We start from the raw sequence: 57,671 nt of genomic DNA on the forward strand, positions 1-57,671 counted from the left end.
AGGCTGCCCAAGGCAGCCTTCAGCTCTGAAAAGGTTTTACCGGACACTAGTGACGCAGAGCGTGGGAACGATCAGTGCGCTAGCTCACGCATCCGCTGTAACACCGCATTCAAGCCATTGCTACGGGACTGGGACAACTGGCGACCCAGCCCCAACTGATTAAACCAGTCCGCCAAGTCCACCTGCTGCAACTCAACTGCCGACAACCCGTTGACCCGCGCCAGCAGCAACGCCACCAACCCGCGAATCAATCGCGCATCGCTGCTGGCGCTGAATTGCCAGTGTCCGTCCTGCAACGTGCCGACCAGCCAGACCTGGCTTTCACAGCCATGCACGCGGTTGGCGTCGACTTTATCCATATCGCTCAACGCTGGCAGACGGTCGCCCCATTGCATCAGCAACCGCGCCCGCTGTTCCCAGCTCGCCGCCTGCTGAAACGTATCCAGCGCTGTAACGGCATCGACGGGCAAGGTCATCGCAACAACTCCAGGGCCTGATCCAGTGCTTCGAAAAAGCGCTCAAGGTCTTCGGAGTCGTTGTACAGCGCCAACGACACCCGAATCGCCCCGGCCAGTTCAAAGCTTTTGAGCAACGGCATGGCGCAATGATGACCCGCGCGCACGGCGATGCCCTGTTCGGTCAGCAAGTGAGCCAGATCCGAGTTATGCACACCCTCGACGACAAAACTGGCCAGGGCCAGTTGCGGTTTGCCCAGCAGGCGAATGCCGTTGCGCGCTTCCAGGCCTTTGAGTAAATAGTCATGCAGCGCCGCTTCGTGGGCGGACACGGCGTCCTGATCCAGCCCGGTCAGGTAGTCCAGCGTTGCGCCCAGACCGATCACACTGGCGATCGGCGGCGTACCGGCCTCGAACCCCAGCGGTGCGGACCGAAAGCGAGCATCGTGGTAGTTGGCATCCAGCACCATTTCGCCGCCGAACTGCCAGGGGCGCAGCTGTTGCAGTGCTTCGTTGCGCCCGAACAGCGCCCCCAAGCCATCGGGGCCGTAGAGTTTGTGGCTGGAAAACACATAGAAGTCGCAACCCAGTGCCTGCACGTCGTGCCGGCCATGAACCACGCCTTGTGCGCCATCGACCACGGTCAGCGCGTTGTGTGCCTTGGCCATCGCCAACAGCGCGGGCAACGGTTGCCAGGCTCCCAGCACGTTGGACAGCTGGCTGACTGCCAGCAAACGGGTTCGCGGACCGATCAACTGCGCGGCGGCATCCAGGTCGATCAAACCATCGACATTCAGCGGCAGGATCACCAGTTTCAGGTCGCGACGGTGCGCCAGTTGCTGCCACGGCAACAGATTGGCGTGATGCTCCAGAGCGCTGATGACAATTTCATCGCCTGGATTGAAGAGGTGTTCCAGGCCATAGGCCAGGAGGTTCAGCGCGGAAGTCGCACCGTGGGTAAAGATAATCTGCCCGCAATCGCCGGCATTCAGCCATTGCGCAACTTTGCGGCGGCTGTCCTCGAACGCCTGGGTGGCATGGGCGCCGGGCAAGTGTTGCGCCCGATGCACGTTGGCCGCGCCGTTGGCGTAGTAATGCGCCAGGGCATCCAGCAGGGCTTGAGGTTTTTGCGTGGTGGCGGCGTTGTCCAGGTAGGTCTGGTCTTGCCGTTGCAGTGCGGCGATGGCCGGAAAATCGGCGCGCCAGGGAGAAGGAATCATCATGTTGTTCGGCCCTGGTGACATGGGCGGGTGTACGCCTGACCTGTGTAGGAGCGGAGCTCGCTCCTGCACAGGTGATCGTTTGACGCTCTGCTTAGTTGTGAGCGTGCAGCGCTTCGTTCAGTTCGATAGCCGATTTGTGGGTTTTGCACTCCACGGCACCGGTTTCCGAATTGCGGCGGAACAACAGGTCAGGTTGACCGGCCAGTTCACGGGCTTTAACCACTTTGACCAGTTTGTTGTGCTCGTCCAGCAGCGCAACCTTGGTACCGGCCGTCACGTACAGGCCCGACTCAACGGTGTTGCGATCGCCCAACGGGATGCCGATACCGGCGTTGGCGCCGATCAGGCAGCCTTCGCCAACCTTGATCACGATGTTGCCGCCGCCCGACAGGGTGCCCATGGTCGAGCAGCCGCCGCCCAGGTCCGAACCCTTGCCGACGAACACGCCAGCCGACACACGACCTTCGATCATGCCCGGGCCTTCGGTGCCGGCGTTGAAGTTGACGAAACCTTCGTGCATCACGGTGGTGCCTTCGCCCACATAAGCGCCAAGACGAATACGTGCCGCGTCAGCGATACGCACGCCGGCCGGAACCACGTAGTCGGTCATTTTCGGGAACTTGTCCACCGAGAACACTTCCAGCAGCTCGCCGCGCAGGCGGGCTTCCAGCTGATGCTCGGCCAGCTCGCTCAGATCGATCGCACCCTGGCTGGTCCAGGCTACGTTCGGCAGCAACGGGAAGATCCCGGCCAGGTTCAGGCCGTGCGGCTTGACCAGGCGGTGGGACAGCAGGTGCAGCTTGAGGTAAGCCTCAGGCGTGGAGCTCAGTTGCGCGTCTTCGGCCAGCAGTGTGGCAACCAGCGGCTTGTGGCTCTCGGCCAGACGGGTCAGCAGTGCAGCCTGAGCAGCATCGACACTTTTCAGCGCTTCAGCCAGTTGCGACGCCTGAGCGGTGCTGAAGGCGATGGCCTGATTGCCTTCGGTGTAGCCCAGAACCGGCGCAATGGCAGCGACCAGTTCGGCCGAAGGGTTGAGCAGTGGCTGCGCGTAAAACACTTCCAGCCATGCGCCTTGACGGTTTTGAGTGCCGACACCAAAGGCCAGGCTGAACAGGGTAGTGGACATGTTGATACCTCTAACAAAATGGAACGGGCTGCCTTACTTGAGTGCGGCCGCGTAGATATCTGGCTTGAAGCCAATCAGGGTTCTGTCACCGAGATCAAGCACCGGGCGCTTGATCATCGAGGGTTGTGCGAGCATCAGTTCGATGGCTTTCGGCTGATCGAGATCGGCTTTGCGTTCGTCGTCGAGCTTGCGAAAGGTCGTGCCTGCACGGTTCAACACCACTTGCCAGCCGTGCTCCTCGCACCATTGGGTCAGGTGTTCACGGTCGATTCCGACCGCTTTGTAATCATGGAAGTCATAGCCGACAGCGTGTTCATCGAGCCAGGTGCGCGCCTTTTTCATGGTGTCGCAGGCTTTGATGCCGAAAAGGTGCAACGTTTTGCTTGAAACGGTCAAGGAATTGCCCCCTTTGCAGGTGCTGAAAATAAAAGGTGACGGATTATGCCATGACCGGACGGTTTCGCGTCGGCTGTGGTCGGGTTTGTCTGTTTGTCTTGGGCATACGCTGTTCCAGGCGACTTGGGTGCAACGGTCGGCCTGCATTCTAGACGGCTAATATGGCACTTCAATGCTGTCGATTGCCTACGAGCCGCCGCTGATTTGCTGCAACGGCGATCAAGCTTGAAAGCGCTGCGGTCATCACCAGATCGGTGATGACGTGCCGGGGGAAGTCTTGGGGGCGGTTGTCTATTTTGGATAGAGTAGTTTCATCAAGTGCTTGTCTTTCTTACTGATCTTGCGATTGGTCGGGATTTCCCAATTGCCCAAGGTCAATGCATTCGCCACCGGGTGGTGCATGATCGAATTCTTGTCATAAGAGGTGTAAATCGCATCCAGTGTGTTGAAGGAGGCGAACAGGTTTCTGTCGACTTGTTCTCGAGTGAGCGGGTTCATCTCGCGGTTCTGGTAAAACTCATACACCTTCGGTTTGTCCCAGGGAATATTCGCCTGCGGGTGCTGGTGTTCATGCATCGCGCCAAGTGTATGTCCGAATTCGTGAATCACGATCACTTCGAAGTCTTCGTGTTCGGGTTTGACGCCCAGGTTCATGGTGGGGTGATCAGGATGAATCAACAGGGCGTCGGTGCCCAGCATTGAACTGTTGTCATCGTTCTTGGTGGCGATCCGGATATCGCCTTTCAAATCATCGACGAAATCAAATTTGAGGTTGATATACGGTAACCATTGGCTGGCGGCAGCAATAATCTTCTTTTTATGATCGGCGTCGGGCGCATCCATAAAGGCGATTTTCAACGTGCGGCCGTTGGCCCACAGTTTCGAGTAATTGACCACCGAGCGTTTACGGCGAGTGCCGGTGATGGAACCTGCGTTGGCAGGATTTTCACTAATGGCAGCCTCATAAGCCGCTTGGTCGTCTGGCCACTGCATAAGCCTGCAGTCACAAATGTCATTGATCATCAGCTTCTTCCGTGAAGTTCAGATAAGAGTTTGTCGGGTGCAGCAAAGTGCGCCGCACAAGACTGAAGTCTGGTCGGCAAGCGGGTGAGGTATATAGTTATTTGAAGTGTAACTTCATATAAAAAATGCCCGCGCCAGATGGCCTGGCGCGGGCCGTTAGCCGTTACTTGTGGCGGGTAATGAAGGCGCGAATCCGTTCAGCCGCCTCAACGCACTCCGCCAGCGGTGCAACCAGCGCCATCCGCACACGCCCGGCGCCCGGGTTGACGCCATCTACTTCACGGGACAGGTAGGAGCCTGGTACTACAGTCACGTGTTCCTCGGCAAACAGATCCCGGCAGAACGCTGCGTCGTCGCCTTGTACGTTCGGCCACAGATAGAAACCGCCATCCGGACGCTGCACATCCATCACCGGGCTGAGGATTTCCAATACCGCATCGTACTTCTCACGGTACAGCGCACGGTTGGCCCGCACATGCACTTCGTCGTTCCACGCGGCAACGCTGGCCAGTTGGGTTTGAACCGGCATCGCACAGCCGTGGTAGGTGCGATACAGCAGGAAACCCTTGAGGATGTCCGCATCGCCGGCCACAAAGCCTGAGCGCAGGCCCGGCAAGTTGGAGCGTTTGGACAGGCTGTGGAACACCACGCAGCGTTTGAAGTCCTTGCGGCCCAGCTCGACGCAGGCACTCAGCAGGCCCGGTGGCGGGGTTTGTTCGTCGAAGTACAGTTCGCTGTAGCACTCGTCAGCGGCGATCACGAAGTCGTATTCGTCGGCCAGGGCGATCAGTTTTTTCAGGGTTTCAACCGGGATCAACGCGCCGGTCGGGTTGCCCGGCGAGCACAGGAACAGGATCTGGCAACGCTTCCAGATGTCTGGCGAAACAGCGTCGAAATCCGGGTTGAAGCCGTTTTCGTCAAGGCATGGCAGGTAATGCGGCTTGGCTCCGGCCAGGAACGCCGCGCCTTCGTAGATCTGATAGAACGGGTTCGGGCTGACCACCAGCGCGTCTTCACCACGGTTGACCACGGTCTGGGTGAATGCGAACAACGCTTCGCGGGTGCCGTTGACCGGCAGCACGTTGCGCGCGGGGTCGAGCCAGCCATTTGGAACGCTGAAACGGCGTTCGCACCATGCGGCGATCGCTTCACGCAGGGCCGGGATGCCGAGGGTGGTCGGGTACACGGCCATCTGATCCAGATTGCTTGCCAGGGCTTCGGCGACAAAGCTTGGCGAGCGGTGCTTCGGTTCGCCGATGGACAACGCGATGGCGCGCTTGTCCGGGTTTGGCGTGACGCTGCCGAGCAGGGCGCGGAGCTTTTCGAACGGGTAGGGCTGCAACTGGTTCAGAGCGTTGTTCATGGGGGCCTCGTTCAATGTGGGAGCGGGCCTGTGTGGGCGAGGGAGCTTGCTCCCGTTCGACTGCGCAGCAGTCGCAAAGCTTTTGGGGCCGCTTCGCGACCCAGCGGGAGCAAGCTCCCTCGCCACACAAGCCCGCTCCCACAGGGGGATTGGGTTAATTCAGATGCGGATGTGCGAATGTTTGATATCGGGTTCCTGGTTGACGCTCAGCTGTTCGACGATTGCATCCTGCAAACGGCTGCACAGCAGCGGGTCGGATAACGGCTGATTGTTGGCATCGGTGATGAAGAACACGTCTTCCACGCGCTCGCCCAAGGTGGCGATCTTGGCGTTCTGCAGCGACAGGTCGAACTCGAGGAAGATCGTGCCGATCCGCGCCAGCAACCCAGGACGGTCGGGTGCGCTGAGTTCCAGCACGGTCACCGGACGCTGGGCATCGTTGTGGATCGTCACCTGTGGCGCAAAGGCAAAGTGCTTGAGCTGACGCGGCACCCGGCGCTGGATAATCGTTGGGTAGTTGTCCGGGTTGCGCAGGGCTTCGGTCAGGCCTTCGCGGATCTGCTTGACCCGCGCCGGGTTGTCGCCAATCGAGTCGCCATCGGTGTCGAGCACGATATAGGTGTCGAGGGTGAACTGGCTGCTGGAGGTGATGACCCGGGCGTCGTGAATGTTCAGGTTGAGCTGGTCCATCGCCGCCACGGTCACGGCGAAGAAGTCGTGCTGGTCCGGCGCATAAATGAAGATCTGCGTACCGCCCTCGAACTCGCGCTGGGTGGTTTCCTTGATTAGCACCAGCGGGCCGCCGTCGGCCGGCTGCTGCAAGATTGCATCAGTGTGCCAGGCCACGTCGCCGGCTGTGTGACGCAGGAAGTAGTCATCGCCCAGTTGTGCCCACAACTGTTCCACGTCATCCGGGTCGGTGCCGCCACGTACCAGAATGTCCAGCGCCGCGCTTTGGGTCTGGCGGATCTGCTCTTCGCGATCCACCGGGTTTTCCAGGCCGCGACGCAAGGCGCGCTTGGTCTCGGTGTAGAGCTGGCGCAACAGGCTAGCGCGCCAGGAGTTCCACAGCGTCGGGTTGGTCGCGTTGATGTCGGCAACGGTCAGCACATACAGATAATCGAGGCGGGTTTCATCGCTGACGATCTGCGCGAAATCGTGGATCACATGCGGGTCGGACAAGTCCTTGCGCTGGGCGGTGGTCGACATTACGAGATGGTTTTGCACCAGCCAGACGATCAGGCGACTGTCCCAGATCGGCAACTGATGGCGTTGGCAAAAGGTTTCGGCATCCACTGCGCCGATTTCCGAGTGGTCGCCATGCCGGCCCTTGCCGATGTCGTGGTACAGGCCGGCCAGGTAAATCAACTCCGGCTTGGGCAGTTTGGCCATGAGCTTGCTGGCCAGCGGAAATTTTTCCGACACCTGGGTGTACTGCAACTTACGCAGGTGCTTGATCAGGTTCAGTGTGTGCGCATCGACCGTATAGATGTGAAACAGGTCGTGCTGCATCTGCCCGACAATAAAGCCGAACTCCGGCAGATAACGCCCAAGGATGCCGTAACGGTTCATTCGCCGCAGGTTGCGGTGGATGCCGATCTTGCACTTGAACAATTCGATGAACAGGCTGGTGTTGCGAATATCGTTGCGGAAGTCGTCGTCGATCAGATGACGGTTCTCGCGCAGCAGGCGGATGGTATCGGCGCGTACGCCTTTGATTTCCGGCTGTTGGGCCATCAGCACGAAGATCTCGAGCATGGCGAACGGCGTGCGACGGAACACATTGTTGTTACGCGCCTCGATGTAGCCGTCGTGCAGCTGGAATCGCGAGTTGATCGGCAGCGGCGGTGCTTCGTCTTCGGGGGCCAGGATCACTTCTTCGAAGTGCTGAATGATCAGGTCGCTGAGCTGGGCAATGCTCATGACCACCCGGTAGTACTGCTGCATGAAGTTTTCGATGGCGTGCTTGGCGTCATTGCCGACGAAACCCAGCAGCCCGGCAATCGTGCGCTGGTGGTCGAACAGCAGGCGGTCTTCAGAGCGGCCGGCGAGCATGTGCAGCGCGTAACGCACTTTCCACAGAAATTCCTGGGACGAAGCCAGCAGGGCGTTTTCGCTCTCCACCAGGAAACCTTCACCCGCCAGGGCCCGCAGGTTCAGGGTGCCGTACTCACGACGGGCGACCCACAGAATCGTCTGGATATCCCGCAGGCCGCCGGGCGAGCCTTTGACGTTAGGTTCCAGGTTGTACTCGGTGTCGTTGTACTTGTGGTGACGGGCTTTCTGCTCGGCGCGTTTGGCCAGGAAGAACTCCTTGCTGGGCCACATGTGCGCGGTGCTGGTCACGTCCAGCATGCGCTGACGGAGACGCTCGGGGCCGGCAATGGTGCGGCTTTCCATCAGGTTGGTGATCACCGTCAGGTCGGCGCGGGCTTCCTCGGCGCATTCGTCCACCGAGCGAACGCTCTGGCCGACTTCCAGGCCAATGTCCCACAGCAACGTCAGAAAACGCTCGATGGAATCACGGAAAATTTCGTGATCGGCGCCGTCCAGCAAGATCAGCAGGTCGATGTCGGAGTAGGGGTGCAACTCGCCACGACCGTAGCCGCCGACCGCGACCAGCGCGATGTCGGCTTCAGAACTCAAGCTGAACTGTTCCCAGGCCTTTTGCAGGATGTTATCGACGAACCAGGCACGATCCTCGATCAACCGGCGAATCTCCCGACCGGCGCGAAACCGCTCGTCGAGCACTTCGCGGGCCTGACGGATCGCCTTCTTGAAAGCAGCGATAGGGCTTGCCTTCAGGGCCAGTTCAGCCTGGAACTGGCCGCGGTCGAAGAGTTCGGGATCCACCTGCGGCATCGATTGGCTTTCCTTTCTATAAGGCTGGGAACGGAACGTGCGGGATCAGGCCGAAACGCGCGGGATGGTGTCGTCGCTGCGCAGGGTGAAGATCTCGTAGCCGGTATCGGTCACCAGCAGGGTGTGCTCCCATTGCGCCGACAACTTGCGGTCCTTGGTGATCGCAGTCCAGCCATCGCCCAGCACCTTGGTGTCGGCCTTGCCCTGGTTGATCATCGGCTCGATGGTGAAGGTCATGCCGGCTTTCAGTTCCATGCCGGTACCGGCGCGGCCGTAGTGCAGGATCTGCGGTTCTTCGTGGAACACCTTGCCGATGCCATGGCCGCAGAACTCGCGAACCACCGAGAAACCGTTCTTTTCGGCGTGCTTCTGGATCACTTCGCCGATATCGCCCAGGCGGCAGCCAGGTTTGACCAGTTCGATGGCCTTGTACATGCATTCCTGAGTCACCTGGGACAGGCGCTCGGCCCAGACTGGTACGGTGCCGACGTGGAACATACGGCTGGTGTCGCCGTGGTAGCCGTCCTTGATCACTGTGACGTCGATGTTCAGCGTGTCGCCATCCTTCAACGGCTTCTCGTTCGGGATGCCGTGGCAGACCACGTGGTTGATCGAGGTGCAGATCGACTTCGGAAAGCCTTTGTAGTTGAGCGGGGCAGGAATGGCTTTCTGCTCGTTGACGATGTAGTCGTGGCAGATGCGGTCCAGCTCTTCGGTGGTAACGCCCGGTTTGACATAATCGGCAATCATTTCCAGCACATCGGCGGCCAATTTGCCGGCGATCCGCATTTTTGCGATGTCCTCTGGGGTTTTGAGGGTGACGGTCATACAGGCTCTCTCTGCGCTCAATGGCGCCTTCTAAAACGAAATGGGCACTGCGCGAACGATCGTCGCGGCCCTGAAAAACGCGATTCTACCAGACGATCAGGGCAAATCTGAGCTTCTGTGCATCGCTTCTCTCTACAGGATGGCGCATTCTTGGGGGATTCCAAGGGCGGGATCAAAAGCATTCGCCAGGTTTTCAGAATCCGGGTTCCGTTTTTTCCGGCCTTGTGATATAAAATGCGCCGCTTTCCGGGGATACCCTGAAAAGCTTAAATCCACACACGTGTCGACACGATGACCTGGGTGCCTTCAGCTGATGCTGCTGGTTGGTCATTGGGATACGTGGAGGCCAAACCCGACTTATTAAGGAACTATCATGTCCCAAGTCAACATGCGCGATATGCTGAAGGCCGGTGTGCACTTCGGTCACCAAACCCGTTACTGGAATCCGAAAATGGGTAAGTACATTTTCGGCGCGCGTAACAAGATTCACATCATCAACCTTGAAAAAACCCTGCCAATGTTCAACGAAGCTCTGACTTTCGTAGAGCGTCTGGCCCAGGGCAAAAACAAGATTCTGTTCGTCGGCACCAAGCGTTCCGCTGGCAAGATCGTTGCTGAAGAAGCAGCACGTTGCGGTTCGCCGTACGTCGATCACCGCTGGTTGGGCGGCATGCTGACCAACTTCAAAACCATCCGTGCTTCCATCAAGCGTCTGCGTGACCTTGAAGTGCAAGCCGAAGACGGTACTTTCGCCAAGCTGACCAAGAAAGAAGCGCTGATGCGCACTCGCGATCTTGAGAAGCTGGATCGTTCCCTGGGTGGTATCAAGGACATGGGCGGTTTGCCAGACGCTCTGTTCGTTATCGACGTTGATCACGAGCGCATCGCGATCACCGAAGCCAACAAGCTGGGCATCCCGGTTATCGGCGTAGTCGATACCAACAGCAGCCCGGAAGGCGTTGACTACATCATCCCAGGCAACGATGACGCAATCCGCGCTATCCAGCTGTACATGGGTTCGATGGCTGACGCTGTTATCCGTGGTCGCAACAATGTTGCTGGCGGCACTGTAGAGTTCGTAGCTGAAGAAACTCAGGCTGCAGCTGAGTAATTGACGCCCTGGCGTTGACTCAGTAAGCAAAAAGGGGGCTTGGCCCCCTTTTTGCCACCTCGAAAACCATTTGTCGGCGCCCACTGCTTTATCTGTAACGTGCGGCAGCTAACAAGGGTGGTTCGGGAAGAATTGATCGCCCGTTCGATCGGGTGGAATGGTTGAAAACCTATCCAAGAGGAATTTGAAAATGGCAGAGATTACTGCAGCGTTGGTCAAAGAACTGCGCGAGCGTACCGGCGAAGGCATGATGGACTGCAAAAAGGCCTTGACCAAGGCTGGCGGCGACATCGAAAAAGCCATTGATGACATGCGCGCTTCGGGCGCCATCAAGGCTGCCAAAAAAGCTGGCAACGTTGCCGCTGAAGGCGCAATCGCTCTCAAGGAAGACGGTAAATCCGCCGTCCTGCTGGAAGTGAACTCGCAGACCGACTTCCTGGCTCTGCAGGACGATTTCAAGGCATTTGTCGCTGCCAGCATTGAAAAAGCGTTCGCTGACAAGCTGACTGACGTCGCTCCGCTGATCGAAACTCAAGAAGCCGATCGCCTGGTACTGGTCGGCAAGGTTGGCGAAAACGTCAACATTCGTCGCCTGGCTCGCGTTGAAGGCGATGTTGTTGGTGGTTACCTGCACGGCAACAAGATCGGTGTTGCGGTTGTTCTCAAGGGCGGCGACGTTGAGCTGGCCAAAGACATCGCTATGCACGTAGCGGCTACCAACCCTGAATTCCTGCTGCCGTCGGAAGTTTCCGCTGAAGCGATCGAGCGCGAGAAGGGCGTGTTCCTGACCCTCAACGCTGACAAGATCGCCGGCAAGCCAGAAAACATCGTTGAAAACATGGTCAAGGGCCGTATCAGCAAGTTCCTGGCTGAAGCGAGCCTGGTTGAGCAGGCGTTCGTCAAGAACCCTGAAATCAAGGTCGGCGACCTGGCCAAGAAAGCCGGTGCTGAAATCGTTTCTTTCACCTACTTCAAAGTGGGCGAAGGCATCGAGAAGCCAGTAGACAACTTCGCAGAAGAAGTTGCTGCCCAGCTGGCTGCCAGCAAGCAATAAGACGGTTTTTTAACTGTCGCCCTGAAGAGGCTGCCCGCTTACGCGCGCAGCCTCTTTTCAGATGGGGTTGCCAATTTCATTTGGTTTCCTTTTGGAACTGGCTTACAAAGCCATGTTCCGATGGCGCTGAAGCAGCGCCAAGCTAGAGTGAACGCCAGCTGTAAACAGCTCGCAAAGAATTTTTAAAATACGCCGCAGGAGAGATTCGCAATGGCTCAGCAGGGCAGTGGTTATCAGGCTCGCTATAAACGCATTCTACTCAAGCTTAGCGGCGAGGCCCTGATGGGCTCGGAAGAGTTCGGGATCGATCCGAAAGTTCTGGATCGCATGGCACTGGAAGTTGGCCAGCTGGTTGGCATCGGTGTTCAGGTCGGTCTGGTGATCGGCGGGGGTAACCTGTTCCGCGGCGCAGCGCTCAGCGCGGCCGGCATGGATCGGGTCACTGGCGACCACATGGGCATGCTGGCCACTGTGATGAACGCCCTGGCGATGCGCGATGCGCTGGAACGTGCCAATATCTCGGCCATCGTGATGTCGGCCATTTCCATGGTTGGCGTGACTGATCACTATGATCGCCGCAAAGCCATGCGCCACCTGAACTCCAAGGAAGTCGTGATTTTCGCGGCCGGTACTGGCAACCCGTTCTTCACTACGGACTCGGCTGCCTGCCTGCGCGCAATCGAAATCGATGCCGATGTGGTGCTCAAGGCAACGAAGGTTGATGGCGTCTACACCGCTGACCCGTTCAAAGACCCGCATGCCGAGAAGTTCGATCATCTGACCTACGATGAAGTGCTGGATCGCAAGCTGGGTGTGATGGATCTGACGGCCATTTGCCTGTGTCGCGACCACAAGATGCCGCTGCGCGTGTTTAATATGAACAAACCCGGTGCCCTGTTGAATATCGTACATGGCGGCGCTGAAGGAACCCTGATCGAGGAAGTTCAACAATGATCAACGAAATCAAGAAAGACGCTAAAGAGCGCATGCAGAAATCCGTAGAATCGCTGGCGCACAACTTCGGCCGTATCCGTACCGGCCAGGCGCACCCAAGCATTCTGGAAGGCGTGATGGTTCCGTACTACGGCGCCGATACTCCGATCAAGCAAGTGGCGAACATTACCGTTAAAGACGCCCGTACCCTGCAAGTCGTTGCCTTCGAGCGCAACATGTTGGGCGCTGTCGACAAGGCCATCGGTAGCGCTGGCCTGAACCTCAACCCGACCAACCTGGGTGAGTTGCTGCTGATCTCCATGCCAGCCCTGACCGAAGAAACCCGTCGGGGCTTCACCAAGCAGGCTCGTGATGTAGCTGAGGATGCCCGTGTTGCCGTGCGCAACATCCGTCGCGATGCAAACAGCTCGCTGAAGGACCTGGTCAAGGAAAAGGAAATCAGCGAAGACGAGGAGCGTCGTGCCACTGGCGAGATCGACGATCTGACCAAGAAATTCGTGGCTGAAATCGACGCTAAGTTGGCGGAAAAAGAAAAAGACCTGATGGCCGTATAAGGGTCGAGTTTCAAATGGACAAGACCAAGCAGACTGCGCCGTCCGCGGTGCCGCGCCATGTCGCGATCATCATGGATGGTAATAATCGTTGGGCGAAAAAGCGCTTTATGCCGGGTGTCGCCGGGCATAAAGCGGGTGTGGATGCTGTTCGTGCGGTCATCGAGGTGTGTGCGGAGTCCGGGGTTGAGGTATTGACCCTGTTTGCATTCTCCAGTGAGAACTGGCAGCGCCCGGCCGATGAGGTCAGCGCCTTGATGGATCTGTTCTTCAGGGCGCTGCGTCGCGAGGCCAAGCGCCTGAACGACAACAACATCAGTTTGCGCATCATCGGCGACCGTTCGCGTTTTCATCCGGAGCTTCAAGCTGCCATGCGTGAAGCCGAGGCGATGACCGCTGGCGTCAACCGCTTTATCCTGCAGATCGCCGCCAACTACGGTGGTCAGTGGGACATCGCGCAAGCCGCGCAACGTCTGGCGCGCGAAGTTCAGGCCGGGCATCTGCGCCCGGAAGACATCACTCCCGAGCTGTTGCAAACCTGTCTGGCGACCGGCGATCTGCCGTTGCCGGACTTGTGCATCCGTACCGGCGGCGAGCATCGCATCAGTAACTTCCTGCTGTGGCAACTGGCTTACGCCGAGTTGTACTTCTCCGACCTGTTCTGGCCGGACTTCAAACACGACGCCATGCGCAATGCGCTGGCTGATTTCGCTTCTCGCCAGCGTCGCTTCGGTAAAACGAGCGAGCAGGTCGAGTCTGGAGCCCGGGTTTAATGCTTAAACAACGAATCATCACGGCACTGATTCTGCTGCCGATTGCCCTGTGCGGGTTTTTCCTGCTTGAAGGGTCCGGTTTTGCGCTGTTCATCGGGCTGGTGGTGACGCTGGGGGCATGGGAATGGGCACGCCTGGCAGGTTTTGCTGCCCAGGCGATCCGTGTTGCTTTTGCGGCGGTGGTTGCGCTGATGCTGTTTGTCATGCACATCCTGCCGGGGCTCGCGCCTTGGGTGCTGGGCGCCTCGGTGCTCTGGTGGGGTGTGGCCACCTATCTGGTGCTGACTTATCCACGGTCCAGCGAGCACTGGGCCAGCGCCGCCTGCAAACTGGCGATCGGTTTGTTGATTCTGTTGCCTGCCTGGCAAGGTCTGATCCTGATCAAACAGGAGCCCTTGGGCAACTGGCTGATCATGGCCGTGATGGTGCTGGTCTGGGGCGCCGATATCGGTGCGTACTTTTCCGGCCGAGCCTTCGGCAAGCGCAAGCTGGCACCACAGGTCAGCCCTGGCAAGAGCTGGGAGGGCGTGTACGGCGGCTTGCTGCTGAGCCTGGTGATCACGGCAATCGTCGGCTTTGCGCGGGACTGGAGTTTCGCTCAGATGCTGATGGGCCTGTTCGGTGCCGCGATCATCGTGTTCATTTCGGTGGTGGGCGACCTCACCGAGAGCATGTTCAAGCGCCAGTCGGGGATCAAGGACAGCAGTAATCTGCTGCCGGGGCACGGCGGTGTGCTGGACCGCATCGACAGTCTGACAGCGGCGATTCCGGTGTTCGCCGTGCTGCTGTGGATGGCGGCATCGTGAGTCGCCCACAACAGATTACCGTGCTGGGGGCGACCGGCTCGATTGGTCTGAGCACTCTCGACGTCATTGCCCGTCATCCCGAGCGCTATCAGGTATTCGCCTTGAGCGGTTTCACTCGTTTGAGTGAGTTGCTGGCGCTGTGCGTGCGTCATGCGCCACGTTTCGCGGTAGTGCCGGAATCTGGCGCTGCCCGAGGCTTGCAGGACGAATTGCATGCGGCTGGCCTGTCGACCCGTGTTCTGGTGGGAGAGGAGGGCTTGTGTCAGATCGCCTCGGATCCAGAAGTCGATGCGGTGATGGCGGCGATCGTCGGGGCGGCGGGTTTGCGTCCGACCCTGGCGGCGGTCGAGGCTGGCAAAAAGATTCTTTTGGCCAATAAAGAAGCGCTGGTGATGTCCGGTGCGCTGTTCATGCAGGCCGTGCGTAAAAGCGGTTCGGTACTGCTGCCGATCGACAGCGAACACAATGCGATTTTCCAGTGCATGCCGCAGGATTTCTCCCGTGGTTTGGGCTCGGTTGGTGTACGCCGGATTTTACTGACAGCCTCTGGTGGCCCGTTCCGACAGACGCCCCTGGCCGAACTGGCGCATGTTACCCCCGAGCAAGCGTGTGCTCACCCGAATTGGTCCATGGGGCGCAAGATTTCGGTGGATTCGGCCAGCATGATGAACAAGGGGCTCGAGCTGATCGAGGCCTGCTGGCTGTTCGACGCTACGCCCTCTCAGGTCGAAGTGGTGATTCACCCGCAAAGCGTGATTCATTCGCTGGTCGACTATATCGATGGTTCGGTGCTGGCGCAGTTGGGCAATCCGGATATGCGCACACCGATTGCCAATGCCCTGGCCTGGCCAGAGCGGATCGACTCGGGTGTTGCGCCGTTGGACCTGTTCGCCATCGCTCGCCTGGATTTCCAGGCACCCGATGAAGAGCGTTTCCCTTGCCTGCGCCTTGCGCGTCAAGCCGCCGAGGCGGGTAACAGCGCGCCGGCCATGCTCAATGCCGCGAATGAAGTGGCTGTGGCGGCCTTTCTCGACGGACGGGTTCGCTATCTGGAGATCGCGAGTATTATCGAGGAAGTATTGAATCTCGAGCCTGTGGTTGCGGTTGATGATCTCGAGGCAGTGTTTACGGCCGATGCGAAAGCACGGGTACTGGCCGGGCAATGGTTGAGTCGTCACGGGCGATAAGTGCTGCAATACGTTGGCCCATGCAGCACCGATAGGATTGCGGAGAAAGTAGATGAGCGCGCTCTATATGATAGTCGGCACCCTGGTAGCGCTGGGCGTGCTGGTCACCTTCCACGAATTCGGCCATTTCTGGGTCGCACGTCGCTGTGGGGTCAAAGTGCTGCGTTTCTCCGTGGGCTTCGGCATGCCGCTGCTGCGCTGGCACGATAGCAAAGGCACTGAATTCGTGGTTGCCGCCATCCCGCTGGGTGGCTACGTGAAAATGCTCGACGAGCGCGAAGGCGAGGTTCCGGCCGATCAGCTCGATCACGCCTTCAATCGCAAGTCCGTCCGTCAGCGTATTGCCATCGTGGCGGCCGGTCCGATTGCCAACTTTCTATTGGCGATGGTGTTTTTCTGGGCATTGGCAATGCTGGGCAGCGAGCAGGTGCGCCCGGTTATCGGCGCGGTCGAATCCGGCAGTATCGCCTCCAGGGCAGGTTTGAGCCCGGGGCAGGAAATTATTGCCATCGATGGCGAGCCAACTTCCGGCTGGGCTGCGGTGAACCTGCAACTGGTCCGCCGCCTGGGCGAGAGCGGTTCCCTTCAAGTGCTGGTCCGCGAACAGGGCTCCACCGTGGATTCGCCTCGTGAGCTGGTGCTGGACAAGTGGCTCAAGGGTGCTAACGAACCGGATCCTATTCACTCGCTGGGTATTCGCCCCTGGCGTCCGGCATTGCCGCCGGTGCTGGCCGAAATTGATCCGAAAGGGCCAGCGAAGGCTGCGGGTCTGAAGGCCGGTGACCGCCTGTTGGCCCTTGATGGCAAGGCACTGGATGACTGGCAGCAAGTAGTCGACATCGTCCGTTTGCATCCGGATACCAAAATCATGCTGCGCGTTGAGCGCGACGGTGTTCAAATCGACGTCCCTGTGACGCTGGCCACGCGCGGCGAGAGCAAGGCACCCAGTGGCTATCTGGGCGCAGGGGTGAAAGCGGTCGATTGGCCACCAGAGATGATTCGTGAAGTCAGTTACGGTCCGGTGGCCGCGATTGGGGAGGGTGCCCGACGCACCTGGACCATGAGCGTACTGACCCTCGACTCGCTCAAGAAAATGTTGTTCGGCGAGCTCTCGGTAAAAAACTTGAGTGGACCGATAACCATTGCTAAAGTGGCGGGCGCTTCTGCCCAGTCGGGCGTCGCTGATTTCCTGAATTTCCTTGCTTATCTGAGTATTAGCCTGGGTGTTCTGAATTTGCTGCCCATTCCTGTACTGGATGGGGGGCATTTGTTGTTTTATCTGATCGAGTGGGCGCGTGGTCGTCCCTTGTCGGATCGGGTGCAAGGTTGGGGGATACAGATCGGTATCAGTTTGGTGGTCGGGGTGATGTTGCTTGCTCTGGTCAATGATCTGGGTCGACTGTAACGCTTCGCTGAATTGCGAATCTGCCGCATTTTGCGGCAGTTTTTATTGCCAGTTGGAATAAGAAAGGACTTCATGAAACGTCTGCTGCTAACTGCGGTTCTCACCGTATTGATGATCGCCGAAGTTCACGCCGAGTCCTTCACTATCTCTGATATTCGCGTCAATGGCCTCCAGCGGGTCTCCGCGGGTAGTGTCTTTGGTGCCTTGCCGTTGAACGTCGGCGAGCAGGCGGATGATCGTCGCCTGGTGGAATCCACTCGTGCGCTGTTCAAAACCGGGTTCTTTCAAGATATCCAGCTGGGCCGTGAAGGCAACGTCCTGGTCATCACTGTAGTCGAGCGTCCGTCGGTCGCCAGTATCGAGATCGAAGGCAACAAGGCGATCTCCACTGAAGACCTGATGAAGGGCCTCAAGCAGTCCGGTCTGGCCGAAGGCGAGATCTTCCAGCGTGCGACCCTCGAAGGTGTGCGTAACGAACTGCAGCGCCAATACGTCGCTCAGGGCCGCTACTCGGCTACCGTCGACACCGAAGTGGTGCCGCAGCCGCGTAACCGCGTTGCCCTGAAGGTCAACATCAACGAAGGCACCGTAGCGGCGATCCAGCACATCAACGTGGTGGGCAACACTGTCTTTCCTGATGAAGACCTGATCGACCTGTTCGAACTCAAGACCAGCAACTGGCTGTCGTTCTTCAAGAACGATGACAAGTACGCCCGTGAAAAGCTCTCCGGTGACCTGGAGCGTCTGCGCTCCTATTACCTGGACCGTGGCTATATCAATATGGATATCGCTTCGACCCAGGTGTCCATCACCCCGGACAAGAAACACGTCTATATCACCGTCAACGTCAACGAAGGCGAGAAGTACACCGTTCGTGACGTGAAACTCAGCGGCGACCTGAAAGTGCCTGAAGACCAGGTCAAGTCCCTGCTGCTGGTTCAGAAAGGCCAGGTGTTCTCGCGCAAGCTGATGACCACCACCTCCGAACTGATCACCCGCCGCCTGGGTAACGAGGGTTACACCTTCGCTAACGTCAACGGCGTGCCTCAGCCTCACGATGAAGACCACACGGTCGATATCACGTTCGCTGTCGATCCGGGCAAGCGTGCTTACGTGAACCGCATCAACTTCCGTGGCAACACCAAGTCCGAAGACGAAGTGCTGCGCCGTGAAATGCGTCAGATGGAAGGCGGCTGGGCTTCGACCTACCTGATCGACCAATCCAAGACCCGCCTGGAACGTCTGGGTTTCTTCAAGGAAGTCAACGTCGAAACGCCGGCCGTGCCGGGTGTCGATGATCAGGTTGACGTGAACTACAGCGTTGAAGAGCAGGCTTCCGGTTCGATTACCGCCAGCGTCGGTTTCGCCCAGAGCGCCGGTCTGATCCTTGGTGGTTCGATCACTCAGAACAACTTCCTGGGTACCGGTAACAAGGTCAGCATCGGCTTGACTCGCAGTCAGTATCAAAGCCGTTATAACTTCGGTTATGTCGACCCCTACTGGACAGCTGACGGTGTGAGCCTGGGTTACAACGCTTTCTATCGTACGACCGACTACAAAGACCTCGATGTCAACGTAGCCAGCTACGCCGTAGACAGCCTGGGTGCAGGTGTCAGCGTTGGTTACCCGATCAGCGAGACTTCGCGTCTGACGTTTGGTTTGTCTGCACAACAAGACAAGATCAAGACGGGTCTTTACACCGTCGACGAAATCTTCGACTTCGTTAACAAGGAAGGTGATCAGTACCTCAACTTCAAGGCATCGGCCGGTTGGTCTGAATCCACCTTGAACAAAGGGGTACTGGCGACCCGTGGTCACTCCCAGAGCTTGACCGCGGAAGCCACGACACCGGGCAGCGACTTGTCGTTCTTCAAGCTCGATTATCGCGGTCAATTGTTCCAGCCGTTGTCTGAAAACTACACCATGCGGCTCCACACCGAGCTGGGCTATGGCGATGGCTATGGTTCGACCGACGGCTTGCCGTTCTATGAAAACTATTACGCAGGTGGTTTCAACTCGGTTCGTGGCTTCAAGGACAGCACCCTGGGGCCTCGTAGTACGCCGAGCCGGGGCGTGAACCCGGGCACCGCAAGCGACCCGGACCAGGATCCACTACCGTTTGGTGGTAACGTCCTGATTCAGGGTGGTGTAGAAGTTCTATTCCCGCTGCCGTTCGTGAAGGATCAGCGTTCCTTGCGCACTTCGGTATTCTGGGACGTGGGTAATGTGTTCGATTCGACTTGCAAGCAGAGCACTAACGCCGATGGTTCCAAGTCCAACACTCAGTGTAACGACGTCAGCCTTAGCAATATGGCCAGTTCGGTGGGTGTCGGTGTGACATGGGTTACCGCCCTTGGTCCGTTGAGCTTCGCCTTGGCGATGCCAGTCAAAAAACCGGACAGCAATGCCGAGACTCAAGTGTTCCAATTCTCCCTCGGCCAGACGTTCTAAGCGTCTGACCCAAGATAATGACAATGGATTTTGTAGGAGTGCATCGTGCGTAAGTTGACTCAATTGGTTCTCCTGGCGACCGTGCTGGTTGCAGGTCCGGCTTTTGCCGACATGAAAATCGCCGTTCTGAACTATCAGATGGCACTGCTGGAATCCGATGCGGCGAAGAAATACGCCGTGGATGCCGAGAAAAAATTCGGCCCGCAACTGACCAAGCTCAAGAGCCTGGAAAGCAGCGCCAAGGGTATCCAGGACCGTCTGATGGCCGGTGGTGACAAGATGCAGCAAGGCGAGCGTGAACGTCTGGAGCTCGAGTTCAAGCAAAAGGCCCGTGATTTCCAGTTCCAGTCCAAGGAGCTGAACGAAGCCAAAGCCGTTGCCGACCGTGAAATGCTGAAGCAGCTCAAGCCGAAACTGGACAGTGCTGTGGAAGAAGTCATCAAGAAAGGTGCTTATGACCTGGTCTTCGAGCGTGGCGCAGTGATTGATGTCAAGCCTCAGTACGACATCACTCGCCAGGTTATCGAGCGCATGAATCAGCTGAAGTAACCCATGACAGCGACTATAAAGCTCGGCCAGCTGGCCGAGTTCCTCGGCGCCACCCTGCGTGGCGGCCCGGAGAAAGAAATTACTGGGCTGGCCACTTTGCAAGAGGCTGGCCCAGCTCAGTTGAGCTTTCTGGCAAATCCTCAATACCGTAAATACCTGGCTGACAGTCAGGCCGCAGCCGTGTTGCTGAAGGCCGCTGACGCTGAAGGTTTTGCCGGTGATGCGCTGGTGGTGGCTGACCCATATTTGGCCTACGCACGCATTTCCCATCTGTTCGATCCCAAGCCCAAGGCGCCGGCCGGTATTCATCCGACAGCGGTAGTGGCAGCGGATGCGGTGGTCGATCCGGCGGCCAGCATTGGTGCCTTTGCGGTTATCGAAAGTGCAGCGCGTATTGGCGCCGGTGTGACCGTTGGTGCGCATTGCTTCATCGGTGCACGCTGCGAAATTGGCGAGGGCGGCTGGTTGGCCCCGCGCGTCACGCTGTATCACGACGTGCGCATCGGCAAACGGGTGGTGATTCAATCCGGTGCCGTGCTCGGTGGTGAAGGCTTCGGTTTTGCCAACGAGAAAGGTGTCTGGCAGAAAATTGCCCAGATCGGCGGCGTCTCGATCGGAGACGACGTGGAAATAGGCGTAAATACCGCTATCGATCGTGGCGCGCTGGCCGATACCGTCATTGGTAATGGTGTGAAGCTCGACAACCAGATTCAGATTGCCCACAACGTCCAGGTCGGTGACCACACTGCCATGGCCGCGTGCGTGGGAATTTCCGGCAGCACCAAAATCGGCAAGCATTGCATGCTCGCCGGTGGCGTAGGGCTGGTGGGGCATATCGACATTTGCGACAACGTTTTCCTGACCGGGATGACCATGGTGACCCACTCGATTACCGAGCCGGGTTCCTATTCTTCCGGTACGGCGATGCAACCGGCAGCCGAATGGCGCAAAAGCGCGGCACGTATCCGTCAGCTCGATGACATCGCGCGTCGTCTGCGACAGCTGGAAAAGCGTGTAGGGGACGTGACCCCTGACGGTAATGCTTCATCAGATGGCTGATACCATTTCCATATCAAGTGTGCACAGCCGCTAGACTGCCTCCCTTGATTTGCTAGAGGAGTGCGCGTCAATCGCGCGCTCCCAATCTTTACATAGGCTTCCCCCCGAAATGATGGACATCAACGAGATTCGCGAATACCTGCCTCACCGTTACCCGTTCCTGCTGGTGGACCGGGTCGTGGATCTGGATGTGGAAGGCAAGCGCATTCGCGCCTACAAGAATGTCAGCATCAACGAACCGTTCTTCAATGGTCACTTCCCTGCGCATCCAATCATGCCGGGCGTACTGATCATCGAAGCGATGGCTCAGGCTGCCGGGATCCTTGGTTTCAAAATGCTCGACGTGAAACCGGCCGATGGCACGCTTTACTACTTCGTCGGCTCTGACAAGCTGCGCTTCCGTCAGCCTGTGCTGCCGGGCGATCAGCTTGTGCTGGAGGCGAAGTTCATCAGCTGCAAGCGTCAGATCTGGAAGTTCGAATGCCAGGCTTCGGTCGATGGCAAGCCAGTCTGCTCCGCTGAAATCATCTGTGCGGAACGCAAACTATGAGTTTGATTGACCCTCGCGCAATCATCGATCCGACGGCCATCCTGGCCGACGACGTCGAAGTCGGCCCTTGGTCGATCGTCGGCGCAGGTGTGGAAATCGGCGAGGGAACAGTGATCGGGCCGCATGTGATTCTCAAGGGCCCGACCCGAATCGGTAAGCACAACCGCATCTACCAGTTTTCTTCGGTAGGTGAGGACACGCCCGATCTGAAATACAAGGGCGAGGAAACCCGTCTGGTCATCGGTGACCACAACGTCATCCGTGAAGGCGTGACGATTCACCGCGGGACCATCCAGGACCGTTCGGAAACGACCCTGGGCGATCACAACCTGATCATGGCCTATGCCCACATCGGTCACGACAGCGTTATCGGCAATCATTGCATCCTGGTCAACAACACCGCGTTGGCGGGCCATGTGCACGTTGAAGACTGGGCGATCCTGTCCGGCTTCACCTTGGTTCACCAGTATTGCCACATTGGCGCCCACAGTTTTTCCGGCATGGGCACTGCCATTGGTAAAGACGTTCCAGCGTACGTCACGGTATTCGGCAATCCGGCCGAAGCCCGCAGCATGAACTTCGAGGGTATGCGTCGTCGCGGTTTCAGCGAAGATGCGATCCACGCGCTGCGTCGTGCCTACAAGGTGGTTTACCGCCAGGGCCTGACGGTCGAGCAAGCGCTTGCCGAGCTGGCCGAACCCTCGCTGCAGTTCCCGGAAGTCGCGGTGTTCCGTGATTCCATCCAGTCTTCGACCCGCGGCATCACCCGCTAATCATGGCCAATCTGCGTATTGCGCTGGTGGCGGGTGAGGCTTCCGGTGACATTCTGGGCGCGGGTCTCATGCGTGCGCTCAAGGCACAGCATCCGGCGGTCGAGTTCATTGGTGTCGGCGGTCCGCTGATGCAGGCCGAAGGCCTGACCTCGTATTTCCCGATGGAACGCCTTTCTGTCATGGGGCTGGTCGAAGTGCTGGGCCGTTTACGCGAGCTGTTGGCCCGTCGCAAGAAACTGGTTGCAGACCTGATCGCCGAGAAGCCGGACGTGTTCATCGGTATCGATGCCCCGGACTTCAACCTCAATATCGAACTCAAGCTGCGTCAGGCCGGGATCAAGACCGTGCATTACGTCAGCCCGTCGGTCTGGGCCTGGCGACAGAAGCGGGTGCTGAAGATTCGCGAAGGTTGCGACCTGATGCTGACGCTGTTCCCGTTCGAAGCTAAATTTTATGAAGAGAAGGGTGTGCCGGTGCGGTTTGTCGGGCATTCCCTGGCCGATGCGATCCCGCTGGAGGCCGATCGCGCCGCCGCGCGAGCCGAACTCGGTTTGCCGGACGGGCCGCTGGTTGCCCTGATGCCGGGAAGTCGCGGCGGTGAAGTCGGACGCCTCGGTGCGCTGTTCCTCGACACCGCCCAGCGCCTGCGGGCCATGCGTCCGGGCGTGCGGTTCGTCATGCCGTGCGCCAGCGCGGAACGCCGGGCCCAGCTTGAAGAGCTGCTGGCCGGCCGCGATCTGCCGCTGACCTTGCTCGACGGAAAATCTCATCTGGCGCTGGCGGCGTGCGACGCGGTGTTAATCGCTTCGGGCACCGCCACCCTGGAAGCATTGCTGTACAAGCGGCCGATGGTGGTCGCTTATCGCTTGGCGCCGCTGACGTTCTGGATTCTCAAACGGATGGTGAAGAGTCCCTACGTCTCGTTGCCGAATCTGCTGGCCCAGCGCCTGCTGGTGCCGGAGTTGTTGCAGGACGATGCGACAGTCGAAGCCCTGGCCCAGACTCTGTCGCCGCTGATCGAAGGTGGCGAGGAGCAGACCCGGGGCTTTGACGAAATCCACCGAACCCTGCGCCTGGACGCCTCCAATCAGGCAGCGGACGCGGTACTGAACCTGATTGGCAGAGCACAATGAGCAAAGCAAATAGGCAGATGGGCCTGGATTTTATGCTGGTCGATGAAGTTGAAGATCTGGTGGCGGGTGTTGATGAAGTCGGTCGCGGCCCGCTGTGCGGTGCCGTGGTGACAGCGGCGGTGATCCTCGACCCGAGCCGGCCGATCCTTGGCCTCAACGATTCGAAGAAGCTCACCGAAGCCCGCCGCGAAAAGCTCTACGACGAGATTTGCGAAAAAGCCCTGAGCTGGTGCATCGCTCGCGCCGAAGTCGAAGAAATCGACGAGTTGAACATTCTTCATGCCACCATGCTGGCCATGCAGCGTGCGGTCGAGGGCCTGCACATTCAGCCGAAACTGGCGATGATCGACGGTAACCGTTGCCCGAAACTCTCGATGCGCGCCGAAGCGGTGGTGCAAGGCGACAGCAAGGTGCCGGCCATCGCTGCGGCGTCGATTCTGGCCAAGGTCAGCCGTGATCGTGAAATGGCGGCGTTCGAACTGATTTACCCTGGTTACGGCATTGGTGGCCACAAAGGCTACCCGACGCCCGTTCATCTGGAAGCGCTGACGCGTCTGGGGCCGACACCGATTCACCGCCGCTCGTTCGCCCCGGTACGCCTGGCGTATGAAGCGCGGGAAAACCTGATCGAGGGTTAGTCGCAGGCTGATGTTTTACTCAAGGCCCGGTACAATCCGGGCCTTGTTGTCTTCACGTTTCTAGTTTCTAGACAGGATCACTATGCCGGCTTCATTCGTTCATCTACGCCTGCACACTGAATATTCCCTGGTCGACGGTCTGGTGCGGATCAAACCGCTGGTCAAGACCCTGGTCGGCATGAACATGCCTGCCGTGGCGGTCACTGACCAGAACAACATGTGTTCCCTGGTCAAATTCTATAAAGCCGCCATGGGCGCCGGGATCAAGCCGATCTGTGGCGCCGACCTGTGGCTGTCGAACAAGGATCCGGACAACCCCTTGAGCCGGATCAGCCTGCTGGCGATGAACGCCACGGGTTATCGCAACCTTACCGAACTGATCTCCCGCGGTTTCATCGACGGCCAGCGCAATGGCTCGATCATCATCGAGCGCGAGTGGGTGGCCGAAGCCAGCGAAGGCTTGATCATGCTGTCGGCGGCGAAAGAGGGTGAGATCGGTCTGGCGATGCTCGGCGGCAATCCGGACGAAGCTGAAACCCTGGCTCGCGAGTGGATGGCGGTGTTCCCGGATCGTTTCTACCTGGAAATCCAGCGCACCAACCGCCCCAACGATGAAGAACAACTGCACGGCGCCGTGGCCCTGGCCGAGAAACTCGGCGCGCCGCTGGTGGCGACCAACGACGTGCGCTTCATCAAGCAGGAAGACTTCGAAGCTCACGAAACCCGCGTTTGCATCGGTGAAGGCCGCGCCCTCGACGATCCGCGGCGTTCGAAGAACTACAGCGATCAGCAATATCTCAAAAGTGCCGAGGAAATGGCCGAGCTGTTCAGCGACCTGCCCGAGGCGCTGGAGAACACGGTCGAGATCGCCAAGCGCTGCAACATCGAAGTGAAACTGGGCAAGCACTTCCTGCCCAACTTCCCGATTCCCGATGGCATGACCATCGACGAGTATTTCCGCAAGGTTTCCTTCGACGGTCTGGAAGAGCGCCTCACCGTTCTGCTGCCCAAGGACACCACCGAAGACTACGAAGCCAAGCGTCAGGTCTATGTCGACCGGCTGAATTTCGAGCTGGATATCATCATCCAGATGGGCTTCCCCGGTTACTTCCTGATCGTGATGGACTTTATCCAGTGGGCCAAGAACAACGGCGTGCCGGTGGGGCCTGGCCGTGGGTCGGGTGCCGGGTCGCTGGTGGCCTATGTGCAGAAGATCACCGACCTTGACCCACTGGAATATGACCTGCTGTTCGAACGGTTCCTTAACCCGGAACGGGTTTCCATGCCCGACTTCGACGTCGACTTCTGCATGGACGGTCGCGACCGCGTGATCGATTACGTGGCCGAGAAATACGGCCGCAACGCGGTAAGCCAGATCATCACCTTCGGTTCCATGGCGGCCAAGGCTGTGGTCCGTGACGTGGCGCGGGTGCAGGGCAAGTCCTACGGCCTGGCGGATCGTCTGTCGAAGATGATTCCGTTCGAAGTCGGCATGACCCTGGAAAAAGCCTACGAACAGGAAGAAATCCTGCGCGACTTCATCAAGGTCGATGAAGAAGCCGCGGAAATCTGGGAAATGGCGCGCAAGCTTGAAGGCGTTGTGCGTAACGTCGGTAAACACGCTGGTGGTGTGGTAATCGCGCCGACCAAGCTGACCGACTTCTCGCCGATCTATTGCGACGAAGCGGGCGACGGTCTGGTAACCCAGTTCGACAAGGACGACGTCGAGGCTGCCGGTCTGGTGAAGTTCGACTTCCTGGGGCTTCGGACCCTGACGATCATCGACTGGGCGCTGAAAACCATCAACCGTGACCGCGCCAAGGTCAACGAACCGCCGCTGGACATCGCGTTCATCCCGCTGGATGACAAACCGACTTACACGCTGCTGCAAAAAGCCGAAACCACTGCGGTGTTCCAGCTCGAGTCGCGCGGCATGAAAGAGCTGATCAAAAAGCTCAAGCCCGACTGCCTGGAAGACTTGATCGCACTGGTGGCCCTGTTCCGTCCGGGCCCGTTGCAATCAGGCATGGTTGACGACTTCATCAACCGTAAGCACGGTCGCGCCGAACTCGCGTACCCGCACTCGGACTACCAGTACGACGGCCTCAAGCCGGTATTGGCACCAACTTACGGCATCATCCTGTATCAGGAACAGGTGATGCAGATTGCCCAGGTCATGGCCGGTTACACCCTCGGCGGCGCGGACATGCTGCGTCGAGCCATGGGTAAGAAAAAACCCGAAGAAATGGCCAAGCAGCGCGGCGGTTTCATTGAAGGTTGTGCCACCAACAATATCGACGCTGACCTTGCCGGTAACATTTTCGACCTGGTAGAAAAATTCGCCGGTTACGGCTTCAACAAATCCCACTCCGCTGCCTACGGCCTGGTGTCGTACCAGACCGCATGGCTGAAAGCCCACTATCCGGCGCCGTTCATGGCCGCGGTACTGTCGGCGGATATGCACAATACCGACAAGGTCGTGACCTTGATCGAAGAAGTGCGGACCATGAAGCTGCGCCTCGACGCGCCGGACGTGAACACCTCGGAGTTCAAGTTCACGGTGAACGACGAAGGCCGCATCATTTACGGTCTGGGTGCGATCAAGGGCGTGGGCGAAGGCCCGGTCGAAGCGATTACCGAGGCGCGGCAAGACGGGCCGTTCAAGGATCTGTTTGATTTTTGCGCTCGGGTCGACCTCAAGCGCATCAATAAACGCACCCTCGACGGCTTGATTCGCAGTGGTGCCCTGGATCGCCTTGGCCCGTATTTCCACGATGAGCAGAAAGCCTATCAGGCCAACATCGACCGCAACCGCGCGGTGTTGTTGACGGCCATGGAAGAGGCGATCAAGGCGGCCGAACAGACTGCTCGTACCCACGACAGTGGGCATGCCGATCTGTTTGGCGGTCTGTTCGTTGAAGAAGACGCCGACGTCTACGCCAATCACCGCAAGGCCAAGGAACTGACCCTCAAGGAACGCCTGAAAGGCGAGAAAGACACCTTGGGCCTGTACCTCACCGGCCACCCGATCGACGAGTACGAAGGCGAGATCCGTCGCTTCGCCCGTCAGCGCATCATCGACCTGAAGCCGGCTCGCGATACGCAGACCGTCGCGGGCATGATCATCGCCCTGCGAGTGATGAAGAACAAAAAGGGCGACAAGATGGGCTTCATCACCCTCGACGACCGCTCCGGGCGGATCGAAGCCTCGTTGTTCGCCGATGCGTTCCATTCTGCGCAGTCGCTGTTACAGACCGATGCGATGGTGGTGGTCGAAGGCGAAGTCAGCAACGACGACTTCTCCGGTGGCCTGCGGTTGCGGGTCAAGCGGGTGATGAGCATGGAAGATGCGCGCACCAACCTGGCCGAAAGCCTGCGCCTGAAGTTGCATACCCAGGATTTGAAAGGCGATCAGCTACGCTGGCTGGGTGAGCTGTTCAAGCGCCACCGCGGCGCGTGCCCGATCACCATGGAGTACACCAGTCCCGATGCGAAGGCCTTGTTGCAGTTCGGCGAGACCTGGCGGATCGACCCGGCGGATGCCTTGATTCAAGCCCTGCGTGACCAGTTCGGGCGAGACAACGTCTTCCTCCAATACCGTTGACGGTCAGGCGCCATTCCTTGCTATTGGAACGCGCCTGATCCCGACCCGAATTTTTAATCTCGACCTGAACGCGCCTTTTCCTTAAGGTAGGGCGCGAATAGACAACCGGCCGGCCCAAGCTCTCTTGGACGCGACCCTAGACGGACGCCTATGAACCCGAATTTTCTAGATTTCGAACAGCCGATCGCCGACCTGCAAGCCAAGATCGAAGAGTTGCGCTTGGTCGGTAATGACAATTCGCTGAATATCGGCGATGAGATCTCCCGCCTGCAGGACAAGAGCAGCACGCTGACCGAAGACATCTTCGGCAAACTGACCAGCTGGCAGATCGCTCGTCTGGCGCGTCACCCGCGTCGCCCGTACACCCTGGACTACATCGAACACATCTTCACCGAGTTCGATGAGCTGCACGGCGACCGTCACTTCTCTGACGACGCTGCCATCGTTGGCGGTGTTGCCCGTCTGGACGACCAGCCGGTGATGGTTATCGGTCACCAGAAAGGTCGCGAAGTGCGCGAGAAGGTTCGTCGCAACTTCGGTATGCCGCGCCCTGAGGGCTACCGCAAGGCGTGCCGCCTGATGGAAATGGCCGAGCGTTTCAAAATGCCGATCCTGACCTTCATCGACACCCCGGGCGCTTACCCTGGCATCGACGCCGAAGAGCGCAACCAGAGCGAAGCGATTGCCTGGAACCTGCGCGTGATGGCTCGCCTGAAAACCCCAATCATCGCCACCGTGATCGGTGAGGGTGGTTCCGGTGGTGCGCTGGCAATCGGCGTCTGCGATCAGCTGAACATGCTGCAATATTCGACCTACGCGGTGATTTCGCCGGAAGGTTGCGCCTCGATTCTGTGGAAAACTTCCGAGAAAGCTCCGGATGCCGCTGAAGCGATGGGCATTACTGCTGAGCGTCTGAAGGGCCTGGGCATTGTCGATAAAGTGATCGGCGAGCCGTTGGGTGGTGCTCATCGTGATCCGGCCGCTGCCGCTGCCTCGATCCGCGCCGAGCTGAGCTCGCAACTGGCGATGCTGAAGAAGTTCGACAACGACGCGCTGCTGGCCCGTCGTTACGAGCGTCTGATGAGCTACGGTCTCTGATCTACGGCTGACTTTTGTCCTGGGTTGCCGATCAAAAGATCGCAGCCTTCGGCAGCTCCTGCATTTATCGCCTGTAGGAGCTGCCGCAGGCTGCGATCCCGGCATTCTTGTTGGCAGAGGTGTTTTAAATGATTGCCCGTTCAAACAGTGGCAATGATCTGCAAACCAGGCTTTTCAAGGTACTTGCGCCTTGGCGCAATGCTACAACCTGGCGCATCGCCTTCTCCGGTGGTCTCGATTCCACCGTCCTGCTGCACCTTCTCGCACACCTCGCAAAAAACGAATCCTTGCCGGCGCTGACCGCCATTCACGTCCACCACGGCCTGCAGGCTGCGGCTGATGCGTGGCCGGAGCATTGTCAGTCGGTCTGTGGTGCGTTGGGTGTGCCGCTGGAGGTTGTGCGTGTTCAGGTTGAACCCGGAGCCAGCCTTGAGCGTGCGGCGCGGGATGCGCGTTATGGCGCCTTCATCGCGGCGACTCACGCCGGTGAAGTGCTGCTCACGGGCCAACACCGTGACGATCAAGCGGAAACCCTGTTGTTTCGGCTGATGCGCGGGGCAGGAGTGAGAGGTTTGTCGGGTATGCCGAGTGAGCGTCCGTTGGGGCGTGGGCATCTGCTGCGACCACTGCTTGATGTCACTCGCGCCGAGCTTGAGGCCTACGCCACTGAATATCAGCTGAACTGGATCGAAGATCCGTCGAATCAGGACCGGCAGTTCTCGCGCAATTACCTGCGTCATCAAGTGTTCCCCGTGTTGACCGCGCGCTGGCCGCAAGCAGTGGCGACCATGGCTCGCAGCGCTGCGCATCTGAGTGAGGCGCAGGGATTGCTCGACGACCTGGCGCAAATTGATTTGGCCCATGCCAGCACCGTCAGTGATTTCGATTGGCTGGGCTTGCCGTCGCTGGAGCTGGCGCCCCTGGAAAAGCTCTCTGATGCACGCCAGCGCAATGCGCTGAGTCATTGGCTCAAACCGCTGACATCTTTGCCAGACAGTGACCATTGGTCGGGTTGGGAGGATTTGCGCGATGCGACCGGCGATGCACGTCCGGTCTGGCGATTGGCGGCGGGCGAACTGCATCGCGCCGGTGGGCGTCTCTGGTGGTTGTCAGGTGGATGGTTGCGCACTCCGCCTTCCCCGGTGTCCTGGGCTGACCCCTCGGTATTGCTGGCGTTGCCGGGTAATGGTGCGCTCACACTTACCGGTCAGATCCCCGATGGCCCGTTGCAGATTCGCTATCGTGAGGGCGGCGAAGTCATGAATTTGCCCGATCGTGGCCACCGAGACTTGAAGCGTTTGCTCAACGAAAGCGGCGTGCCGGGCTTCGCCCGTGGCAGATTGCCGCTGGTCTACAGAGACGAGCAATTGCTGGCGGTGGCGAACCTGCGGGGGCTAAATGGCAGTGAGCGCAGTGGCTGGTATTTGCATTGGCAGCCGCCGATCGAAGATCAAGGTTTGAGCTGAAAGGGGCTTTCCGGTAGACTACGCTCCCTTCTTGATACAACTTCTGTGGATTCGCCTGAATCGCAGCAGTTGCCGATTACCAAGCAGTCTTTGCTGGGCGATTCCAAAAAATGTGTAGCGAGCAACCTACCGGTGTTTCATCTTCCGGTCTGTCCCAACGCGGCGGTTTTTTTGAAAGGTGCACTGTGATTAATGCAGGTGATCGGGGGCTTCGGCCTTCCTTCGCTTTCCCCGGCGGCTCGGACCGCTTTAACGCAGACTTCTAGGGTTTTTCATGACGCGCTACATATTCGTCACGGGCGGTGTTGTTTCTTCATTGGGGAAAGGCATTGCCTCGGCTTCATTGGCGGCCATCCTGGAGGCGCGGGGACTTAAGGTCACCATGCTGAAGCTGGACCCGTACATCAACGTTGACCCGGGCACCATGAGCCCGTTCCAGCACGGTGAAGTGTTCGTCACCCACGACGGCGCCGAGACCGACCTGGACCTGGGCCACTACGAGCGGTTCATCCGCACGACCATGACCCAGAACAACAACTTCACCACTGGCCGTGTCTACGAGCACGTCCTGCGCAAAGAGCGCCGTGGTGATTACCTGGGCGCAACCATTCAGGTGATCCCGCACATCACCGACGAAATCAAGCGCCGGATCATCAAGGGCGCCGGCGATGCCGACGTGGCCATGGTCGAGATCGGTGGCACCGTGGGTGACATCGAGTCGCAACCGTTCCTCGAAGCGATCCGTCAATTGCGTTTCGAAGTCGGCGCCAAGCGCGCGATGCTGATGCACCTGACACTGGTGCCGTACATCGCCACTGCCGGCGAAACCAAAACCAAGCCAACCCAGCACTCGGTCAAGGAACTGCGTTCCATCGGCCTGCAGCCTGACGTGCTGGTGTGCCGCTCCGATCACCCGATCGACATCTCGTCGCGTCGCAAGATCGCGCAGTTCACCAACGTTGAAGAACGTGCAGTGATCGCGCTGGAAGACGCCGACACCATCTACAAGATCCCGGGCATTCTGCACTCCCAGGGCCTGGATGATTTCGTCGTCGAGCGTTTCGGCCTGCAATGCGATAGCGCCGATCTGTCCGAGTGGGAAGCAGTGGTTGACGCCAAGCTGAACCCGGAGCACGAAGTCACCATCGCCATGGTCGGTAAGTACATGGAACTGCTGGACGCCTACAAGTCGCTGATCGAAGCGATGAGTCACGCCGGGATCAGCAACCGTACCAAGGTCAACCTGCGCTACATCGACTCCGAAGACATCGAAAACCAGGGCACCGCGCTGCTGGAAGGTGTCGACGCGATTCTGGTACCGGGCGGCTTCGGTCTGCGTGGCGTTGAAGGCAAGATCACTGCCGTTCAATACGCTCGCGAAAACAAGGTTCCATACCTGGGCATCTGCCTGGGCATGCAAGTGGCCGTTATCGAGTTCGCTCGTAACGTCATGGGCTGGAAAGATGCCAACTCCACCGAGTTCGATCGCACCAGCGGTCACCCGGTGGTAGGTCTGATCACCGAGTGGGAAGACGCCACCGGCGCGGTCGAAACCCGTACCGAAGCGTCCGATCTGGGCGGCACCATGCGCCTCGGCGCTCAGGATTGCCTGCTTGAGCCAGGTTCCCTGGTGCACGATTGCTACGCCAAGGACGTGATCGTCGAGCGTCACCGTCATCGCTACGAAGTGAACAACAACCTGCTGCCGCAAATCATCGAGGCCGGCCTGAAAATCTCCGGTCGTTCCGGTGATGGCGCGCTGGTTGAAGTGGTTGAGGCACCGGATCACCCATGGTTCGTCGCTTGCCAGTTCCACCCAGAGTTCACCTCGACGCCACGCGACGGTCACCCGTTGTTCAGCGGTTTCGTTAAAGCCGCTTTGGCTCAACACCAGAAGAAGGCGTAAACCTTATGGCGCAGAAGATCATCCGCGTAGGCGATATCGAGATTGCCAACGACAAGCCAATGGTGCTGTTCGGTGGCATGAACGTGCTGGAAAGCCGTGATATGGCGATGCAGGTCTGCGAAGAGTACGTAAAGGTCACCGAAAAACTCGGTATCCCTTACGTGTTCAAGGCCAGTTTCGACAAGGCGAATCGTTCTTCTGTGACCTCTTACCGTGGCCCTGGCCTGGAAGAGGGCATGCGGATTTTCCAGGACATCAAGCAAGCCTTCGGCGTGCCGATCATCACCGACGTCCATGAGCCTGATCAGGCCGCGGTCGTCGCTGAAGTCTGCGACATCATCCAGCTGCCGGCCTTCCTGTCGCGCCAGACCGACCTCGTGGTCGCGATGGCCAAGACCGGCGCGGTGATCAACATCAAGAAAGCCCAGTTCCTCGCGCCTCAGGAAATGAAACACATCCTGAACAAGTGCGTGGAAGCCGGTAACGATCAGTTGATCCTCTGCGAACGTGGTTCGAGCTTCGGCTACAACAATCTCGTGGTCGACATGCTCGGCTTCGGCATCATGAAGCAGTTCGAATACCCGGTGTTCTTCGACGTGACCCATGCGCTGCAAATGCCTGGCGGTCGCTCCGATTCCGCCGGCGGTCGTCGTGCCCAGGTCACTGACCTCGCCAAGGCCGGCATGAGCCAGTCGCTGGCCGGGTTGTTCCTTGAAGCCCATCCGGACCCGGACAACGCCAAATGTGACGGCCCTTGCGCCTTGCGTCTGGACAAACTGGAGCCATTCCTGGCCCAGCTCAAAGCACTGGACGAACTGGTGAAGAGTTTTCCGACGGTAGAAACCGCGTAAACCTCAATTCTCCGGTAAAGTACCGCACGGTTTAAATGCTCAGGCCCTCGGGCTTGAGCCTTATCGTCCGCAAGCCTGCCCGCTGTCTGTCACTTGCCGACGATAAAAGATTTCCTTCAGCTGCGTCGTTTTCGTCAACTTTGGAGTGTTTACAACAATGGCAAAAATCGTCGACATCAAAGGTCGTGAAGTTCTCGACTCCCGTGGCAATCCCACTGTGGAAGCAGACGTGCTTCTCGATAACGGCATCATCGGCAGCGCTTGCGCGCCATCCGGTGCTTCCACTGGCTCGCGTGAAGCGCTCGAGCTGCGTGATGGCGACAAGAGCCGTTACCTGGGTAAAGGCGTGCTCAAGGCCGTAGCCAACATCAACGGTCCGATCCGTGACCTGTTGCTGGGCAAAGACCCAAGCGACCAGAAAGCGCTGGATCACGCGATGATCAAGCTTGATGGCACCGAAAACAAAGCGACCCTGGGCGCCAACGCGATCCTCGCCGTTTCCCTGGCCGCAGCCAAGGCAGCAGCACAGGACCAGGACCTGCCGCTGTACGCTCACATTGCCAACCTGAACGGCACCCCGGGTGTTTACTCGATGCCGGTTCCGATGATGAACATCATCAACGGTGGCGAGCACGCCGATAACAACGTCGACATCCAGGAATTCATGGTGCAGCCGGTTGGCGCCAAGTCTTTCTCGGAAGGTCTGCGCATGGGCACCGAGATTTTCCATCACCTCAAAGCCGTTCTGAAGGCTCGTGGCCTGAGCACTGCCGTCGGTGACGAAGGTGGTTTCGCGCCGAACCTGGCTTCCAACGAAGACGCTTTGAAAGTGATCTCCGAAGCCGTGGCCAACGCCGGTTACAAGCTGGGCACCGACGTGACCCTGGCCCTGGACTGCGCGGCCAGCGAATTCTACGAAGATGGCAAGTACAACCTGTCCGGCGAAGGCCAGGTGTTCACTGCTGAAGGTTTCGCCGACTACCTGAAAGGTCTGACCGAGCGTTACCCGATCATCTCCATCGAAGACGGTCTGGACGAGTCCGACTGGGCTGGCTGGAAAATCCTCACCGACAAGATCGGCGAGAAGACTCAGCTGGTAGGCGACGACCTGTTCGTGACCAACACCAAGATCCTGAAAGAAGGCATCGACAAAAAGATCGCCAACTCGATCCTGATCAAGTTCAACCAGATCGGCACCCTGACCGAAACCCTGGAAGCCATCCAGATGGCCAAGGCCGCTGGTTACACCGCCGTGATCTCGCACCGCTCCGGCGAAACCGAAGATTCGACCATTGCCGACCTGGCCGTGGGCACCTCGGCTGGCCAGATCAAGACCGGTTCGCTGTGCCGTTCCGACCGCGTTTCCAAGTACAACCAACTGCTGCGTATCGAAGAGCAGTTGAATGGCAAAGCCAAGTACAACGGTCGCAGCGAGTTCCGCGGCTGAGTGGTAAACGATAAAAAGACACCGGATTGTGTCGGAAAAATCGCGACAGCGACGGATTTGCCACTAATCTGATGCCTTAAGAGCACAAGCCTGGTTCTTCCAGGCTTCGTGCTATCAGAAGCTTCAAAGTTTGGCATGGCTGTCTTTTTTCACTGGATACCTGATATTCGATGCGCAGTCCCAATTGGTTGTTCCTCGTCTTGCTCTTGCTGCTGGCTGGCCTGCAGTACCGCCTGTGGGTGGGTAATGGCAGTCTGGCGCAAGTGGCCGAACTGAAGCAGCAGATTGCGGATCAACACGCCGAGAACGAGGCGTTGCTGGAGCGCAACCGAGTGATGGACGCCGAAGTCAGTGAATTGAAAAAGGGCATGGAGACCGTTGAGGAACGGGCTCGCCATGAGTTGGGGATGGTCAAGGATGGTGAAACCCTTTACCAGTTGGCCCAATGATTGAGTCGTTACCGGCCTTCTGGGCCGTGATTCCTGCCGCGGGCGTCGGTGCCCGTATGGCCGCGGACCGTCCCAAGCAATACTTGCAACTGGGCGGGCGCACTATTCTCGAACACAGCCTCGGCTGTTTCCTCGATCATCCTGCCCTGAAGGGGTTGGTGGTCAGTCTTGCTGTTGACGATCCTTACTGGCCGAATCTGGCCTGTGCTGCCGATCCGCGTATTCAGCGGGTTGAAGGCGGCGCCGAGCGTTCCGGATCAGTGCTCAACGCCTTGCTGCATCTGCATGCCCAGGGCGCTGACGATGAGGATTGGGTGTTGGTTCACGATGCCGCGCGACCGAATCTGGCGCGCGATGATCTTGATAAATTGCTCAGTGAACTGGCTGACGACCCGGTGGGCGGCCTATTGGCGGTGCCTGCGCGCGACACTCTCAAACGGGTCGACAAGCACGGGCGTGTGCTGGAAACGGTGGATCGCAGTGTGATCTGGCAGGCTTATACACCCCAGATGTTTCGCCTTGGAGCATTGCATCGGGCGTTGGCGGATAGCCTGGTGGCGGATGCTGTCATCACCGATGAAGCCTCGGCGATGGAGTGGGCAGGTATGGCGCCCCGTTTGATCGAAGGTCGATCCGATAACATCAAAGTTACTCGCCCCGAAGATCTGGAGTGGTTGCGCCAGCGTTGGGCGAACCGTCGTTAAAAGATCGCAGCCTATGCAGGAACTGCCGCAGGCTGCGAACTTTTGCTCTTAAACCCGATACTCCGGCCGTTCGGCCAACCCTTCCTTCAAATAATCCACCAACTTGCGCACTTTTGGCGACAGATGCCGCTGCTGCGGATAAAGCGCCCAAACCGCTGTGTTCGGCGGTTGGTGGGCTTCCAGCAGCGAGATCAATTCGCCGTTTTTCAGGTGCTCCAGCACGTAGTAGTCCGGCAACTGACACAACCCAACCCCTTGTAGCGCGGCATCCAGCACCGCCTGCCCACTGTTGCAGCGCCAGTTTCCCTGTACTCGCTGGGAAAATTCCCGTCCGTTCTGTTCCAGTTGCCAGATATCCGAGCTGCCGATAAGGCAGTTATGACGACTCAGCTCCGACAAACTGTGTGGGCGACCATACCGTTCCAGGTAGGACGGCGAGGCGCACAGGTACATGCGCCGTGGTGCCAAACGGGTCGCGACCAATCTTGAATCCTGTAGACGGCCAAGTCGGATGGCCAGGTCCAGCCCTTCATGCACCAGATCGAGCGGGCGGTTGCTCAGTTCGATGTCGACACGCAGTTGCGGATATATGCCCATGAAGCGAGTCACCAGCGGCACGATGAATCGTTCGCCGTAGGCCACGGCGCAAGTCATGCGCAGCATGCCCTTGGGTTCGCTGGTCAGGTCGCCGACAGCGCGCAATGCCTCTTCGCGACCATCCTGCAGACGCTGGCAATGTTGCAGAAAGGTTTGCCCGGCCTCGGTCAGTGTGACCCGGCGGGTACTGCGATAGAGCAAACGGGTCTGCAGGCGCTCTTCGAGTCGTACGATTTGGCGACTGATGTGGGAGGAAGACACCCCAAGGCGTTCAGCAGCGGCGGTGAATTGGTTGCACTCGGCCACGGCGACGAACTCATCGATGCCTTCCCAGCGGTTTTCGGACATCAGGATTATCCCTGCATGGCAATAATGTTTTGCTTTTGTCCTGATTATTCATCGTATGCCGCTGTATTACACTCATTGTCTCGTTTTTATTCACTGGAGAGTCAGCATGATCAAGTCGCGCGCCGCCGTTGCCTTCGAGGCCAAAAAGCCCCTCGAGATCGTTGAAGTCGATGTCGCCATGCCCAAGGCGGGTGAAGTCCTGCTGCGCGTCGTCGCTTCCGGTGTCTGCCATACCGATGCCTACACCCTCTCGGGCGCGGACCCGGAAGGTATCTTCCCGTCGATCCTGGGTCACGAAGGTGGCGCGGTGGTCGAAGCGATCGGCGAGGGCGTGACTTCGGTTGCCGTCGGTGATCATGTGATCCCGCTGTATACCCCGGAATGTGGCAAGTGCAAATTCTGTCTGTCGGGCAAAACCAACCTCTGCCAGGCGATTCGTGCAACCCAGGGTAAAGGCCTGATGCCGGACGGCACTTCGCGCTTTTCCTACAAGGGCGAAACGATTTTCCACTACATGGGCACCTCGACGTTTTCCGAGTACACCGTGCTGCCGGAAATCTCCGTCGCCAAAATTCCTAAAGAAGCACCGCTGGAAAAAGTCTGCCTGCTGGGCTGTGGCGTCACCACCGGCATCGGTGCGGTGATCAACACTGCCAAGGTCAAACCGGGTGACACTGTCGCCATCTTCGGTCTGGGCGGCATCGGACTGTCTGCCGTGATCGGCGCGGTCAAAGCCAAGGCTGGCCGGATCATCGCCATCGACATCAACCCTGCCAAGTTCGAAATCGCCAAGCAATTGGGCGCCACGGACTGCGTGAACCCGAAAGACTTCGATCGCCCGATCCAGGAAGTGATCGTCGACATGACCGATGGCGGCGTCGACTTCTCGTTCGAATGCATCGGCAACGTGCAGTTGATGCGTGCTGCACTTGAGTGCTGCCACAAAGGTTGGGGCGAGTCGGTCATCATCGGTGTGGCCGGCGCCGGCCAGGAAATCTCCACCCGTCCGTTCCAGTTGGTCACTGGTCGCGTCTGGCGCGGTTCGGCGTTCGGTGGTGTGCGCGGGCGTACCGAGTTGCCAAGTTACGTCGAAATGGCCCAGACCGGCGAGATCCCGCTGGATACCTTCATCACTCACACCATGGGCCTGGAAGATATCAACAAGGCGTTTGACCTGATGCATGAAGGCAAAAGCATCCGTAGCGTCATTCATTTCTGAGGTCGGTCATGAGCCTGGAAAATATCTCCTGCCAGAAAAGCTTCGGCGGCTGGCACAAGCGCTACCGGCACCGCTCCGACGTGCTCGGCTGCGACATGGTGTTTGCCGTGTACCTGCCGCCGCAAGCGGAGCAGGGCGGCAAGCTGCCGGTGCTGTACTGGTTGTCTGGCCTGACCTGCACCGACGAGAACTTCATGCAGAAGGCCGGCGCCATGCGCATGGCCGCCGAGCTTGGGCTGATCATCGTCGCACCGGACACCAGCCCGCGCGGTCCCGAAGTGCCGGGTGATCCGGATGGCGCCTGGGACTTCGGTCTCGGTGCCGGGTTTTATCTGAATGCCACGCAGGAACCGTGGTCGCGGCACTATCGGATGCATGACTATGTCGTGCAGGAATTGCCGACATTGGTCGAAGCGCATTTCCCTGCATCGGACAAGCGCGGCATCAGCGGTCACTCCATGGGCGGCCACGGTGCGCTGGTCTGCGCGTTGCGCAATCCGGGGCGTTATCAGTCGGTATCGGCATTCTCGCCGATCAACAATCCGATCGATTGCCCGTGGGGGCAGAAAGCCTTTTCCCGCTACTTGAGTGAAGACCGGTCGAAATGGCGCGAGTGGGATGCCTGTGCATTGATCGCCGAGGCCGACGAGAAGCTGCCGCTGCTGGTGGATCAGGGGGATCGCGACGATTTCCTCGCCACCCAGCTCAAGCCTGAAGCCCTGCAACAGGCGGCTAAACTGGCTGGTCATCCGCTGACGTTGCGTTTGCAACCCGGCTACGACCACAGCTATTTCTTCATCGCCAGTTTCATCGACGACCACTTGCTGCATCACGGACGCGCTCTAGGCCTCTAATGCAGGTAGAATCACGCCCTGACAAAAATCGGGGCGTTTTTTTATGCGTATTGGCCACGGCTATGATGTGCACCGTTTCGGTGAAGGCGATTTCATCACGCTGGGCGGTGTGCGGATTGCACACAGCTTCGGGCTGCTTGCCCATTCCGACGGTGATGTCCTGCTGCACGCCTTGAGCGATGCGTTGCTCGGCGCTGCCGCGCTGGGTGATATCGGCAAGCATTTTCCGGACACCGACCCGCAATTCAAGGGCGCCGACAGCCGTGCGCTGTTGCGTCATGTCGTCGCACTGATCCACGCCAAAGGCTGGAAAGTCGGCAACGTCGATAACACCATCGTCGCCCAGGCCCCGAAAATGGCCCCGCATATCGAATCGATGCGCGCGCTGATTGCCGCGGATCTTCAAGTTGAGTTGGATCAAGTGAACGTGAAAGCTACCACCACCGAAAAGCTTGGCTTTGTCGGTCGCGAAGAAGGTATTGCCGTGCACTCCGTTGCCTTGTTGCTGCGCGCATGAACGAGGCGCAATTGCTCGGCCCACGGGCCTATGGTGAAGCTCTCGGCAGTGCGGTGCTGAAAGCCACGGCGGAAGATTTCCAGGTCGATGAAGTCCTCGATATTCCCCTTAGCGGCGACGGTGAACACCTGTGGATCTGGGTGGAAAAGCGCGGTCTGAATACCGAAGAAGCGGCACGGCGGATTGCCAAGGCAGCGGGCGTGCCGTTGCGTACCGTCAGCTACGCGGGCCTCAAGGACCGTCAGGCGCTGACTCGCCAGTGGTTCAGCGTGCAACTGCCCGGCAAGGCCGATCCCGATCTGTCGGCAGCGGAAAACGACACGCTGAAGATTCTCAAGACCGGTCGGCACAGACGCAAACTGCAACGCGGTGCCCATTCGGCCAACGGCTTTACCTTGCGTCTGACCCAGTTTGCGGGCGACAAGGCGGCGATCGAAGAGCGTTTGCAACTGATCGCCAGACAAGGTATTCCCAATTATTTTGGCGCCCAGCGTTTCGGGCATGACGGCGGCAACGTCGTCGACGCCCGTGCCTGGGCAGCGCGCAAGGCCCTGCCGGAACAACGCAATGTGCGGTCGCGCCTGCTCTCAACCGCGCGCAGTTTTCTGTTTAATCAGGTGCTGGCAGCGCGTGTCGCCGATGGTACCTGGCAGCGTGCTCAGGTCGGCGATCTGCTGGCGTTCACCGACAGCCGCAGTTTCTTCCCGGCGGGCGAGGCCGAATGCAGCGACCCGCGCCTGGCAATTCTCGACCTGCACCCGACCGGACCGCAGTGGGGCGAAGGTGACTCGCCGGCGTCGGGTGCTGTCCATGAACTGGAGCAGGCAATCGCTGCGCGCGAAGCGGATCTGCGTGATTGGTTGATTAACGCCGGTATGAGCCACGAACGTCGCATCCTGCGGCTGCCCATTGGCGGGTTGACGTGGCATTATCCCGAGCCTGACATTCTGCAACTGGAATTCGTCCTCCCGGCCGGATGCTTCGCCACCGTATTGGTGCGTGAACTCGTCGATCTGGTGCCGGTGGGGCAGACGGACAGCCCATGCGTATTCTGATTTCTAACGACGATGGGGTAACCGCACCCGGTCTCGCCGCGCTTTATGCTGCGCTGGCGGATTACACCGAATGCGTGGTTATCGCCCCGGACCAGGACAAAAGCGGCGCCAGCAGCTCGCTGACGCTCGACCGTCCGTTGCACCCGCATACCTTGGCCAATGGCTTTATCAGCCTCAACGGAACGCCCACCGATTGCGTGCACCTGGGCCTTAACGGCTTGCTGGAGTTTGAGCCGGACATGGTGGTTTCCGGGATTAACCTGGGTGCGAACCTGGGGGACGACGTGCTGTATTCCGGTACTGTGGCGGCGGCCCTTGAGGGACGTTTCCTGGAGCGTCCTTCGTTTGCCTTTTCGTTTGTCTCACGGCAAGTGGAGAACCTTCCCACGGCGGCCTATTTTGCGCGCAAACTGGTAGAGGCCCACGCGGACCTTGATCTGCCACCGCGCACGGTACTGAACGTGAACATTCCCAACTTGCCGCTGGAGCATATCCGCGGTATCCAGCTGACCCGCCTGGGCCATCGCGCCCGGGCCGCTGCGCCGATAAAAGTGGTCGATCCGCGCGGTAAATCCGGTTACTGGATCGCTGCGGCGGGGGACGCCGAAGATGGCGGCCCGGGCACCGATTTCCATGCGGTGATGCAAGGCTATGTTTCAATCACGCCACTGCAACTGGATCGCACCTTTAATGATGCCTTCAGTAGTCTCGATGGCTGGCTGGAGGGGCTGCGCTAATGGCTCGTGAACAAGACGATATTCTGCACCGCGGCATCGGGATGACCTCCCAGCGGACCCGTGAGCGTCTGATTCAGCGCCTCTATGAAGAAGGGGTGTCCAACGCCAAGGTGCTGGAAGTCATCCGCCGCACACCGCGTCACCTGTTCGTCGATGAGGCGCTGGCCCACCGCGCTTATGAAGATACGGCGCTACCGATTGGCCATAACCAGACCATCTCCCAGCCTTATATGGTGGCGCGCATGAGCGAGCTGCTGCTGGAGGCCGGCCCGTTGGACAAGGTGCTGGAAATCGGCACTGGTTCGGGTTACCAGACAGCGGTGCTGTCGCAACTGGTCGAGCGGGTTTTTTCCGTCGAGCGCATCAAGGTTCTGCAAGATCGAGCCAAGGAGCGCCTGGTGGAGCTGAACCTGCGCAATGTGGTATTTCGCTGGGGCGATGGCTGGGAGGGCTGGCCGGCGCTGGCGCCTTACAACGGCATCATTGTTACCGCCGTGGCCACCGACGTGCCTCAGGCGCTGCTCGATCAATTGGCACCGGGCGGGCGACTGGTGATTCCGGTCGGCTCTGGTGAAGTTCAACAATTGATGCTGATCATCCGTGAAGAACAGGGCTTTTCCAGGCGTGTTCTGGGGGCGGTGCGCTTTGTGCCACTGCTCAACGGGCCGCTGGCCTGAGCATTTGTTTCAGCGCGCTGAATTCTCTTCGATTGCCCGGGTCTTACAGCGGCATCGATGGGTTAAACGGAATTCATCGTCAGGCAGCAAACGTGTGCGTGAAGCGAATCCGCTTCATTAAAGGTAAAGCCTGTTCGGCCCGTTATACTTGCGACATTTCGTGCCGAAACACGGCAATTCATATTTTCAGCCACCACAAAGGGAGCGGCGGGTGAGTCTCACAGTCGTTGCGCAGCGAATGGGTATAACGAGCTTTCAGCGTCTGGTGACTGGTCTTGTCTTGAGTACCTTGCTGGTCGGTTGCTCCAGCACCAAATCGAGTAGCGTGGGAGTTGTCGATCGCAACAATGCGGTCGCCCAGCGTCCGGCCGTCACCACCGGCCAGTACGTTGTTCGACCCAAGGACACGTTGTTTTCCATCGCCTTTCGCTACGGCTGGGACTACAAAGCCCTCGCGGCACGGAACAACATTCCTACGCCTTACACGATCCATCCGGGTCAGACGATTCGCTTCGACGGTCGCAACGATTCAACGCCGACAGCGGTGGTGAGTTCGTCCAGTTCCTCGCCTTCGTCGTCGAGCAAAACCACGGTAATTCGGCGTCAGGCAAATGGCACAACGACCAGTACAACGGTGCTCGCACCGTCCGTCGCCAGCAAACCGGCACCCGCTCCACTGCCTCCTGCCGGTCCGGCCCCGACGGGCTGGGGGTGGCCTTCTAGTGGCATTCTCATTGGAAAATTCTCTTCAAACGGTAGTTTGAATAAAGGAATTGATATCGCCGGAGATTTGGGACAGCCTGTTTTAGCTGCGTCTGATGGGACGGTGGTATACGCCGGGAGTGGCTTAAGGGGCTACGGCGAATTAGTCATCATCAAACACAGCGATACCTACGTCAGTGCCTACGGTCATAACCGCAGGCTGTTGGTTCGGGAGGGGCAGCAGGTCAAAGTCGGACAGACAATTGCCGAAATGGGGTCAACGGGTACAGACCGGGTGAAACTGCATTTTGAGATTCGCCGACAAGGTAAACCTGTAGATCCGCTGCAGTTCCTGCCACGTCGTTGATTTGTTAGCCAAGCCTGTTCCGTCACGTAGAGGGAACAGGCTCCAGCGTTGCCAGGGATCAAGGCGCCGCTTGAGCTTGAGGTCGAACTCACCAAAGGACTATAACAATGGCTCTCAGTAAAGAAGTGCCGGAGTTTGACATCGACGATGAGGTTCTCCTTATGGAGACCGGCATCGCTATGGATTCGATGTCGAATGATGAAGGGGATGCACCACCTTCCGTTCGTGCCAAATCCAGACACTCCGCTTCGTTAAAGCAACACAAGTACATCGACTACACCCGGGCACTCGATGCCACGCAGCTGTACCTCAACGAAATCGGCTTTTCCCCATTGCTCTCCCCGGAAGAAGAAGTTCATTTTGCGCGCCTGTCGCAAAGTGGTGATCCGGCCGGGCGCAAGCGCATGATTGAAAGCAACCTGCGGCTGGTGGTGAAAATCGCCCGGCGTTACGTCAATCGTGGGCTGTCGCTGCTGGACCTGATCGAAGAGGGTAACCTCGGCCTGATCCGGGCAGTGGAAAAGTTCGATCCGGAACGCGGCTTCCGCTTTTCGACCTACGCCACCTGGTGGATTCGTCAGACCATCGAACGCGCGATCATGAATCAGACCCGGACCATCCGGCTACCTATTCATGTGGTCAAAGAGCTCAACGTGTACTTGCGGGCTGCACGGGAGCTGACTCAAAAGCTCGACCATGAACCCTCACCCGAAGAAATTGCCAACCTGCTGGAGAAACCGGTAGGCGAGGTCAAGCGCATGCTTGGCCTGAACGAGCGGGTCTCTTCGGTCGACGTCTCGCTGGGTCCGGATTCGGATAAAACCCTGCTGGACACCCTGACCGACGACCGCCCGACCGATCCATGTGAACTGTTGCAGGATGACGACCTGTCGCAGAGCATCGATCAATGGCTCTCGGAGCTGACCGACAAGCAACGCGAGGTGGTCGTACGCCGCTTCGGCTTGCGAGGTCACGAGAGCAGTACGCTTGAAGATGTCGGCCTGGAAATCGGCCTTACCCGGGAGCGGGTCAGGCAAATCCAGGTTGAAGGCCTCAAGCGTCTTCGGGAGATTCTCGAGAAAAACGGCCTGTCGAGTGAGTCGCTGTTCCAATAAGCCATTTGCTCAACCGGCAACAAAAAGCCCCGACTGGTTCGGGGCTTTTTGCTGTCGGGAAGATGAGAGGTGCGTTGGTATTGGCGCCACCTCAGGTTTGTAGTCTCGTGGTGTAAGTCTTTGCTTACTCTTTCGTAAGTGTTCATTATTTTTACACCCTGGCAGTTGTCTATTCGAAGGATTCTTTCTTTATAAGTTATTGATTTATATGCTTATTTTATTAAGTTAACAGCATATTACAGATGATTTCAGCCATAGCGGCCGATTGCTCTTGGTAGGGAATCCTCTAGTATTTGAACTGTGTCGACGGATAGACACGCCCTTCAAGGAAGAGGGGAACGGACATCGCAGGATGCGATTCATCAGGACGATGAAAAGGAATACATGGAATAGGGAAGAAATGTGGGCGGGTCAAACCGCCCCTTTTTTTTGCCTGCAGAAAAGCAAAAGATCAAGAATCAAAAGATCGCAACCTTCGGCAGCGCCCACAGGCGCGTAGGAGCTGCCGAAGGCTGCGATTTTTTGATCTTTCTTTTGATCTTTGATTTTTTACTTTTGATCTTCGGAAAAGCAAAAAGGCCCGCAAGGGGCCTTTTCGGGAACGCGAGGGAAATCAGCGTTCGAGGTGTTCGATCTTGCCTGGCTTGCCATCCCATTCAGCGGAGTCGGGCAATGGATCTTTCCGTTCAGTGATGTTTGGCCATACCTCGGCCAATTCCATGTTCAGCTGAATGAAGTTTTCCATGCCGGCGGGAACTTCATCTTCAGAGAAGATGGCCACGGCAGGGCATTCTGGTTCGCACAGTGCGCAGTCGATGCACTCATCCGGGTGAATCACCAGGAAGTTCGGGCCTTCGTAAAAGCAGTCCACCGGACAGACTTCTACGCAGTCGGTGTACTTGCACTTGATGCAGTTGTCGGTGACGACGAAGGTCATTTCTAATTTTCTCCTCAGGCGGCGGCAGCGGAGCCCCTTCAGGACGGGGTCGCCAGGTTCGGGAGCGATAGTCTGCAGGCCAGACTATGAGCCTGCAGCATCCCAAACCGCGCGAGATTCTATCAGCTTGCAGGCAAGTGCGTTAGATCCGTGTCTTTAATGTATAGAGCATTTCCAATGCTCTGCGTGGTGTCAGGTCATCCAGGTCGAGCTTGGCCAGTTCATCCAGCACCGGATGCGGCAGGCTGGCGAACATGTCGCTTTGCTGTGGCGCCACAGGTTTGCCTTTGGCTGGCGCTGGCATTTCATGAGGCAGCGCCGTGGATTCCAGTCGACTCAAGTGTTCACGGGCACGCACGATCACTTCGCTCGGCACACCGGCCAACTGCGCAACCGCCAGGCCGTAGCTCTGGCTGGCAGGCCCAGGCAGCACGTGGTGCAGGAACACGATGCGTTCGTTGTGCTCGGTGGCATTGAGGTGCACGTTGGCCACTAGCGGCTGGGCTTCCGGTAGCACCGTCAGCTCGAAATAGTGGGTGGCGAACAGTGTGTAGGCCCGCAGCTGCGCCAGACGTTCGGCCGCGGCCCAGGCCAGGGACAGACCGTCGAAGGTGCTGGTGCCGCGACCGACTTCGTCCATCAGCACCAGGCTGCGCTCGGTGGCGTTGTGCAGGATGTTCGCGGTTTCACTCATTTCGACCATGAAGGTCGAACGCCCGCCCGCCAGGTCATCGCTGGAGCCGATCCGGGTAAAGATCCGATCGACCAGGGACAATTCGCAACTGGCCGCCGGCACGAAGCTACCGATGTGCGCCAGCAGCACGATCAACGCGGTCTGGCGCATGTAGGTGGATTTACCGCCCATGTTCGGACCGGTGATCACCAGCATGCGAGTGCTGTCGTCGAGGCTCAGGTCGTTGGCCACGAACGGCGTGGTGAGTACTTGCTCGACCACCGGATGACGACCCTGGCTGATGCGCATGCACGGCTCACTGACGAAGCGCGGGCAGTTCAGGTCCAGATTCAGTGCACGCTCGGCGAGGTTGCTCAGTACGTCCAGCTCGGCCAGCGCGGCAGCGGTGTCCTGCAAGGGCGGCAATTGGGCAATGAGGTCTTCGAGCAGCGCTTCGTAGAGCATCTTCTCGCGTGCCAGGGCGCGGCTCTTGGCCGACAGTGCCTTGTCTTCGAACGCTTTCAGTTCCGGGGTGATGAAGCGCTCGGCGCCCTTGAGGGTCTGGCGACGGATATAGTCCGCCGGTGCCGACTCGGCCTGTTTGCTCGGCAACTCAATGAAGTAGCCGTGAATGCGGTTGTAACCGACCTTGAGGTTGGCCAGGCCGGTGCGGGCCTTCTCCCGGGCTTCCAGATCGATCAGGAACTGCCCGGCGTTTTCGCTGAGCGATTGCAGCTCGTCGAGTTCGTTGTCGTAACCGGTTTTCAACACGCCGCCGTCACGGATCACCGCTGGCGGGTTGTCGATGATGGCTTTCTCCAGCAGCGCCGCCAGTTCCGGATAGGTGCTGGTGGTCGTTGCCAGTTGAATGATGTGCGGAGCTTCAAGCTCGGCCATCGCCACCTGCAACTCTGGTAGTGCGCCGAGGGCATCGCGCAGACGCGCCAGATCACGAGGACGGGCATTGCGCAGGCCGATCCGCGCCAGAATCCGCTCGATGTCACCGATTTCCTTGAGCTGCGGTTGCAGTTTCTCGAAACGGTAACGGTCGAGCAGGCAGGAAATCGAAGTCTGGCGTGCCAGCAATACGGTCAGATCCCGCAGCGGACGGTTCAGCCAGCGGGTCAGCAAACGGCTGCCCATGGCGGTCTGGCAGCGGTCGACCACCGATTGCAACGTGTTGTCACGACCGCCGGCCAGGTTGGTGTCCAGCTCCAGGTTACGACGGCTCGCGCCGTCGAGCACCACGGTGTCGTCCAGGCGTTCATGACGCAGGCTGCGCAAGTGCGGCAGGGCAGTGCGCTGGGTTTCCTTGGCGTAGCTGAGCAGGCAGCCAGCAGCGCCGATGGCCAGGGTCAGGTTCTCGCAGCCGAAACCCTTCAGGTCCTGGGTGGAAAACTGCTGGCAAAGACTTTTCAGCGCCGAGTCGCGCTCGAAATCCCACGGCGCACGGCGACGGACCCCACGACGTTTCTCCGCCGGCAAGTCCTTCGGCCAGTCGTCCGGGATCATCAGCTCAACCGGGTTGACCCGCTCCAGTTCCGCCAGCAGATTTTCCCAGCCCTTGATCTCCAGCACCGTGAAGTTGCCGCTGGTGATGTCCAGCACCGCCAGACCGAACAGACGCTCGTCACCCAGCACCGCCGCGATCAGGTTGTCCCGACGCTCATCCAGCAGCGCTTCATCGCTGACCGTACCGGGCGTGATGATGCGCACCACCTGACGATCCACCGGGCCTTTGCTGGTGGCCGGGTCGCCAACCTGCTCACAGATCACCACCGATTCGCCGAGCTTTACCAGTTTCGCCAGGTAACCTTCCGCGGCGTGGTAAGGAATCCCACACATCGGAATCGCCTGACCCGCCGATTGCCCACGAGCCGTCAGGGTGATGTCCAGCAACTTGGCGGCCTTCTTCGCATCTTCATAGAAGATCTCGTAGAAGTCGCCCATGCGATAGAACATCAGCTGGTCGGGGTGCTGGTTCTTCAGGCGCCAGTATTGCTGCATCATTGGCGTGTGGGAGGACAGATCGGAGACGGCTTTATTCATCGGATATAGGCAAATTCGTTGAAAGGTGTAGGGCAAAGGAGGGGCATCGGCCCGGCTTTTCCGCGATGGGCGCAAGGTTACCATGGGCGGTCCGCCCGACGCAGGCATGAAAGCCTCAAGGCGATTTTTCGTGGGTCTATGCACAAATTATGCAATTTGGCATTTGTCTTCCGAAAAAAGATCAAGCACTATTCGCGTTATGCAAAAACGCAATGTTTCTACTGTCTTAAGAGCGCTGCTCGATCAGCACGGGATCTCCCCCACGGAGCTTCACCGTCGCACCGGCGTGCCTCAATCCACTCTCTCGCGCATCCTCAGCGGGAAGATCGTCGATCCTTCGGATAAACATATCTCGAAGATTGCCGAATACTTTGCTGTGAGCACCGATCAGTTGCGGGGCCGGGCGGATGTCGCGCCGGCTGCCAGCGCCGGGCGCGATGAATTGCATTCGGAACTCAAGGACATAAGCCTGTGGGACGACGATACGCCTGTCGATGACGACGAGGTGTCGGTCCCCTTTCTTCGCGAGGTTGAATTGGCTGCTGGATCAGGAAGATTCGTCATCGAAGAGAGTGAGCGCTCTAGCCTGCGCTTCGGCAAGCGCAGCTTGCGCCACAACGGTGTGCAGTTCGACCAGGCCAAATGCGTGACCGTGCGCGGCAACAGCATGTTGCCGGTGCTGCGCGACGGCGCTACGGTGGGGGTGAATGCCGGTAAATGCGGGATTGGCGACATCATCGACGGCGACCTGTACGCCATCAACCACAACGGCCAGTTGCGGGTGAAACAGCTTTATCGCCTGCCGACCGGGATTCGCCTGCGTAGCTTCAATCGTGATGAGCATCCGGACGAGGACTACAGCTTCCAGGAAATCCAGGAAGAGCAAATCGTCATCCTCGGTCACGTCTTCTGGTGGGGCATGTACGCCCGTTAACCTCACCGCTGTCAGATAAAACCCGTCGCCCGACGGGTTTTTTTTCGTCTGCCGAAAACCGTCAGCGCCTTTGTCTGCGGGGGTTTCATGCGTCCGTGCATTTCTAATGCATAAATAAATGCATTTATGCATTGACTGTATATGCATCCATGCATATTCTTTGTCTCAAGCCGCTCAACAAAGCGGCTCGAAACGAAGCTCTTTAGTTCCATCACAAAGGCAGCGATGAACCGGCCTCAACGGTTCAGAGGGTTGGCAACTGACCCGGGTGTGCAGCGTAAAGCACCAGAAGCAGTTATCCGGCGGGCAGGGACCGCGGTCGGAAAAACAATTTGAATCGATCCGTACCGCGCCAGTAGCGCCGAAAGATCACACAAGCGCATTACTGAAAAGCCTGGGCGACCGGGCTTTTTGGAATGCCTGCCTACATCAGGCATATCAGCCCTCATCCGGGGCCGTCATTGCAGCAAACCGCTGCGCAATCCATTCATTCGACTCAATAGGTAAAACATGAACGTATTCAACAAAATCATTGGCCCGCTGATGCTGGCCATGGCTCTGTCCGGCGCTGCAGGCAGCGCTACTGCCGCAAACCTCCTGGTCAACGGCAGCTTTGAACAACCGGGTTGCAGCGACAGTTGCGTTCTGGACACGACGGCGAAAGCCAACTTCATCACCGGTTGGACGACCTTTCTGTCGGGCGCCGAATACTTCAACGTGCGCGCCTCGATTCCTGGCTCCGCCGCAGCGGAAGGCGCGGTGATTGTCGATCTGGCTAACAATGTTTATGGCAACGGCGGTGGCATTCAGCAGAACTTCGCCACCGTAGTAGGGGCCAAGTATCGATTGACCTTCAGCCTGGGCAATTCGGTGTACGCCAGCCGATCCGGTGATGGTGTCGTGCAAGTGAAGGTCGCCGGTCAGACCGCCACCTTCAACACGCCAACGGTCAAGGGTGGCGTTGTCGAGTGGAGCACTGTGACTTATGACTTCACGGCGACCACGGCCCAAACCACTCTGGCCTTCTCCAATGAGCAGAACCCGTACGTCAACTTCGCTTTCATCGACAACGTGATCGTTGAAAAGCTGTAGTTCTTTATCGATCCAAACCAGGCGGCTCATTTTCGAGAGGCCCATCTCATCGATCCCAAGGAGGCGGGACATGACAAACGAGCAACAAGCGTTGCTGGACATGCCGATCTGGCTAGTCATCGTTCTTGCCCTGGTGGGCGGGGTGTCCGGCGAAATGTGGCGCGCGGACAAGGAGGGCGCCCGTGGCTGGTCACTGCTGCGGCGTCTGGCCTTGCGGTCCGGGGCCTGCATGATCTGCGGGGTCTCGGCAATCATGCTGCTGTACGCCGCCGGCATGTCGATCTGGGCCGCCGGTGCCTTTGGCTGCCTGACGGCGATGGCCGGGGCGGACGTGGCCATCGGACTTTACGAGCGCTGGGCCGCCAAGCGGATTGGCGTTTGTGAAGTGCCATCGCGCGATTCTCATCCCGATCAACAGTGAACCGGCGACACGGGAGTACGCCGCCTGAGCTGTTTCATTTACCCAAACCCTGTATCTCGACCCGACGCTGCTCGAAGACCCGCTGGGCATCCCGAAATTCGCCCGCACCTGGGAGGTGTCGAATATCGACGACCCGGATCAATACATCGCCTGCTCGCGATAGTGACGGCACATTCAACATCCATATTGATTGACCCACCTCTTTCGCGAGCAGGCTCGCTCCGACAGTTCCTGACCGACACCTTTCATAAAACGCTGGAGCGCCCTCATGAAGATCACGCCGATCCTCACGCAGCTGCGTGAGCAATGCCCGAGCCTGGCCAATCGTGTGGCGGCGGGCATTGACCTCACCACCCTGCAAGCCAACAACCCGTTCACCACGCCTTGCGCCTACGTCGTCCCCATCGCCGATGTGGCGAGCAAAAGTGTGGCGCAAAACCTGATGCTGCAACCGATCCGCGACCGCTTCGAAGTCACCCTGGTGCTCGACACCACGGACGCCGCTGCCGCGCTGGATCAACTGCACGACCTGCGCGCCGAACTGTGGCGCGCACTGGTGGGTTTCAAGCCTGGCAACGACTACAGCGCCATCGCCTACGACGGCGGTGAGCTGGTTTCCATCAACAGCAGCCGCGTGCTCTACCGCCTGCGCTTTTTCGCCGAATTCCAGCTCGGCCGCAATCTGCCGGGGCAACCGGCGCAGAGCTGGCACGAGCGTGAACTGGACGGCTTGTCGTCCTTTACCGGGGTCACCGTGCGGGTCGATGCGATCGATCCGGCGGACCCCAATCTGCAACGCCCAGGCCCCGATGGACGCCTGGAACTGACTTTCTCTGGAGACGTAATCCCATGAGCAAACGTATCACCGTGCTGCCGGCCCCGGGCCGTGCCGTGCCAGACCCGGAAGCGGGCGATCTGTTGCCCCTCGAGGGCCGTGAAGTGCCGGACAACGCCTGGTGGCGTCGACGTCTGGCCGATGGCGATATCACTACCAAAGCCGTGAAAGCGGCGAAACCACAGGGAGCCAAATAATGGCGATCGGATTCAGCAACATCCCCGCGGACATTCGTGTTCCGCTGTTCTATGCCGAAATGGACAACTCGGCCGCCAATAGCGCGTCGTCGGCCATGCGCCGCCTGATCGTCGCTCAGGTCAACGACAACATTGCGCCAGCCGATGCCGGCAAACTGGTGCTGGTGTCCAGCGTGGCGCTGGCCAAAAGCATTGGCGGCCAGGGCTCGATGCTCGCTTCGATGTACGAAACCTGGCGCAAGACCGACCCGATCGGCGAGATCTGGTGCCTGCCGCTGCACAACACCGAAGGCAGCATTGCCAAAGGCGTGCTGACCCTGACCGGTACGGCGACCCAAAGCGGCGTGCTCAACCTGTACGTCGGTGGCGTTCGCGTTCAGGCAGCCATCGTCAACGGCGCCACCGCGGCGCAAGCGGCCACCGCCCTGGCACTGAAAATCAACGCCAGCGCCGATCTGCCAGTCACTGCGGCGGCGGTCGCAGGTGTGGTCACCCTGAGCACCAAATGGACAGGCGACAGCGGCAACGACATCAGCCTGCAGTTCAATCGCCTGGGCAAGAGCAATGGCGAAGAAACCCCGGCCGGCCTGACCTCGGCCATCACCGCCATGACCGGCGGTGCCGGTGTGCCGGATCAAGTGGCCGCCGTGGCGGCGCTGGGCGATGAACCGTTCGAGTTCATCTGCATGCCGTGGTCGGATCTGTCGACTCTCAACACCTGGCAAGCCGTCATGGATGACAGCACCGGTCGTTGGTCCTGGGCCAAGCAATTGTTCGGTCACGTCTACAGCGCCAAACGCGGCACCGTCGGTACTCTGGTGGCGGCAGGTCAGGCGCGCAACGACCAGCACATGACCATTCAGGCGCTGGAGCCGGGTGTACCGCAACCGTTCTGGGTGCAGGCCGCGGCACTGGCTGCGCGCACCTCGGTGTTCATCTCGGCCGATGCCAGCCGTCCGACCCAAAGCGGCAGCCTGCCAGGTCTCGACCCGGCTCCGGCGAGCGAGCGGTTTACCCTGACCGAGCGTCAGTCGCTGCTCAACTACGGCATCGCCACCGCGTACTACGAAGGCGGTTACGTGCGCATTCAGCGTTCGATCACCACCTATCAGAAGAACGCCTACGGCCAGGCAGACAATTCCTACCTGGACAGCGAAACCATGCATCAGTCGGCGTTCATCGTGCGTCGTCTGCAAAGCGTGATTACCAGCAAATACGGTCGCCACAAACTGGCCTCCGACGGCACCCGTTTCGGCGCCGGCCAGCCAATCGTCACCCCGAGCACCATTCGCGGTGAGCTGATCGCCCAGTACGCCAAGCTTGAACTGGAAGGCCACGTGGAAAACGCCGAACTGTTTGCCGAGCACCTGATCGTCGAGCGCGACACCCAGGACCCGAGCCGGGTCAACGTGCTGTTCCCGCCGGACTACATCAACGGCCTGCGCTTGTTCGCGCTGCTCAACCAGTTCCGTCTGCAGTACGACGACGCAGCCTGATCGCTGCCTTTGACTGTATGAATTCGGCCCACCGCGTGTGGGCTTTTTATTTGAAGGGAGAAACACCATGGGTCAACTGATTGCGGGCACCTGCTACGTCAAAGTGGACGGCGCTCAACTGACCATCAACGGTGGCTGCGAAGCACCATTGATGGCCGTTAAACGGGAAACCGTCGTGCCGGGCTTCTACAAGGAAACCGACATCGCGCCGTCGTTCAAAGTAACGGCACTGCACACCGCAGACTTCCCGCTCAAGCAACTGATCGCAGGCTCCGACATGACCGTCACCTGCGAATTCAGCAACGGCAAAGTCTACGTACTGGCCGGCGCCTATCTGGTGGAAGAGCCGGTATCCAAAGGCGATGACGCCACCATCGAACTGAAATTCGAAGGCATCAAGGGGACCTGGCAATGAGCAACGCCGTGAAGCTTCAAGTTGCGATCGAAGCCCACGGCGAGCCCTTGACCGAACTCAACCTGCGCCGTCCAACGGTGCAGGAAGTTCGGGCGATCAAGGCGCTGCCGTACAAGATCGACAAGAGCGAAGAGGTCAGCCTCGACATGGACGTCGCGGCCAAATACATCGCCGTGTGCGCCGGCATCCCGCCGTCGTCGGTCAACCAGCTGGATCTGGCTGACCTCAACACGTTGAGTTGGGCGGTCGCGAGTTTTTTCATGAGTGCGGCGTCGGGGCCATCACCGACCTGATCGCAGTCGCCTATGACCTGGCCTGGTTCTGGAAGGTTGACCCCGAACAGATGATGGCCAGGCCACTGGATGTGCTCCGCGAATCGCTGGAGCACGCTCAACGGATCAATGCGATGCAGCAGGTGCAGTGATGGCGAACATACAACAAAGCATGAGCCTGACGAACATTCAGACCACGGTGAACATGTCCGTGGTCGTGATCAATGCTCAGAAGCTGGATACCCAGCTCAAGGGCATCAAGGCCAGGATCGGCGAGTTCAAGAAAAGCATCGAGGACAGCGGCCTCGGCACGCTCGATGCGGGCGCCTTCATCAATGGGGGCGGGCTGCTGGAACCCTTCATCAGCGGCATCAAAAAGGCAATCAAGGCAGAAGATGAACTCGAGGACAAATCCAGTAAAACCACGACGCTGAAAGCGCCCGAGGTGTCGCTCGGTCATACCGCGACCAACCTCAAGCAGTTCAACGATGCGGTAGACGGTATTTCCTTGAAAATGGGGCAGGCGCTGCTGCCGGCCGTCAACAGCGTGGTCACCGGCCTGATGCCGTTGATCACTGCCGTTGGCGAATTTGTCGCCAATAACCCTGCACTGGTCGAAGGGTTGGCGGCGGCAGCCGTGGCCTTCACGGTGGTCACCGCAGGGGCCATGGGGCTCGTTGCTGTGATGGGGCTGCTGACTTCCCCCATTGGCATTGTCGCGGCAGCGATTGCCCTGACAGCGGGTTTGATAGTGGCTTACTGGAAGCCGATATCGGGATTCTTCAAGGCTATCTGGCAAGCGATGCAAGGAGCGGCGGAGTCGACGTTTGCGGCGTTCCAGAGCCTGTTTAACTGGAAACCGCTCGAGGCGCTGAAGGCGGGTTGGGCGCCGATCAGCGGTTTTGTTTCCGAGCTGTGGGGATCGATCTACGGTGCGACGGCGCAAGCCTGGCAGAGTTTTCGGTCGATCTTCGAGTGGTCGCCCCAAGCGTCGATTGACGCGGCGTGGGCACCGATCAGTGGCTTTTTTGGTTCGCTCTGGGAGGGAGTAAAAAACCTGTCCGCACCGATCGGCGATTTTTTCAAGACGCTGTTTTCCTGGCATCCGCTCGTCATCGTCGCCAGCAATTGGCAGCCGCTGGTGGGATTGTTTTCCGCGCTCTGGGATTTGCTCAGGGCCTTGGCAGTGCCGGCGATGAGTTACCTCAAGAAGCTCTTTGACTGGAACGTGGTGGACAAGGTCGCCCGTGCCTGGCAGCCGGTGGTTACGTGCTTTTCGGCGATCTGGGATGTACTTCGTGCGTTGGCTGCGGTGGCGGTCGATTTTCTCAAAGGCTTGTTCGACTGGTCGCCGACGGAGATGTTTCGTACAGCCTGGGACCCGGTGAGCAATTACTTCTCGGGGATGTGGCTGAGGCTGCAGGTGCAGGCACAACCGGCGGTGGCTTTTTTCAAAGGTCTGTTCGACTGGTCGCCGTCTGAAGTGTTTCGTGCCGCCTGGGATCCGGTAAGCAATTACTTCTCAGGGGTGTGGCAGAACCTGCAAGTGCAGGCGCAACCGATGGTGAGTTTTTTCAAAGGCCTGTTCGACTGGTCGCCGTCTGAAGTGTTTCGTGCCGCCTGGGATCCGGTGAGCAATTACTTCTCAGGGATGTGGCAGAACCTGCAAGTGCAGGCGCAACCGATGGTGGATTACTTCAAAGGACTATTTGACTGGTCACCTCTGGACATGTTCAAGGCCGGTTGGGAGCCAGTCACCGAGTGGTTCTCCAGTTGGTGGGGCAAGCTGCAAGATTTGCTCGTGCCGATCAGGGAAATGTTCAATGGTGGCTTTGGCGGTTTGATTGCCAATGTGACCGGCAAGGTCGAAGGCCTGACCGCGGCGCAACAGAAAACCAACGCCGAAGGCAAGGGCGAATTCGCACCTGCGTTCTTTGGTGCCAGCAATGACGCTGTGCCGCTGTCGAACAACCTGGCCCAAGGCTCCAACGCCTTGGTGCAACAAACCGCCGCCAACAACCGCACGCAACTCGAAGGCGGCCTGACCGTGCGCTTCGAAAACGCGCCGGCCGGCTTGCGTACCGATCAGCCACAAACCAATCAACCGGGCCTGGCGCTCAACTCGCGCATCGGCTACCGCTCACTTTCTCTAGGAGGCCTCCAATGAGTTGGCGTGACCGTTTGTTGCCGGCGTCCTTTCGGGGTGTCGGTTTCTGGGTCGATCAGGCGAAAACCCCGGTCGGTAAAAAGGGCCAGCTGCACGAGTATCCGCAGCGGGACCTACCGTTTTTCGAGGGCCTTGGCCAGCAGGCGAAGATCCACGATCTGACGGCGTTCATCATCGGCCCCGATTGCCTGGAGCAGCGCGACAAGCTGCTCAAGGCGCTGGAACAGGGCAGTGGTGAACTGGTCCATCCGTGGCTGGGGCGGCTACAGGTCAAGGTCGGCGAATGCGACATGACCCACACCCGCCAGGACGGCGGGCTGGTGACCTTTACGCTGAAGTTTTACCCCGATGAACCGCTGCCGTTTCCGACGGCCACGGTCAGCACGCAGAAGGTGCTGCTGGCCAAGGCCGACACCTTGCTGGGCTCGGCGGTAGCGCGTTTCGAACAGGCCATGACCCTGATCAAGGCGGCGCGGATCGGCATCGCCAATCTGCGCAACAGCCTGACCGGGGTGTATGACGTGATCAAGGAACAGCTCAAGCCGTTGATCGAGCAATATCGGCAGATCACCGAGCTGGTCAAGGCGGTCAAGGAGTTGCCCAAGGAAGTGGCGGCGGAATTCAAGGGATTGCTCGGCGATATCAAATCGCTCAAGGACTTCGCGAAGGAAGGTTATCGTGGCGTGATTGCCGACGTGTCCCAACAGCTCGAAGCCATCCGCAAGGCTGATGCGCCGAAGCTCACCACCGGCAAGGACACCACGGCCGCGGCTCAAGCCATGGCCGATCTGGTGCAGGACACGTTGCTGGTCAAAGTGGCGCAATGGGTCGCCTCGATGCCGGTGGCGTCGACACCGGTGAAACTGTCATCGACGCCATCGCTGGAGCAGCAGGCGAACCTGCCGGTCACCCGGCAGGAAGTGCCGGTCACCGACGATTTGAAAGCACTGCAAAAGGCGCTGGTCGAGGCGACCAACCCGATGCTGGACAAGGCCGGTCCCACGCATTATCAGGCCATCGACGATGTGAAGCAGGCGCTGCTTGCGCATCTCAAAGCAGTGGCTTCATTGGGCGTACGCCAGGTCAGCAAGTCTTTCCAGGAAAGCCTGCCGGCGCTGGTCGTGGCGTACAAGCAATTTGCCGATGCAACGCGGGTCACCGAAGTGATTCAGCGCAACGGGATTGCCCATCCAGGGTACGCGCCGAACGATGTGAAAGTCTCCGGGAAGTGAACCATGAACGAGATGGATAACCGCGTCACGTTGACGGTCGGCGGCCTGGAATACGGTGGCTGGAAAAGCGTGGAAATTACGGCGGATCTGGAGCGTCAGTTCCGCACCTTTAAACTCAACATCACCTGGCAATGGCCGGGACAGACCGTGGACAAGCGCATCCAGCCCGGTGACGCCTGTGAAGTGCGCATCGGCCAGGATCTGGTGCTGACCGGGTATGTGTTCAAGGCACCGATCAGTTATGACGGGCGACAGATCAGCCTGAACATCGAAGGCAGTTCTTGTACTCAGGACCTGGTGGATTGCGCCGCGATCAACCGTCCCAACCAATGGCACCAACAACCATTACTGAGCATCGTCGAGGCGCTGGCGTCTTCCTATAAGGTCTACGTGGTGAGTGAAATCCCGGAAACCGCCCGGCTCAGCAGTCACACCATCGTGCCGGGGGAAACGGTGTTTCAATCCATCGACCGCTTGCTGACGTTGTTCCGGGTGTTTTCTACCGATGATGCCCAAGGGCGGCTGGTACTGGCCCGGCCTGGCAGTGGCGGCCGGGCCAGCGATGCGCTGGAATTGGGCAAAAATATTCTGTCGGCCAATGCGCCGATGGATTACAGCCAGGTGTTCTCCGAGTACCGGGTGATCGGTCAGCAAAAGGGCACGGACAAGAAGAGCGGGGCGGCGGTCAGCGAGGTTGAATCGGTGTCCGCCGACTTGAGCTACAAGCGTCGACGGGTCACGGTGATCAACGAAGGCATGCAGATCAATCCCGATCTCGCCTTGCAACGGGCCAACTGGGAAAGCGCCACCCGCGTCGGCAAGGCCAAAACCACCACCTATCAGGTGCAGGGTTGGCGGCAATCCAACGGCGATCTGTGGCGGCATAACACGCTGGTGCGGGTCAAGGATCCGGTGCTGGGGTTTGATGACGACATGCTGATTTCCAAGGTGACCTACTCGTTGTCGGC

The 57,671-nt window shown here is 58.9% G+C and carries 53 protein-coding genes (1 of these 53 running past the window's edge); 42 read left to right on the plus strand and 11 right to left on the minus strand.

Translation table 11 applies throughout. The features are described 5' to 3' along the window. Positions 1-71 precede the first annotated feature (71 nt). The 8 genes from AC1RO5_RS21860 to map form a co-directional block, all read right to left on the minus strand. Positions 72-476 (minus strand): SufE family protein, encoded by a 405-nt coding sequence (locus tag AC1RO5_RS21860; protein WP_493177591.1) that lies wholly within the window; start codon positions 474-476, stop codon positions 72-74. Beyond that, positions 473-1,678: an aminotransferase class V-fold PLP-dependent enzyme gene (locus AC1RO5_RS21865; protein ID WP_493177593.1), complete on the minus strand. Its 1,206-nt coding sequence runs from the start codon at positions 1,676-1,678 to the stop codon at positions 473-475. Before AC1RO5_RS21865 ends, AC1RO5_RS21860 begins: the two co-directional genes overlap by 4 nt. Before the next feature lie 91 nt (positions 1,679-1,769). Then, positions 1,770-2,804, minus strand: coding sequence for a 2,3,4,5-tetrahydropyridine-2,6-dicarboxylate N-succinyltransferase (gene dapD / locus AC1RO5_RS21870; RefSeq protein WP_305410041.1), 1,035 nt, complete (start codon positions 2,802-2,804; stop codon positions 1,770-1,772). 33 nt (positions 2,805-2,837) lie between these two features. Further along, complete coding sequence (locus AC1RO5_RS21875) at positions 2,838-3,200, minus strand: ArsC family reductase (protein ID WP_064620065.1); 363 nt, start codon at positions 3,198-3,200, stop codon at positions 2,838-2,840. A 291-nt stretch (positions 3,201-3,491) separates the two neighbouring features. Then, positions 3,492-4,223 (minus strand): M12 family metallopeptidase, encoded by a 732-nt coding sequence (locus AC1RO5_RS21880; RefSeq protein ID WP_493177595.1) that lies wholly within the window; start codon positions 4,221-4,223, stop codon positions 3,492-3,494. 163 nt (positions 4,224-4,386) lie between these two features. Further along, complete coding sequence (gene dapC, locus AC1RO5_RS21885; protein ID WP_019647804.1) at positions 4,387-5,586, minus strand: succinyldiaminopimelate transaminase; 1,200 nt, start codon at positions 5,584-5,586, stop codon at positions 4,387-4,389. A gap of 159 nt (positions 5,587-5,745) precedes the next feature. Next, a complete protein-coding gene (locus tag AC1RO5_RS21890) occupies positions 5,746-8,448 on the minus strand; it encodes a [protein-PII] uridylyltransferase (protein ID WP_493177597.1) in 2,703 nt (900 codons plus the stop codon). A gap of 45 nt (positions 8,449-8,493) precedes the next feature. Continuing rightward, a complete protein-coding gene (gene map / locus AC1RO5_RS21895) occupies positions 8,494-9,276 on the minus strand; it encodes a type I methionyl aminopeptidase (RefSeq protein ID WP_018927020.1) in 783 nt (260 codons plus the stop codon). 373 nt (positions 9,277-9,649) lie between these two features. Here map and rpsB point away from each other — a divergent pair, with 373 nt between their 5' ends. From rpsB to ispD, 23 genes are all read left to right on the plus strand, one after another. Then, positions 9,650-10,387 (plus strand): 30S ribosomal protein S2, encoded by a 738-nt coding sequence (rpsB, locus tag AC1RO5_RS21900; RefSeq protein ID WP_018927019.1) that lies wholly within the window; start codon positions 9,650-9,652, stop codon positions 10,385-10,387. A gap of 190 nt (positions 10,388-10,577) precedes the next feature. Further along, complete coding sequence (tsf, locus tag AC1RO5_RS21905) at positions 10,578-11,441, plus strand: translation elongation factor Ts (protein WP_493177598.1); 864 nt, start codon at positions 10,578-10,580, stop codon at positions 11,439-11,441. A gap of 210 nt (positions 11,442-11,651) precedes the next feature. Further along, a complete protein-coding gene (gene pyrH, locus AC1RO5_RS21910; protein ID WP_003198235.1) occupies positions 11,652-12,395 on the plus strand; it encodes a UMP kinase in 744 nt (247 codons plus the stop codon). Beyond that, a complete protein-coding gene (frr, locus tag AC1RO5_RS21915) occupies positions 12,392-12,949 on the plus strand; it encodes a ribosome recycling factor (RefSeq protein WP_007940501.1) in 558 nt (185 codons plus the stop codon). Before pyrH ends, frr begins: the two co-directional genes overlap by 4 nt. Before the next feature lie 14 nt (positions 12,950-12,963). Next, a complete protein-coding gene (gene uppS, locus AC1RO5_RS21920) occupies positions 12,964-13,719 on the plus strand; it encodes a polyprenyl diphosphate synthase (RefSeq protein WP_018927017.1) in 756 nt (251 codons plus the stop codon). Then, a complete protein-coding gene (locus AC1RO5_RS21925) occupies positions 13,719-14,525 on the plus strand; it encodes a phosphatidate cytidylyltransferase (protein WP_493177601.1) in 807 nt (268 codons plus the stop codon). Before uppS ends, AC1RO5_RS21925 begins: the two co-directional genes overlap by 1 nt. After that, on the plus strand, positions 14,522-15,712 hold the full coding sequence (ispC, locus tag AC1RO5_RS21930) for a 1-deoxy-D-xylulose-5-phosphate reductoisomerase (RefSeq protein WP_493177603.1): 1,191 nt from the start codon (positions 14,522-14,524) through the stop codon (positions 15,710-15,712). Before AC1RO5_RS21925 ends, ispC begins: the two co-directional genes overlap by 4 nt. A gap of 52 nt (positions 15,713-15,764) precedes the next feature. After that, positions 15,765-17,117 (plus strand): sigma E protease regulator RseP, encoded by a 1,353-nt coding sequence (gene rseP, locus AC1RO5_RS21935; RefSeq protein ID WP_493177604.1) that lies wholly within the window; start codon positions 15,765-15,767, stop codon positions 17,115-17,117. A gap of 72 nt (positions 17,118-17,189) precedes the next feature. Next, positions 17,190-19,568 (plus strand): outer membrane protein assembly factor BamA, encoded by a 2,379-nt coding sequence (gene bamA, locus AC1RO5_RS21940; protein ID WP_493177606.1) that lies wholly within the window; start codon positions 17,190-17,192, stop codon positions 19,566-19,568. Positions 19,569-19,613: 45 nt separating this feature from the next. Further along, positions 19,614-20,117, plus strand: coding sequence for an OmpH/Skp family outer membrane protein (locus AC1RO5_RS21945; protein WP_007940508.1), 504 nt, complete (start codon positions 19,614-19,616; stop codon positions 20,115-20,117). A gap of 3 nt (positions 20,118-20,120) precedes the next feature. Further along, complete coding sequence (gene lpxD, locus AC1RO5_RS21950) at positions 20,121-21,176, plus strand: UDP-3-O-(3-hydroxymyristoyl)glucosamine N-acyltransferase (RefSeq protein ID WP_493177608.1); 1,056 nt, start codon at positions 20,121-20,123, stop codon at positions 21,174-21,176. Between the two features lie 109 nt (positions 21,177-21,285). After that, a complete protein-coding gene (gene fabZ / locus AC1RO5_RS21955) occupies positions 21,286-21,726 on the plus strand; it encodes a 3-hydroxyacyl-ACP dehydratase FabZ (RefSeq protein ID WP_493177610.1) in 441 nt (146 codons plus the stop codon). Beyond that, positions 21,723-22,499, plus strand: coding sequence for an acyl-ACP--UDP-N-acetylglucosamine O-acyltransferase (lpxA, locus tag AC1RO5_RS21960; protein ID WP_007940512.1), 777 nt, complete (start codon positions 21,723-21,725; stop codon positions 22,497-22,499). Before fabZ ends, lpxA begins: the two co-directional genes overlap by 4 nt. Positions 22,500-22,501: 2 nt before the next feature. Beyond that, positions 22,502-23,632 (plus strand): lipid-A-disaccharide synthase, encoded by a 1,131-nt coding sequence (lpxB, locus tag AC1RO5_RS21965; RefSeq protein ID WP_493177612.1) that lies wholly within the window; start codon positions 22,502-22,504, stop codon positions 23,630-23,632. Then, on the plus strand, positions 23,629-24,270 hold the full coding sequence (gene rnhB, locus AC1RO5_RS21970) for a ribonuclease HII (RefSeq protein ID WP_493177614.1): 642 nt from the start codon (positions 23,629-23,631) through the stop codon (positions 24,268-24,270). The genes lpxB and rnhB overlap by 4 nt, the downstream gene beginning before the upstream one ends. Before the next feature lie 82 nt (positions 24,271-24,352). Beyond that, positions 24,353-27,874, plus strand: a complete 3,522-nt coding sequence (dnaE, locus tag AC1RO5_RS21975; RefSeq protein ID WP_493177615.1) for a DNA polymerase III subunit alpha — start codon at positions 24,353-24,355, stop codon at positions 27,872-27,874. 150 nt (positions 27,875-28,024) lie between these two features. Continuing rightward, positions 28,025-28,972 carry an acetyl-CoA carboxylase carboxyltransferase subunit alpha gene (locus AC1RO5_RS21980; protein ID WP_007940516.1) on the plus strand — a complete coding sequence of 316 codons (948 nt, stop codon included), beginning with the start codon at positions 28,025-28,027 and terminating at the stop codon, positions 28,970-28,972. A 128-nt stretch (positions 28,973-29,100) separates the two neighbouring features. Next, a complete protein-coding gene (gene tilS, locus AC1RO5_RS21985; protein ID WP_493177617.1) occupies positions 29,101-30,438 on the plus strand; it encodes a tRNA lysidine(34) synthetase TilS in 1,338 nt (445 codons plus the stop codon). A gap of 274 nt (positions 30,439-30,712) precedes the next feature. Then, positions 30,713-32,344, plus strand: coding sequence for a CTP synthase (gene pyrG, locus AC1RO5_RS21990; RefSeq protein ID WP_007940520.1), 1,632 nt, complete (start codon positions 30,713-30,715; stop codon positions 32,342-32,344). Between the two features lie 5 nt (positions 32,345-32,349). Continuing rightward, a complete protein-coding gene (kdsA, locus tag AC1RO5_RS21995) occupies positions 32,350-33,195 on the plus strand; it encodes a 3-deoxy-8-phosphooctulonate synthase (RefSeq protein WP_015093773.1) in 846 nt (281 codons plus the stop codon). 157 nt (positions 33,196-33,352) lie between these two features. Further along, the gene (gene eno, locus AC1RO5_RS22000) at positions 33,353-34,642 is read left to right on the plus strand and encodes a phosphopyruvate hydratase (protein ID WP_007940523.1); all 1,290 of its coding nucleotides are present in this window, start codon (positions 33,353-33,355) and stop codon (positions 34,640-34,642) included. 170 nt (positions 34,643-34,812) lie between these two features. Beyond that, a complete protein-coding gene (gene ftsB, locus AC1RO5_RS22005; protein WP_007907178.1) occupies positions 34,813-35,091 on the plus strand; it encodes a cell division protein FtsB in 279 nt (92 codons plus the stop codon). Continuing rightward, the gene (gene ispD, locus AC1RO5_RS22010; protein ID WP_493177620.1) at positions 35,088-35,795 is read left to right on the plus strand and encodes a 2-C-methyl-D-erythritol 4-phosphate cytidylyltransferase; all 708 of its coding nucleotides are present in this window, start codon (positions 35,088-35,090) and stop codon (positions 35,793-35,795) included. Before ftsB ends, ispD begins: the two co-directional genes overlap by 4 nt. A gap of 48 nt (positions 35,796-35,843) precedes the next feature. Here ispD and AC1RO5_RS22015 read toward each other — a convergent pair whose 3' ends face one another. After that, positions 35,844-36,740, minus strand: a complete 897-nt coding sequence (locus tag AC1RO5_RS22015) for a LysR substrate-binding domain-containing protein (RefSeq protein WP_493177621.1) — start codon at positions 36,738-36,740, stop codon at positions 35,844-35,846. 106 nt (positions 36,741-36,846) lie between these two features. On the opposite strand from AC1RO5_RS22015, the gene AC1RO5_RS22020 reads away from it, so the two are divergent. The 8 genes from AC1RO5_RS22020 to rpoS all read left to right on the plus strand — a co-directional run bounded on the left by AC1RO5_RS22020 (position 36,847) and on the right by rpoS (position 43,983). Next, positions 36,847-37,959 (plus strand): S-(hydroxymethyl)glutathione dehydrogenase/class III alcohol dehydrogenase, encoded by a 1,113-nt coding sequence (locus AC1RO5_RS22020; protein ID WP_007907184.1) that lies wholly within the window; start codon positions 36,847-36,849, stop codon positions 37,957-37,959. A gap of 8 nt (positions 37,960-37,967) precedes the next feature. Further along, positions 37,968-38,813 carry an S-formylglutathione hydrolase gene (gene fghA / locus AC1RO5_RS22025; RefSeq protein WP_493177623.1) on the plus strand — a complete coding sequence of 282 codons (846 nt, stop codon included), beginning with the start codon at positions 37,968-37,970 and terminating at the stop codon, positions 38,811-38,813. 43 nt (positions 38,814-38,856) lie between these two features. Further along, positions 38,857-39,330: a 2-C-methyl-D-erythritol 2,4-cyclodiphosphate synthase gene (gene ispF, locus AC1RO5_RS22030; protein WP_018927000.1), complete on the plus strand. Its 474-nt coding sequence runs from the start codon at positions 38,857-38,859 to the stop codon at positions 39,328-39,330. After that, the gene (truD, locus tag AC1RO5_RS22035) at positions 39,327-40,385 is read left to right on the plus strand and encodes a tRNA pseudouridine(13) synthase TruD (RefSeq protein WP_007940529.1); all 1,059 of its coding nucleotides are present in this window, start codon (positions 39,327-39,329) and stop codon (positions 40,383-40,385) included. Before ispF ends, truD begins: the two co-directional genes overlap by 4 nt. Further along, complete coding sequence (surE, locus tag AC1RO5_RS22040; protein ID WP_019647814.1) at positions 40,373-41,122, plus strand: 5'/3'-nucleotidase SurE; 750 nt, start codon at positions 40,373-40,375, stop codon at positions 41,120-41,122. The genes truD and surE overlap by 13 nt, the downstream gene beginning before the upstream one ends. Before the next feature lie 41 nt (positions 41,123-41,163). Next, positions 41,164-41,799, plus strand: a complete 636-nt coding sequence (locus tag AC1RO5_RS22045; RefSeq protein WP_173861137.1) for a protein-L-isoaspartate(D-aspartate) O-methyltransferase — start codon at positions 41,164-41,166, stop codon at positions 41,797-41,799. 211 nt (positions 41,800-42,010) lie between these two features. Beyond that, positions 42,011-42,868 (plus strand): peptidoglycan DD-metalloendopeptidase family protein, encoded by an 858-nt coding sequence (locus AC1RO5_RS22050; protein WP_493177625.1) that lies wholly within the window; start codon positions 42,011-42,013, stop codon positions 42,866-42,868. A 107-nt stretch (positions 42,869-42,975) separates the two neighbouring features. Next, a complete protein-coding gene (rpoS, locus tag AC1RO5_RS22055) occupies positions 42,976-43,983 on the plus strand; it encodes an RNA polymerase sigma factor RpoS (protein WP_007940534.1) in 1,008 nt (335 codons plus the stop codon). A 613-nt stretch (positions 43,984-44,596) separates the two neighbouring features. Here the strand turns inward: rpoS and fdxA are convergent. After that, on the minus strand, positions 44,597-44,920 hold the full coding sequence (fdxA, locus tag AC1RO5_RS22060; RefSeq protein ID WP_007940535.1) for a ferredoxin FdxA: 324 nt from the start codon (positions 44,918-44,920) through the stop codon (positions 44,597-44,599). Between the two features lie 142 nt (positions 44,921-45,062). Then, a complete protein-coding gene (mutS, locus tag AC1RO5_RS22065; protein WP_493177627.1) occupies positions 45,063-47,642 on the minus strand; it encodes a DNA mismatch repair protein MutS in 2,580 nt (859 codons plus the stop codon). Between the two features lie 199 nt (positions 47,643-47,841). On the opposite strand from mutS, the gene AC1RO5_RS22070 reads away from it, so the two are divergent. The 11 genes from AC1RO5_RS22070 to AC1RO5_RS22120 form a co-directional block, all read left to right on the plus strand. After that, positions 47,842-48,576: an XRE family transcriptional regulator gene (locus tag AC1RO5_RS22070; protein WP_007940538.1), complete on the plus strand. Its 735-nt coding sequence runs from the start codon at positions 47,842-47,844 to the stop codon at positions 48,574-48,576. Between the two features lie 510 nt (positions 48,577-49,086). Further along, positions 49,087-49,668: a DUF642 domain-containing protein gene (locus tag AC1RO5_RS22075; protein ID WP_493177628.1), complete on the plus strand. Its 582-nt coding sequence runs from the start codon at positions 49,087-49,089 to the stop codon at positions 49,666-49,668. A gap of 70 nt (positions 49,669-49,738) precedes the next feature. Next, a complete protein-coding gene (locus AC1RO5_RS22080) occupies positions 49,739-50,089 on the plus strand; it encodes a phage holin family protein (RefSeq protein WP_493177630.1) in 351 nt (116 codons plus the stop codon). Between the two features lie 268 nt (positions 50,090-50,357). After that, on the plus strand, positions 50,358-50,942 hold the full coding sequence (locus AC1RO5_RS22085) for a phage tail terminator protein (protein ID WP_493177631.1): 585 nt from the start codon (positions 50,358-50,360) through the stop codon (positions 50,940-50,942). Beyond that, positions 50,939-51,121, plus strand: coding sequence for a DUF2635 domain-containing protein (locus AC1RO5_RS22090; protein ID WP_003198311.1), 183 nt, complete (start codon positions 50,939-50,941; stop codon positions 51,119-51,121). Before AC1RO5_RS22085 ends, AC1RO5_RS22090 begins: the two co-directional genes overlap by 4 nt. Then, positions 51,121-52,617 (plus strand): phage tail sheath subtilisin-like domain-containing protein, encoded by a 1,497-nt coding sequence (locus AC1RO5_RS22095; protein WP_493177633.1) that lies wholly within the window; start codon positions 51,121-51,123, stop codon positions 52,615-52,617. The genes AC1RO5_RS22090 and AC1RO5_RS22095 overlap by 1 nt, the downstream gene beginning before the upstream one ends. 67 nt (positions 52,618-52,684) lie before the next feature. After that, complete coding sequence (locus tag AC1RO5_RS22100; RefSeq protein ID WP_018926973.1) at positions 52,685-53,032, plus strand: phage tail tube protein; 348 nt, start codon at positions 52,685-52,687, stop codon at positions 53,030-53,032. Then, the gene (locus tag AC1RO5_RS22105; RefSeq protein WP_007940544.1) at positions 53,029-53,325 is read left to right on the plus strand and encodes a phage tail assembly protein; all 297 of its coding nucleotides are present in this window, start codon (positions 53,029-53,031) and stop codon (positions 53,323-53,325) included. Before AC1RO5_RS22100 ends, AC1RO5_RS22105 begins: the two co-directional genes overlap by 4 nt. 130 nt (positions 53,326-53,455) lie before the next feature. After that, complete coding sequence (locus tag AC1RO5_RS22110; RefSeq protein WP_493177634.1) at positions 53,456-55,471, plus strand: phage tail tape measure protein; 2,016 nt, start codon at positions 53,456-53,458, stop codon at positions 55,469-55,471. After that, entirely contained in the window at positions 55,468-56,703 is a 1,236-nt protein-coding gene (locus AC1RO5_RS22115; protein ID WP_493177636.1) for a DNA circularization protein, read from the plus strand. Before AC1RO5_RS22110 ends, AC1RO5_RS22115 begins: the two co-directional genes overlap by 4 nt. Positions 56,704-56,706: 3 nt before the next feature. Then, positions 56,707-57,671, plus strand: partial view of a phage baseplate assembly protein gene (locus tag AC1RO5_RS22120; RefSeq protein ID WP_493177637.1) — the 5' portion only. Its footprint extends 79 nt past the window's final position; the window shows 965 of its 1,044 coding nt (coding positions 1-965); the start codon lies at positions 56,707-56,709; the stop codon falls past the right edge of the window.

It is taken from the genome of Pseudomonas sp. GW822-FHT02G04 (assembly GCF_058802085.1).

Bases quoted from the DNA above. Each gene is read 5' to 3' on its own strand.
- frr (WP_007940501.1), top strand. From the start codon at position 12,392: ATGATCAACGAAATCAAGAAAGACGCTAAAGAGCGCATGCAGAAATCC.
- truD (WP_007940529.1), top strand. From the start codon at position 39,327: ATGAACGAGGCGCAATTGCTCGGCCCACGGGCCTATGGTGAAGCTCTC.
- surE (WP_019647814.1), top strand. From the start codon at position 40,373: ATGCGTATTCTGATTTCTAACGACGATGGGGTAACCGCACCCGGTCTC.
- AC1RO5_RS22085 (WP_493177631.1), top strand. From the start codon at position 50,358: ATGAAGATCACGCCGATCCTCACGCAGCTGCGTGAGCAATGCCCGAGC.
- fghA (WP_493177623.1), top strand. From the start codon at position 37,968: ATGAGCCTGGAAAATATCTCCTGCCAGAAAAGCTTCGGCGGCTGGCAC.
- AC1RO5_RS21925 (WP_493177601.1), top strand. From the start codon at position 13,719: ATGCTTAAACAACGAATCATCACGGCACTGATTCTGCTGCCGATTGCC.
- fabZ (WP_493177610.1), top strand. From the start codon at position 21,286: ATGATGGACATCAACGAGATTCGCGAATACCTGCCTCACCGTTACCCG.
- pyrH (WP_003198235.1), top strand. From the start codon at position 11,652: ATGGCTCAGCAGGGCAGTGGTTATCAGGCTCGCTATAAACGCATTCTA.
- AC1RO5_RS22015 (WP_493177621.1), bottom strand. From the start codon at position 36,740: ATGTCCGAAAACCGCTGGGAAGGCATCGATGAGTTCGTCGCCGTGGCC.
- AC1RO5_RS22080 (WP_493177630.1), top strand. From the start codon at position 49,739: ATGACAAACGAGCAACAAGCGTTGCTGGACATGCCGATCTGGCTAGTC.
- AC1RO5_RS22045 (WP_173861137.1), top strand. From the start codon at position 41,164: ATGACCTCCCAGCGGACCCGTGAGCGTCTGATTCAGCGCCTCTATGAA.
- AC1RO5_RS21860 (WP_493177591.1), bottom strand. From the start codon at position 476: ATGACCTTGCCCGTCGATGCCGTTACAGCGCTGGATACGTTTCAGCAG.
- ispD (WP_493177620.1), top strand. From the start codon at position 35,088: ATGATTGAGTCGTTACCGGCCTTCTGGGCCGTGATTCCTGCCGCGGGC.
- rseP (WP_493177604.1), top strand. From the start codon at position 15,765: ATGAGCGCGCTCTATATGATAGTCGGCACCCTGGTAGCGCTGGGCGTG.
- AC1RO5_RS21865 (WP_493177593.1), bottom strand. From the start codon at position 1,678: ATGATGATTCCTTCTCCCTGGCGCGCCGATTTTCCGGCCATCGCCGCA.
- fdxA (WP_007940535.1), bottom strand. From the start codon at position 44,920: ATGACCTTCGTCGTCACCGACAACTGCATCAAGTGCAAGTACACCGAC.
- tsf (WP_493177598.1), top strand. From the start codon at position 10,578: ATGGCAGAGATTACTGCAGCGTTGGTCAAAGAACTGCGCGAGCGTACC.
- AC1RO5_RS21890 (WP_493177597.1), bottom strand. From the start codon at position 8,448: ATGCCGCAGGTGGATCCCGAACTCTTCGACCGCGGCCAGTTCCAGGCT.
- ftsB (WP_007907178.1), top strand. From the start codon at position 34,813: ATGCGCAGTCCCAATTGGTTGTTCCTCGTCTTGCTCTTGCTGCTGGCT.
- AC1RO5_RS21880 (WP_493177595.1), bottom strand. From the start codon at position 4,223: ATGATCAATGACATTTGTGACTGCAGGCTTATGCAGTGGCCAGACGAC.
- rpsB (WP_018927019.1), top strand. From the start codon at position 9,650: ATGTCCCAAGTCAACATGCGCGATATGCTGAAGGCCGGTGTGCACTTC.
- rnhB (WP_493177614.1), top strand. From the start codon at position 23,629: ATGAGCAAAGCAAATAGGCAGATGGGCCTGGATTTTATGCTGGTCGAT.
- dapC (WP_019647804.1), bottom strand. From the start codon at position 5,586: ATGAACAACGCTCTGAACCAGTTGCAGCCCTACCCGTTCGAAAAGCTC.
- AC1RO5_RS22115 (WP_493177636.1), top strand. From the start codon at position 55,468: ATGAGTTGGCGTGACCGTTTGTTGCCGGCGTCCTTTCGGGGTGTCGGT.
- tilS (WP_493177617.1), top strand. From the start codon at position 29,101: ATGATTGCCCGTTCAAACAGTGGCAATGATCTGCAAACCAGGCTTTTC.
- mutS (WP_493177627.1), bottom strand. From the start codon at position 47,642: ATGAATAAAGCCGTCTCCGATCTGTCCTCCCACACGCCAATGATGCAG.
- map (WP_018927020.1), bottom strand. From the start codon at position 9,276: ATGACCGTCACCCTCAAAACCCCAGAGGACATCGCAAAAATGCGGATC.
- AC1RO5_RS22095 (WP_493177633.1), top strand. From the start codon at position 51,121: ATGGCGATCGGATTCAGCAACATCCCCGCGGACATTCGTGTTCCGCTG.
- uppS (WP_018927017.1), top strand. From the start codon at position 12,964: ATGGACAAGACCAAGCAGACTGCGCCGTCCGCGGTGCCGCGCCATGTC.
- lpxB (WP_493177612.1), top strand. From the start codon at position 22,502: ATGGCCAATCTGCGTATTGCGCTGGTGGCGGGTGAGGCTTCCGGTGAC.
- lpxD (WP_493177608.1), top strand. From the start codon at position 20,121: ATGACAGCGACTATAAAGCTCGGCCAGCTGGCCGAGTTCCTCGGCGCC.
- AC1RO5_RS22090 (WP_003198311.1), top strand. From the start codon at position 50,939: ATGAGCAAACGTATCACCGTGCTGCCGGCCCCGGGCCGTGCCGTGCCA.
- AC1RO5_RS21980 (WP_007940516.1), top strand. From the start codon at position 28,025: ATGAACCCGAATTTTCTAGATTTCGAACAGCCGATCGCCGACCTGCAA.
- rpoS (WP_007940534.1), top strand. From the start codon at position 42,976: ATGGCTCTCAGTAAAGAAGTGCCGGAGTTTGACATCGACGATGAGGTT.
- lpxA (WP_007940512.1), top strand. From the start codon at position 21,723: ATGAGTTTGATTGACCCTCGCGCAATCATCGATCCGACGGCCATCCTG.
- kdsA (WP_015093773.1), top strand. From the start codon at position 32,350: ATGGCGCAGAAGATCATCCGCGTAGGCGATATCGAGATTGCCAACGAC.
- dapD (WP_305410041.1), bottom strand. From the start codon at position 2,804: ATGTCCACTACCCTGTTCAGCCTGGCCTTTGGTGTCGGCACTCAAAAC.
- dnaE (WP_493177615.1), top strand. From the start codon at position 24,353: ATGCCGGCTTCATTCGTTCATCTACGCCTGCACACTGAATATTCCCTG.
- AC1RO5_RS22100 (WP_018926973.1), top strand. From the start codon at position 52,685: ATGGGTCAACTGATTGCGGGCACCTGCTACGTCAAAGTGGACGGCGCT.
- eno (WP_007940523.1), top strand. From the start codon at position 33,353: ATGGCAAAAATCGTCGACATCAAAGGTCGTGAAGTTCTCGACTCCCGT.
- AC1RO5_RS22070 (WP_007940538.1), top strand. From the start codon at position 47,842: ATGCAAAAACGCAATGTTTCTACTGTCTTAAGAGCGCTGCTCGATCAG.
- bamA (WP_493177606.1), top strand. From the start codon at position 17,190: ATGAAACGTCTGCTGCTAACTGCGGTTCTCACCGTATTGATGATCGCC.
- ispF (WP_018927000.1), top strand. From the start codon at position 38,857: ATGCGTATTGGCCACGGCTATGATGTGCACCGTTTCGGTGAAGGCGAT.
- AC1RO5_RS22105 (WP_007940544.1), top strand. From the start codon at position 53,029: ATGAGCAACGCCGTGAAGCTTCAAGTTGCGATCGAAGCCCACGGCGAG.
- AC1RO5_RS22110 (WP_493177634.1), top strand. From the start codon at position 53,456: ATGGCGAACATACAACAAAGCATGAGCCTGACGAACATTCAGACCACG.
- AC1RO5_RS22075 (WP_493177628.1), top strand. From the start codon at position 49,087: ATGAACGTATTCAACAAAATCATTGGCCCGCTGATGCTGGCCATGGCT.
- pyrG (WP_007940520.1), top strand. From the start codon at position 30,713: ATGACGCGCTACATATTCGTCACGGGCGGTGTTGTTTCTTCATTGGGG.
- AC1RO5_RS22020 (WP_007907184.1), top strand. From the start codon at position 36,847: ATGATCAAGTCGCGCGCCGCCGTTGCCTTCGAGGCCAAAAAGCCCCTC.